This is a genomic window from Marinobacter salicampi (assembly GCF_011074795.1).
GTDB classification, from domain to species: domain Bacteria; phylum Pseudomonadota; class Gammaproteobacteria; order Pseudomonadales; family Oleiphilaceae; genus Marinobacter; species Marinobacter salicampi.
The window spans coordinates 284,539-341,966 of the sequence record NZ_JAAMPF010000012.1; the positions used below are offsets into that span (position 1 = coordinate 284,539).

Sequence of the window (57,428 nt, forward strand, 5' to 3'; positions counted from 1 at the left end):
CCCTGCCCCAGCAAGCCCAGGGTACCCAGCACAATCAGATACCCAGCCACAATGTAGTTAAGCAACCTGGGGAAAAACAGGATCGCGATGCCCGCTCCCAGTGTAATCAGCGGTGCAATCTCCAGATGCAGTGTCATTGTGAAGCTCCCTCCTTTGCCACGGATAAGTCAGGGGTCTCCCTGACGTTCGGTCTTCAGCCTAACAGACTGGCTCCCCTTTGGTTATCGAAGATCCTCTCCGGCGTTCACATTCTGAAACCTAAAACTTTTAAAAATTAACAATATACAGACCGAATCCGCTCATCCATTAGCCTTGGCCGACAGTATTCCCTGGTTCCAATCCACGCCAGAGCCATAAATCCAAAGCGCTACTCATCTTTCGGACTGGCCAATATGAAACTTTCGACAACAAAGGTCTGCCACCATGACTGCACAACTCACCGTCGCTCAAAGGCTTGCTCTGAGTTTTGGGTTAATCCTGACATTGATGATCGCCATCACCCTGATCGGGATCAACCGGGTCGGATTCATTGACGAGACGCTGACCACCGTCAGCGAGGGTGCCGCAGCCAAGCAGCGTCAGGCTATCAATTTTCGAGGCAGCGTACACGACCGGGCGATTGCCATCCGGGATGCCGTGCTGGTGCGGGAAGACCGGGCTCTGACGTCCCATCTTCGCGATGTAGCCGCACTGGCAGACTTCTACCGGGACTCGGCCAGAGCAATGGAAAACCTGTTCAGCAGCCAGCAATACACCGATACCGAACAGCGACTGCTGGAGCGCATCCAGCAAACCGAAATCACCACCCTGGCCCTGACTGACCGGCTGGTCGACCTGCGCCAGGACGGTAGCATAGAAGAAGCCCGCGACTTTCTGTTGGCCGACGTGTCGCCGGCCTACAGTTTATGGCTCAAGCAGATCAACGAGTTCATCGATTATCAGGAAGACTATATACAGAGCGATATCTCCGATGTCCGCGAGGCCGCAGGCGAGTTTGAATGGACCATGCTTGGTCTGACTGCCCTGGCTCTAGTGCTGAGTGTCGTGGTGTCAGTGCTTATTATCCGCAAGCTCAAACGTACGCTCGGTGCCGAACCCCACGAGGTAGCCGAGGTCATTCGCCGGATGGCCGAGGGCGAACTGCGCCATAACATCAATACGCCGTACGAAGACAGTGTGATGGGAGCCCTTAAAACCGCACTCGTACAGATCGTCGGTACCATCAGGGAAGTGCGCGAAGGGGCGGAATCCCTCAACGGCGCCGCAGCTGAGTTGCTATCCACCTCAGAGAACAATAGCCAGCAGATTCGTATCCAGACCCGGGAGGCCGAGCAGATGGCCGCGGCCATCAACGAGATGGCCGCTTCCGTATCCGAGGTGGCTGACTACGCAGCCAAGGCAGCTTCCGCCACCCAGACCGCTGATGGCGAAGTCAATTCCGGCACCCACGTGGTCCATGACACCGCCAATGCCATCAACAATCTGGCCAAAACCCTGGAGGACGCTGCCATCACGGTTCATGGGGTTTCGAAGGACAGCGCAGACATCGAAAACATCATCGAGGTGATCAACGCCATTGCCGAGCAGACCAACCTGCTAGCCCTGAACGCTGCCATCGAAGCGGCCCGTGCAGGCACTCACGGTCGCGGCTTTGCCGTGGTTGCCGACGAAGTCCGGTCCCTGGCAACCCGCACCCAGGATTCGACCCGGGAAATCCAGGAGATGATTGCCAAGCTCCAGGTCGGCGCAGGCAAGGCAGCCTCTGTCATGGAAACCAGCCGCGACCTGGCCCGCAAGACAGTGGAACAGACGGCGGCAGCGGAACAGGCCCTGGCCAGTATCGGACGTGAAGTCGGGTCGATCAATGACATGAACGCCCAGATAGCCAGCGCTTCCGAGGAACAAAGTGCGGTGGCCGAAGAAGTGAACAGGAACATTACCCGCATCCACGATGCGACCGTTGAAACCGCGGCAGGTTCGGAACAGGTGGCTGCGTCCAGCAAGGAGCTCTCCGAGCTTGCGGACAAGCTCACCGGCAAGGTGAGTTTTTTCAAGACATGAGCCAGGGCCAGGCCGGTAGCTCAAGGTGTAACCCTGCATAACGGGTAGCCTGTCTAATGGTTGCAAATCTGTAATTACCATTCAGTAGGAATTAACGGCAACTATTGGAATAGCCATGCCTATTCCACAAAATAGTAACCTAAGGTTAACCTGAGCCAAGGAGGGCCATCGGTTGCAGACTACAGGTTCACGTCGTTTAGCATTATCAGCTTTGCTGCTTTTTCAGATACTGGCAGGATCTACCGTGCTTGCGGAAAGCACGACAGTTGAAAATGAGGAGAACGAGGCACCCAGTGAGAGCCAGCCTTATCCTCCAGGCCAGTCCCTTCTTAATGTGACCGCCGGTCAGGTAGGTATTGACCGCCATCTTGAGTCTCCCTGGCGCTATGGCGTGGAATACCGGATGGCGCCCGTCACCCGGTACCGCCTGGTGCCCTCCTTCGGGCTTGCCTGGACATCCGATGACGCCAACTTTATCTACGCTGAGCTGCGACGGGATTTCCACCTGGGCGGACGCTGGCTGCTGACCCCGAGTTTCGGGGTCGGTCGCTTCAATAGCCGGCCCAATCTGGATCTGGGTCTGCCCCTGGAGTTCCGCAGTGGGCTGGAACTGAGCTATCGCTTCGAGGCCGGCTACCGACTGGGCGCTGCCATCTTCCATCTCTCCAATGGCGGCTTATCGGAAGAAAACCCGGGCACTGAAGCCGCTGTACTTTCCTTCAGCCTACCCTTTCCATGAGCCTTAATCTTTCAAGTTCTTACCTTCGGTAACCAAGGGCAACGTTTTACTCCTTGCGGGCTCCCCGTTACCGGCCTAGCTTTAGGGAAGCCTCTCCCTCCTGTAGCCAGGGGCGTCACCCAAAACAAGAACTGAAGTCGTGCGCCAGCCCCGTTTGGTGCCGACCGTAGAGCCCAAGGAGTAGACCTGATGGCGGCACCGGTTAACCATCTGGAAGAGCGTCTTCGGGACGCGGATGATCCCTTCACGGAAATCATGCCCGCGGCCATAACCCTGGCCATGATGCTGCGGCACCGAACCATGGCCGCATGGCTACGGACCGAGTTTGCAGGCTACGGTGAGGGTGTCCAGCTTCCACCCTATCGTCTGGATATCCCCGGTCACATCGTCGCCAAGTCGCCACAGTACGGCTGGATTCCAGCTCCCGTGGACGAGACCCAGCAGCGGGAATTCGCCCATCTCGATATCAACAGTGGCGTGAAGGAGCTGGAAAAGATCTGCCTGAGCTGCAAAAAAGGCAGTGGCAATCAGGTCGCCTTCTCACCGGAGCAGCTTGCCCTGGTCCAGTCCCAGATCAACCTCAAGGCGCAGCTGGCCATAACCGTCAGTCGGGAGCATTACTGCCGGCTGTTGAGAATGATCCGATCCGCTGTCTACCTCTGGACCATGGATCTGATCGAACTGGATGCCTGTGGTGAGCACAATTCCTTCACAGAAGCGGAAAGGGCCCAGGCCGCGCACCTGGATGACCCCGAGAGGTTTTGGCGCCGGGCCATGGACGAGGAAGACAAACTGCCCATTCCGGATGTGCGCGCCGCCGGTTTCTTTGAGCGAGTTTTCGGCCGGGCAGGTTAGTGTGCCGTCTGGAGCCAGACGGGGCACCAGTCTCACTGGTCCTGATCCCCGGGCTTACCGAAGCGTCTGCCCCAGGTTTTTGCGACAGGCGCTGCAGTAACGCCGTGAGCTACCAGCGAGGCGGCCACCAGCAGGCTGGCCACAACCCAGACCTGCTCATTGCCAGTCTCCCGATGCACCAGGGCAGCATAGAACAGGGCAGAAACCCCGATGGGACCGAACCACCCGGCCAGCAATGCCATCTTCAGATCCCGCCAGCGGCCTATCATCGGCCGCAGCAACAAGATAACCGGGATTCGCCGTAACGCCAGCACAGCGAGCACCAGGCCCAGACCGCGCCAGCCCAGCTCACTCCAGTCAGACCATGGGATCATCAAACCGAACAGCATGAATACCGGCAGGGTAAAGAACAGGTTGATTGCCTCCTGGATGTTGGCCTCCTCCGCCCGTTCCTTACCGCCAACTTCCTGGTCGAAGGCCACGCCGGCGACGAACACAGCGAGTATGCTGTCCAGACCCAGCAGCTTGCCCAGCCCGAGGGTAAACAGGGTCAGGGTCAGGGTCATCACCAGAAAGGAAGGCTGGTCAATGTAGTCCCTCCTTTCAGCAAAGCGCAGACCCCATCCGGCCAGCAAACCAACCACCGCCCCGAACACAACCGCGCCGATCACCTTCCACCCGATTACCTGGATCAGCCACTCCGTCCAGGCCGCGCTGGCGTCTTTCGACAGCAGCAGAATCGGTAGCATAACCAGCGGCAGGGCCAGGCCATCATTCAGGGCTGACTCTGAGGACAGGGTATGACGGAAACGACCGGGCAGGTTCTCATGGGCAACACCTCCGGTCACGATGGAACTCGCCACCACAGGATCAGTGGCACAGACAGAAGCGCCCAGCATCAAGGCCGGCAATAGCGCAATCTCGAGAAGGCCCCAGGACAGACCGGCACTGACCAACCACATCAGGGGCATGCCGATACACAGAAGTACCAAAAGAGAGCGCGCATGAACGAAAATGTAACGTCGCGGAAGGCGCAGGGCGATGCCCATCAGACTAATGCCCAGGGTGAGGCGGGCTGCCTCCTCCAGAAGCCTCATGTCGTCGCCCCACTGGGCAGGGTGAAGCAGACCCGCTACCGGGCCTGCGAGTACGCCCACCGCAAAGGCCAGCAGCGGCAGTGAGAAAATGCTGCGGTTCAGTGGCCGGGCGAGAAGTCCCTTGATCAGTATGGACCCGCCTATCAGGGCCAGTGCCAGATTGAGTTCTGTCAAAATTACGCCTCCCTGCGCTCCGACAGAACTACTCTAACCGTTCAATGCCCTGGTTCCAAATCAGCCAGTCAGAACCCCCGGCCAACATTCTGAGGCCGGGTAGCCAGATACTCCGGTCTGGGCTTGGGGCTGCTGAACGGCTTGCCCAGCTGGTTATCCACGCTGTTGTAGACAAAGAACAGGTTGGCCCTGGGCCAGGGTGACATGTTGCGGTTGGAAGCGTGCAGGGTATTGCACTCGAAGAGCAGTAATGAGCCAGCAGGACCCACCGGTGCCGCTATGCCGTCGTCACCCGCCAACTGCGCAATGGCAGACCGTGGTGGAACACCGATGGACTGGCTTTTGAGCGAGCTTTTCCAGTTCTGCTCGGGGGTTCTGCCCACGCAGGGGACGAATTGCTTGTGGGAGCCAGGGATCAGCATCAGTGGACCGTTATAGGGATTATTCTCGGTGAGCATGATGGAGGCACTGATGGCACGCATCTTGGGCATGCCATCTTCGCTGTGCCAGGTCTCGAAGTCAGAGTGCCACTCAAAGCCACCCCCTGAAAAGCCGGTTTTGCTGTTAATACGGAACTGGTGAATGTAGACGTCGCTGCCAAGAATCTGGTGGATCATGTCCACAATGCGGGGCTCGCGGGTCATCCGGTCAAACGCCTCCGAGAACTGATGCATGGCGAATACCGAGCGTATCTCCTCGCGTCCTGCGTCCATGACCACTTCTTCCCGGTCCCTCATATTTGGGTCTTTGGCCATGGTAACCAGCTCCCCGAGAAACGAATCTACTTCTTCCGGCTGGAAAAAACCGTTGAACCAAAGAAAACCGTCGCGATCAAACTGGTCAAGCTGGGACTTTCCCAACGGCCCCGCTGTCTGCTGGGCACCCCTGCTGTGAATGACCGGCTCCTGGCGGGGAAACATCGCCTGTTCCGATTCATTACGGGTTGGGTAAAAATCTGCATGTTGTAGCATAATCAATTGGCTCCTAGCGTATTTCAGACTCCTTGTGAGCTGAGAACCTAACAAGGGGATAAACATGCTTCTACAACATAGGTTATGGTAGAGGCCCGGGACGCCCAGCACGTGGCGTGAATACACATGAGGAGTTTGTAACCAGGAGGGCTACGTGCACACCAGTTGCATCATCAAGCATTTTGAAAATTACTCGCCGTTGACTGAACGCGACCGGACGTTGTTGGCTTCACTCGAAAAGAGCCCCAGGGCCTACGCCAGGAACTCGGTATTGTGGGAACAGGGAGAACCATCGCGGCATTTCTACACGGTCAGCAAAGGCTGGGCTTATACCTATCGGAACATGCACGACGGCACCCGTCAGGTTCTCGACATCTACGTGCCTGGCGACATCGTCGGGCTCCGGGAGTTTGCCTTCAGCCATCGCATCACCGGTCTTGCCCTGCTCAGTGATGCCGAACTGTGTGCCTTCCCTAAAACCCGGCTGACCGATGTGTTTTCCCAATCTCTGCTGCTGTGCAACATTTTTTTCATGATCGCGGCCCGGGACCAGGCCATCCTGCTTGAGAGGCTGGTCAATCTGGGGCGTCGCTCCGCCCGAGAAAAAGTGGCTCACTTCCTGGTTGAAATAGCTGAACGCCTGAAGAAGACGGACGTCGACACCAGCGGCAACCTCCGCCTGCCCCTGCCCCAGGTCCTGCTTGCAGATGCCCTCGGCCTAAGCGTGGTGCACATCAACAGGACCCTGAAAGAACTGAAGAATGACAATCTCCTGTTACCCACCAATGGCGGCGTAGAGCTACTGAATATAAAAGCCCTGGAGGAAGTGGCCGGTTTCGACCCCGGCTATCTCGAAGAAAACATTGACGACATGCTCGACCACGCCCGTGAGGCCCAGCTCCGGATAGACGCCGCCTTCACTAATGCCGATGACAACTCGGAAGAGTAGATTGTCTAAAGATGGGTTCTCAGCCATGACTTGATGAGGCGCCGGTGTTTCATTGAAGTCATGCGATGGGTGTCTATGCTGCTGGGACTGAGGGAAATGGTTTTCCTGTCGCGGTCACAACGGAAGTCGAACTCCCGGGAGGCGCCCAGCGGCTCGTCTTGCGGACCATATATGTAGACGACGCAGAGTTCCAGCTTCTGGAACTCGATTTCAGGATCGGTGGGGATATGCCCATCGGTTTCAATATCCGCTTCTGCAGCTGCTTTCGTCAACAACCTCTCGAATGACCGCAGCCGGAAACAGGAGCCCGGTGCAAGAGGCCCCTGTCGTGTCGCAGTGGAAACATCCTCCTCAGGGACAGCACCTTCTTCAGGATCGGTCGCAGGCACGCTGTAAGTGCCCTGATTGGTCTTGAGACGTACCATGATGAACTGTATGAAAATGGATTCCTGGCTCATGTTGCAGATCAGGCAGGGCGAATCCAGGTCGCGAGAGCCGACGCCTTTGTTGATGAGGATCCGGGGGCGCCGCTGCCGACGGAACCCGCTATAAAGCAACTGGGCGTAGAAAACCCAGACCAGCAAGGTGCCATAATTGGCAAAGGTGGATAACAGGTCTGAATTCTGTCGCATCCATTCGAGCATTTAATGTCCTCCCTGACATTGCCGGTACACCGCCTCAGCAGACTCCGTTCAATTTCGGCCCCTTCACCTCAGGCCGAGGCTCCTGGTCGTTATTGGCCTGCTCCGGGCACGTAGCTTCCCTTTACCCGGGCATCGGTGCCTCCACGCCAGCCTGAACCATGGCGCTCAAAACCGTGGAGACCACTCATAAGCTCATGCACTGCCACATCATGGCCCAGGTTCTCCAGTTGCTCAACCAGTGCCGGGGAAACGCGGTGCTCCTCCAGTTCCAGTTCGTGGCCCTGATTGGCCACATTGGGCAGGTCAATGGCCTGCTGGATGCTCAGGTTCCAGTCCAGCACCGCCACCAGCACCTTGGCAACATAGTGGACGATGCGGCCGCCGCCCCGGGAGCCCACCACCAAACGCACCTCGCCCTCAGGGTCCATGACGATCACCGGAGACATCGAACTGCGCGGGCGCTTGTGCGGCTCCGGCGCGTTAGCCACAAGCTGGCCGTCAACACGGGGGTCGAAATCAAAATCCGTAAGCTGGCTATTGACTACAAAACCGTTCACAACGACCCGACTGCCAAAAGGCGCCGCGTTGGAGTTGGTCATGCTGACCACCCCGCCGTTGCCATCGACAATGGAAAAGTGGGAGGTGCCATAGCTGGTCCTGGGCTCCAGAATCCGTGAGACTCCGTTTTCAAGCTCGCTGTCGGGCGTTCCCGAACTTACCTCATCCCGGACCTCGTCCGGCGAGACCAGCGCGGCCCGCTCAGCCAGGTAGTCATCGGACAATAAATGCTCAAGGGGTACATCGACAAAGGCAGGGTCGCCGACATAGTGATTCACATCCGCCAGGGCAAGACGACTGGCTTCAGAAAACACATGTATTGCCTCGGCGGAGCCGGGCTCCATGGCCCCCATGTTGAAGTGTTCGAGGATGCCCAGCAATTGCAGCACAGCGAGGCCACCACCACTGGGCGGTGGCGGGCCGCAGATGGTCCACTCCCGGTAGTCGCCACATACCGGCTCACGCCGTTTGGCTTCGTAGCTGTCGAAGTCTTCCGTAGTCAGGCCACTGCCCAACAGCGACTCATTCCTCACACCGGCGACAATCGCTTCTGGTATAGCACCTTCGTAAAACGCACTCGGACCTTCCTCAGCGATGCGCTCCAGGGTATCGGCGAGGGCCTTGTTGGTAAGCCGGTCGCCATTTTCTACTGGCGTTACAAAGACAGCCTCGAGCCCGTCAAAGAGCCCCAGGGAAGGATCCTTGGCCACCTGAAGCTGCAACCGCTCGGGCACGTCCACGCCCTTGCGCGCTGCCGCAATAGCCGGCTGGATCAGGTCAGCCCAGTGCAGCCGGCCCTGTTCGGAGTGGGCAAGATGGAGCATGGCAACCGTGCCTGGCACACCGGCGCCATAACCACTGATAACGGCAAACCACAAAGGCATGGGCACCCCCGGCAGAACCAGCAACAATGACGGATCAATGGCTCCCGGTGCCGTTTCACGGCCATCGTATACCGTGATGTTACCGTCCTGCCCATCTCGGTAAACCATGAAACCGCCGCCGCCGATGCCGGTGGAAGGCCCCGCTACAAATGCCAGCATCATCTGTACTGCAACCGCTGCATCCACCGCGTTGCCGCCACGCTCGATGACTCTGACCCCCACCTCTGAGGCAACCCGATTACCGGAGGCGACCATCATCCTGGCGGGGTCGGGTTCCCCGATGTTTTCAGTCTGGTCAGACGTAACCAGGCCTGGCCAAAGCAAGGCAACAAGTCCCACCAGACCCGTCAAAAAAACTGCCCTGGTTTTTATACCGCTGTTTGTCCGGTCCATGGTGTCCGACATCCTGTCTTGTGTATGTCTGTGCCCGTCCACCGGCAAGCTGCGTCAGGCCATATTACAGGCTGTTCATGGGGACGACCTCGCCATTGCCGTGATCTTGCATCTGCCTGATGACTTCGGCATAAGGGAACATAACCGCGCAGGTCGTGTTCCAGCAAGGCTAATGTCCCGTCACCAGGACCTGTGCCGACCTGCAGGCGATCAAGTCCAACGACAAGGAGTCCCAATGCCTCAGCCAACACTGCTTGAGATGGTGTCAGGCCTTTCAGTCCGGTTCCAGCGGATCCTTCCCTTGACTCTTGTGGTTTCCCTGGCGGGCCTGCAGGCATGCTCGGCCCCGGCCGAGAGCTCCGGTGTTCCGGCACCGGGACAGAGCCCGGCAGAGCAGACCGGTGAGCGCTTCATGGTAACCGCTGCCAATCCGCTAGCGGTTGAGGCCGGGGTGGAGGTGCTGCGCAACGGCGGTAATGCCATGGACGCTGCGGTCGCGGTGCAAATGGCCCTGACATTCACTGAAGCGCCAGAGACGGGTATCGGTGGCGGCGGATTCCTGCTGTACCGGGATGGCGAAACCGGCAAGATCACCATGTACGATGGCCGCGAAAAGGCCCCGGCCGCCGCAGAACCCGACCGTTTCATGCTCTGGCAATGGCGTATGCCCTTGACCCTGGCCGTGCCCAGCGGGCTTTCCATCGGTGTGCCGGGTCTGGTGGCGATGATTCACGAAGCCCATGGGGATCATGGCTCACAGCCCTGGTCAGATCTGTTCCAGCCCGCTATCAGGATGGCCAGCGACGGCATACCCATGCCAGCACGACTGCAGCGCCAGATTGACCGGGACTGGTCACTCCGCATTCTTGCGGACACCGACAACTACTTTGTGGAGCAGTGGCAGGACGACGAGCCCCGCCTGCGGAATCCGGCGCTGGCAGAGACCCTGGGTCTGATTGCGGAGCAGGGTCCTGATGTTTTCTATACCGGTTCCCTGGCAGAAGACATTGTAAATGGCGCCGGTGACCGGTGGTGGCTATGGGGCAGTGACCTTACCCTGGACGACATGGCAGCCTACCGGCCCGAGCAACGTGAGCCCGTTTGTGGCGACTATCGGGAATGGACCCTGTGCGGCCTGGCACCACCTTCTTCCGGCGGTATAGCCCTGCTTCAGATCCTGGGGATGCTGGAGAAATTTGAAATGGGCGACCTGGAGCCAGGCAGCGCTGAAGCCATCCATCTGATCGCCGAGGCCAGCAGGCTGGCGTTCGCAGACCGCTTTCATTATGTGGGTGACCCCGCCTTTGTCGACGTCCCCTCCGAGCCACTGACCTCGGAAGCTTACCTGGCCCGGCGGGGGGATCTCATCAACCCCGAACAGGCAATGGCCGAAGCCCGGCCTGGGGATCCCGAAGGCCCCGTGTACCTTGAAGAAGAACCCGTACCAGATGAAAAAGAGACCACCGGGACCTCGCATTTCAACATTGTGGATACCGAGGGCAATATCGTCTCCATGACCAGTTCCATTGAGGCTCCGTTCGGTAATCGCAATATGGTCCGGGGTTTTCTGCTCAACAACCAGCTCACGGACTTCACCTTCAAGCCTACCTACGATGGCGAAGCAGTGCCTAACGCGGTACGGCCGAACAAGCGTCCCCGCAGTTCCATGGCACCGGTGATTGTCATGGATCCACAGGGCGAGGTCCGCTTTATTGTCGGGTCCCGTGGCGGCAGCCGTATCATCGGCTACGTGGTCAAGGCGCTGGTCGGGGTTCTAGACTGGGAGATGAGCATGCAGGAAGCCATTGCCCAACCCAACTTTCTGCATCGGGGCGCCGGTGAAGCTCTGGAACTGGAAGCAGGCACCTCGGCTGCCAGACACGCCAACGCCCTTAAGGCCATGGGCCACCGGGTCGATATCGTTGAGTTGGAAAGCGGCCTGCACGGTATAGAACGCCTGGCGGCAGGCTGGCGTGGTGGCGCAGATCCGCGCATGGATGGTGTTGCGCTGGGGGACTAGTGTCCCGTCAGCGGGGCAGCTCCGCTGTCAAAGCCTCGCTGCTGGCACAGGAATAACCCGGGTTCGCCTCTTTGGTAAACAGCACGTGCCTGCCCGGTCCTGAATAACGGGCTTCCAGGCCCAGCAATTTTTTACAGGCCCGATCGTAGAAAGCGGTTACCTGGTCGGCAGGCTCAAGTTTCAAAAGCGTATAGCTGCCGTTCGGGTTCACTTTCATTACCCGGGTTATCGACATGGCCTCGCCGGTCGGGCTGCTTACCTCTACCGATTGCTCTATCGTCTGAGGCGCAGCCCCCGGCCGTCCCACGGCCCAGATCGCAACCGGCGCAATCCCGATGATCAGCACTAACAGTGTACGTCGTCTGGTCATTTAACCTTCCCTGTTCAAACCGTAGAAACGCCCCTCTAAAATCCGTCAAGAGGGGCCATCTGTTGCTGAATCCACCGGACCCGCTGCCACAGGTAGGGCGTCGGATCGGCGGCACTCATCTTTTTCGGGCTGGGAAGCACAGCCGCCAACCGCGCTGCCTGCTGTGGGCTTAACTGGCTGGCGCTGATGCCAAAGAAAGCCTGACTTGCCGCCTCAACGCCGTAAATGCCCCGCCCGAATTCCGCAATGTTCAGGTAGACCTCCATGATTCGCTGTTTCGACCAGGAGGCGTCAATGGCCACCGCCAGCAGCGCCTCCAGGGATTTACGAAACAGGCTCCTGCCGTCCCAGAGAAACAGGTTCTTGGCGGTCTGCTGGGTTATGGTGCTGGCGCCCCTCAGCCCCCCGCCACTACGATATTCATCCAACGCGGCCTGAATGGCGTTAACATCGACGCCCCAGTGCGCCAGAAAACGCTGGTCTTCACTTGCCACCACGGCCCTGGGCATCCAGCGGGAAATGTCCTCCAGCGCCACCCAGTTCTGACGGACGCGGGCGTCATCGGCCGAAAGCTGATGCGCTACCATGAACGCTGAGGTTGGCGGATTCACGAACCGCAAGGCCACCAGCACCACGGCCACAAAAGCCAGTAGTCCGGCTGTGGCAAGAATCAGATAACGCCCCAGGCCCCATACGAATGAACGTTTTGCCACTGTTCAACTCCCTGTCTGATGTCACCTCCACTTATCACAAGTGAAGGCGGCGAATCATATCCGGAGATTTTCCCCTGAACATGGCAATACCATTACCTCTTGGTAATAATAGTGACTTTGGCGCAGACTTCCACCCCTATAACTTTGTAAGCATCAGCGACGTGTCCCGATTACGATCGAATCAGGCAATTCTTGCGATAGGAGTCCAGTTGCTCTGTCGAGCCGTACTTCTCTCCTGCGCGCGATACAAGCGGGTATACTCCGTTTAAATGCGCCTGGCCTTACCGGGGCATCGTCTCGTTCATTCAACCATTCACAATGCAGGCACAACATGATCCGTGACATCTTTAAAAGAGTGAGCATAGCGAGCTTTACGGCATTGCTTTTCAGTTCCCCCATCGCTGCCGAGACCTTTATCTTTACTGCCATTCCAGATGAGGATGAAACCAAGCTCGTCGAACGTTTTCAGGGCATGGCAGACTATCTCTCGGAAGAGCTCGATGTTGAGGTACGTTACATACCGGTGAAATCTTATGCTGCGGCTATCTCAGCCTTCCGTAATAACCAGGTGCAATTGGCATGGTTTGGCGGCTTGTCCGGCGTTCAGGCACGAGACCTCGTTCCTGGCTCTGAAGCCATTGCCCAGGGCACCGAGGATGCCTCCAATTTCGTGTCCCATTTCATCGCTCACAAGAGCGCTGACCTGGAACCGATGGACGACCTCTCTGAAGAGCTCCGCGGCAAAACTTTTACGTTCGGCTCCAAGGGCTCTACCTCAGGTCGCCTGATGCCCGAATACCACATTCGTGAAGCATTTGATGAATCACCAGACGACGTGTTTTCCCGGGTAGGCTACAGCGGCAATCACACCAGAACACTCAGGCTGGTCGAAGCCGGCACTTATCAGACCGGAGTTGTGAACTTCAAAGTCTGGGAAAAAGAACTTCAGGATGGAAATATCGACACTGACCAGGTCGGCATTATCTGGACCACACCGCCCTACCCGAACTATCAGTGGACCATTCGCGCGGGCGTGGATGAAAAGTTTGGGGAGGGATTCAAAGAGCGGGTGACGGAAGCGCTTTTGAAGCTGGACGACAGGGAGCTCCTGGACAACTTCCCCCGCACAGCCTTTATTCCGGCGTCCAATGATCTCTATGAGCCCATCGAGAAAGTCGGCAAGGAAATTGGCATCCTCGATTAAGTACGGCCATAACGGCCATAAAGGGTGCGATAGACCCGTCCGGCATTGACCGACTTTCCCTGGCCAGCATTACCGGACGGGCGCCTCAAGCTCGCAGCAGGGTTTCCAGATCCACCGGTTCCACCCCCAGATCAGCAAAACCGGGGAACTCCGGATTGACGACGTTGTCCTCCTCCATGAGAAACACCTGGTCCCGGTTCAGGGGCGGATTGGGCAAGAGACCGAGCACGGCCGCAATCCCATGCCAGACCGGAAAAGGCAGGGGCAAAAAGGGGCGTGAGCGGTGTTCATGCCGCAGAACCAGCTCGACCGCCTCTCGGTAGGTATAGACAGTCGCGCCGCCGAGCTCGAAGCACTTGCCGGCAGTGTCAGCCAGACTGATGGCGCCACGCACGCCTGCGGCCACGTCTGCCACATAAACAGGTTGCAGCCGAGTCTGCCCTTTGCCGAACAGGGGGACCACCGGCAGCCTGCTTACAAGCCTGAGGGCGTCCACGAAACCGGCATCCCGGTCGCAAAGCACGCTGGGACGCAGAATAATGGCATCGGGAAAGCGCTCAGCGACCACTCGCTCTCCCCGCGCCCGGGCCCTTACATAACTGGATGGCGACGCCTCACTGGCGCCGATACCGGACAGCTGAACGAGCCGCCCGACCCCGCATTCCCGGGCGCATCTCGCGATTCGCCCGGCTCCGACAACGTGGATCTCTTCAAAGGTCAGTGATTCTTTTTCAACGTACAGAGAAACGGCATTGACCGCCGCGTCGGCACCGGTCAGCGCTCGTGTTACGTCGTCCTCATTGCGGATATCGCAGGTGACCAACTCAACACGGCTTGATAAGCCCACGGACACCCTTGCCGGGTTCCGACAGGCGATGCGGACCTCAAACCCCTGTTCTGCCAGCTCTCTGGATACCGCCTTGCCAAGAAAACCGCTACCGCCCAATACCGTGACCCTGCGTGCGGGCATGTTTACCTCCCTGTCATTTGGACCTTGTCTCTGAAATGTTTGCCAAGGGCAAGAACACTTTGGGAACCTTGCTTCCTGGTCGCCCCCATGTAAACGTTAATCCAGACTCATACTATGCCGTGCTTCAGGGGAGGAATTCGAGGCCATGGATGACAAAATTTCCGAGCGGGAAAAGGGGCTGAACCGGGCTCAGGGCATCGGGTTGATCCTGGGCCCGTTATTTTTGCTGGTTGCTTTGCTGGTGCCGGCGCCAGCAACCATGAGTACCGAAGCATGGCATGCCCTTGGCCTCATGCTGCTGATGGCGACCTGGTGGTCCACCGAAGCCATACCCATACCCGCCACTGCCCTGGCTCCTATCGTCCTCATTCCCGCCCTGGGCATAGGCAGCATCAAGGACGCTACCACGCCTTACGCCCATCCGATCATCTTCCTGTTTCTTGGCGGTTTTACCCTGGGGCTGGCCATGCAACGCTGGAACCTGCACCGGCGCATAGCCCTGAACATACTTTTGACCGTGGGTAACCAGCCGAGGCGGCAGATTGCCGGCTTCATTCTTGCCACCGCTTTCCTCAGCATGTGGGTGTCCAACACCGCCACAAGCATCATGATGCTGCCCATCGGTCTTTCGGTGATCAATATGCGCGAAGGCCAGGGCGCTGATGCGGACCGGCGCTTTGCCACCCGACTGCTTCTGGCCATAGCCTACGCCGCCAGTGTCGGCGGTATCGCCACACTGATCGGTACGCCGCCCAACGCCCTGCTGGCGGCTTATCTGGTGGATAATCACGACATCAATGTCGGTTTCGCCCAATGGATGCTGCTGGGTGTGCCGGTGGCCGCCACCATGCTTCTGGCGGTCTGGTGGTGGCTTACCAGAGGCGATCTTGGCGCCAGCCCGGGCGGCAGGGAAAACACTCTGATCAAGGAACAGCTCAGCGAGCTGGGTAAAATGCAGCAGGGTGAGAAACTTGTCCTTGCGGTGTTTGTTCTGACTGCCTCTGCCTGGATACTTCAGCCTCTGCTGTCCGACACACTGCTGCCCTGGCTGAACGATACGGTTATCGCCATCTCCGCGGCCATTGCCCTGTTCCTGATTCCTGTCGAACTCCGGAAAGGTATTTTCCTTATGGACTGGACCACGGCTCAGGGCCTGCCCTGGGGAGTGCTGCTGCTATTCGGTGGCGGGTTGTCACTGGCAGGTGCCATCAGCAGCTCGGGGCTTGCGGAATGGATTGCCGAAAGTCTGTCGGTGGTCGAAACACTGCCGATTCTGCTAACCATAGCGCTGGTGGCGGCGGTCATCATCTTTCTCACCGAAGTTACCAGCAACACCGCCACGGCAGCGGCGTTCCTGCCCCTGATGGGCGCCCTCGCGGTATCTCAGGGGGCAGCACCCGAGCTGCTTGCCGTGCCCGCTGCCATAGCCGCCAGCTGCGCCTTCATGATGCCGGTGGCGACGCCCCCCAACGCCATTGTGTTTGGCAGCGGCCACATGCGAATAGGCGACATGCTCCACGCCGGCTTCGTACTCAATCTGGCCGGTATCGTGGTTGTGACGCTGTTGACGTACCTGCTGATGGGCATGGTTTTCGGTCTCTGAAGCGCCACCCTGCTACGCTGGGCTCGCCGGCGCCGGTAGAAGCCCGGTGCCGCGTCTAGCGCCCCGCCAGCATCTCGCAGAGCTTGGCGGCGTCCTTGGGTGCGCAGGCTTTCTCGTCATTGTCGAAGTAGCAGTACACATCCCGCCCCTCTTCCTGCCAGCGCTGGATCTTGCGGGCGTAGCCTGCCAGCGTGCGGCCGTCGTAGGAGCCGGTGTAGGCGGTCTCCTCCGGGCCATGCAGCCGGATATAGACAAAATCCGCAGTGGGCCGCTCCGGGGACTGGTATTTCTGGTAGTCGTAGAAACACAGGGCTGCCTTGTATTCTTCCAGCAGTTCATACACCTCATCGCAGTGCCAGCTCGGGTCCCTGAATTCAAAGGTGTAGCGGTGCCTGCCCGGTAATTTTTCCAGGAAGGCTTCCAGGCGTTCGGTGTTCACGCGCCAGTTGGGTGGCAACTGGAACAGAATCGGGCCCAGCTTTTTACCCAAAGGCTCAAGAGCCTCCATCAACCGGTCAATACCTTCGGCCGGATCCTTGAGCTTTTTCATGTGGGTTATATAGCGGCTGGCCTTGCAGGCGAAACGGAAGTCGTTTGGTACGTCCTTCGCCCACGCCTCAGCGGTTTCCGGTTCGGGCAGGTTATAGAAGCTGTTATTCACTTCCACGCTACGAAAATGCCGGGCATATTCCGGTAACAGCTCCTTGCCCGGCATGCGGTCGGGGTAAAAATCGCCCTCCCAGCTTTTAAAGTTCCAACCTGAGGTTCCCACAAAAACCTGTCCCTGGTGCATACTGTCGTCCTTCTCTGCGGTTGCTTTTGAAACCCTAAATGTTCAGGTGATTAGCAGTGCAAATGATGTACAACGGTTCAACGCCAAAAAAGCAGATACCCTTAGGCTACCCCCGGCGTTCATCAAATAAAACCTTCCAGCCACGCAAAGGACACTCCGAGTGTGAGGTCAGGTCCATTACGCCATCTGACTCTCACCGGATTTCATTTGCAGCTACACTTGGGCCACAACCGGGCCCGGGAATTGAGGACACTGAAAAGCATGTCAGCGCGACTATCAAACAGATCCGGCCTCTCTTTTGCCAGCCTCATCGGGGTCATTCTGCTGCTCAGCATGCTGGCACTGCAGATCCAGGCCGAAGAGGCCGTAGAAACGCCTGCCGCAGAGACCGAACAGGCGCCCTCCGACGAGAGCGATCAGGGTGACTCCGAGCAGGAGGTACCGCTACCTGCGGTTCAGCCCGATATCGATGAAGAAACCCGGGAGCCCCTTGAACTTGACCTTTCTGAGGCCGCGACCTCAAGTATCGCAGAGCAGATCCAGGCATTGGAGCAGGCACTCGACCAGCGCCTGGACGCACTGGAAGCCAGTGTTGAACGGCTGGAGTACGCCGAGACCCTCCTCAACCGGCTGAATGATGAGTACGACAGCTTCGAGCTCCGTCTGGAAAAGGCCGGCCTGAACCTGACGGACGAGTACGCCTCCCTGCTCAGGCAGAGACTCGACAGACTGCAGAGCCATGGCATAGCCGACAGCCTGATTGTCGGTATCCGGGAGCGTTTGTCCAATGCGAGGGAGGAGCAGCTCAGGCTGGAAGAGTTCGAAGCCATAATAGACCCCTCCGGCGATGTCAGCGGACAACGCCGTCAACAACGGGCTGAACTCCTGCGCAAACTCCATGAAGCGGTGACCAGCCATATCGATGTGCTTAACGAATACTTCAATACCGTTGCCACCCTGCAGGAACGTATGGTCGCCTACAAGGAACTGCTGCGTCAGCGCCTTTTCTGGCTACCGAGCGAGGCCACCGTTGGCTCCAATACCTTCGCCAAACTGTTCGAAGCCATGGTGTGGTTTGGCTCACCCAACCACTGGCGGTCTCTTCCGGATGACGTTACTGCCTCGGCCCGGGAGAGAGCGCCAAGCATTGCACTGGTGTCTTTGGTGCTGGCGCTGCTGCTTTACAAGCGCAGGAAGATACGGGCCCATCTGGTCAACTCGGGCCGTTACGTTGGCAATGTCACTCATGATCATATTGGGACCACTTTTGCCGCCCTGGGCAACAGCTTTCTACTCGCCCTGCCCGATGTCCTGGTGCTTACCCTGCTGGCCCTTCTGCTGATGGAAGGGGGTCCATTCACAGCGGCGCTGTCCAATGGCTTCACGGCAGCCGCGGTCATCCTGTTCCTGTTCAATTTTGTCCGGAAGGTGGCCTTCAAGGGTGGCCTGGGTGAGTCCCACTTCCGGTGGCACGCCGCCACGTTGGCGGCCATCCGGCGTGAAACGCCAATGCTGATGCTGGTACTGATTCCGCTGGTTATCATCGCGCCTACTCTAGAGACGCCCGGCGGGGCTGACTACCGCAGCAGTCTCGGGCGTCTTATCTTTGCGGTGATCTCGGTCACCCTCGCCGTCTTTGCGCACCGAATCATGGGGACGGTCCGGACAGCCCGCTCGAACAGCAAATTTCTCAAGCTGCTCCACCTGCTTGCGGTTCTTGTGCCCCTGATTCTTACGGTGGCGTCCCTGCTTGGCTATCATTACACCGCCGTTCAGCTGGAGCGAAACGTCTTTATCAGCATCTGCTGGCTGGCCTTGGTAATGCTGCTCTTTTATTTAGGACTTCGTGCCCTGGCGGTACCTGAACGTCGGCTCACCCTTGAACGCCTACAGGAACAGAGAGCGGCCGAGCGCAAAATGGCAGAAACCCGGGAAGCGGCCGAGTCATCCGGTGAAGGGCTGCCACCGGCGCTGGAAATGCCGGAAATGGACCTCAGGGATATTAGCCAGCAGAGCACGACATTGCTGCGTATCGTGGCATTCGCGGTTGCAGCCACCGGGCTGTGGTTGCTCTGGGCGAATGTGATCCCAGCTCTGCAACTGTTCGACAACATTACGCTATGGACTATCAGTACCGGCCTTGAGGATGCCGATCCGCTGCCCATCACCCTGGGGGACCTCATGCTGGCGCTGATCGTTATTGTCGGTACCGTGGTCGCGGCCCGCAATCTGCCTGGGACCCTGGAAATCACCCTACTCAGCAGGCTCCATCTTGAGCCGGGCTCAGGCTATGCCATTACCACCATCATCACCTACATCATTGTATTGCTGGGGGTCATGGTGTCGCTGGCGGTGATCGGACTGCAATGGTCGAAACTGCAGTGGCTGGTGGCCGCCCTGGGGGTTGGGCTTGGCTTTGGCCTGCAGGAAATTGTCGCCAATTTCGTCTCCGGGATCATTCTTCTGTTCGAGCGACCCATAAGGGTGGGCGATACCGTGACCATAGGTGGTACCACGGGCACCGTCTCGAGGATCCGGATACGGGCCACCACACTGGTGGACTGGGACCGCAAGGAGCAGATCATCCCCAACAAGACCTTCGTGACCCAGGATCTGACTAACTGGACCCTGTCCGATCCCATTGTCCGAGTCATCGTCAAGGTCGGGGTAGCCTACGGTGCCGATGTGGATACCGTACAACAGGTCCTGATGGAGGTGGCCCAAGGCAATGTCCGGGTGGTGGATGACCCGGCGCCTGCGGTCTTCTGTGTCGGCCTGGGAGACAGCAGTATCGACTTCGAGGTCCGAGTCTTTATCAAGGATCTGCTGGACTATATGCCGTTGTCACACGAACTCCATGCCTCGATGACGACAGCCCTTCGTGACGCCGGGTTCCAGATCCCGTTTCCACAGCGGGACATCCATGTGCGTACCATGGTTGATACACAATCAGGGCGGCGCATAGAAACCCGGGACGACGATGAAAACCGGAGCCGGGCCCCGGGCGATGAGGTATAACACCGCCCGGGTCAGACCCCAAGGCGCCGGTAGACCGCTTCCAGAAGACTGTAGAGGCCAAAGGCAAACAGACCGGCTGCCACGATACCCAGAAGCCAGTCGCCATAGGGTGATGTTCGGAGCGTATCCAGGGCTTCCGCCACGCCCTTGATGTCATTGCCATAGGCCCGGCGGGCAGAATCGATAAAGAACCAGCCCACTATGACCCAGACCACACCCCGGGCAATTAACCCAAACTGGCACAGGGGGCACGCCCAGCCCCGATGATTGGGGGGAAAGGACATGTACTTTTCAAAGCGGGCGGTCCAGCCCTTGTACATATGGGCAAACCCCACCCCTATCAGCACCACGCCAATAACTCCCATGACCATTTGCCCGGCCCCGGTGGCCAGGAACGCCTCCTTCTCACCGCCACCTGACCCCGAGCCACCGCCGTCGCTGGCGCCCATCTGGCTCAGAAGTAACTGGAGGGCCCAGTAGGCAAGCACGGTATGGGTGATGGCGCTGGCGACCAGGCCGGCCCTTATGGCCAGGCCCTTGGCGGAGCGGCCATGCCGGTCCGGATCGGCGATTGCCTGGGTAAACCGCCACAATACATAGCCCACCAGACCCACGATCATGATTGCGATCAGGGTCCGGCCAAAAGGCTGCCGCAGGATTTCCAGAATAGCGCCCTTGGAACCGGTGGTCTCACCGCCTTCTCCGATCGCTGTCAGGATGGCCAGGGCGCCAACCACAAGATAAATCACGCCGCGGGCACTGTAACCCATGCGGGCGAGGCCCTTGAACGGCTCACGTACGTCTGACTTATTCATGTTTGGCCTCCGTTGCCAGGACGGTGCCTCAGCCTGCGCTCTGCTGTTCGTCCATCAGTTCGCGATAGCGGGAGGCCAATGTGGTTTTCTGGTTCTGGGACAGTACCTTGTCAGCGAGGGGGAAGACTTCATCTTCTTCTTCGTCAAGATGGTGATGAAGCTGGTCCTGCAGTTTTTTGGCAACCGCCAGCCAGTGGGGAGAACTCATGTCGGTTTCAGTGAGCTCCTCCATCATTTCATCCATCTCGTGATGCTCCGCAACACTGTGGCGGGCTTTCTCCTGGGTGAGATCATCTTTCATGAGGGGAATGTAGAAATGACGCTCTTCCGAAGCGGCATGATGACTGACCAAGGCCTTTACGCGCTCAAACAGTTCCTTACGCCCATCGCTGCTGCCTTCGGTCTTGCAGAGCTGGTCGATGAGTGTGCGCTGGACTTCATGGTCTTCCTTGAGCGCCGCGAAAATATCCATATGAGTTCCCTCTCAAAGTAGTCGGCCCTGGTGCGGGCTTTGGTATTCCTGGCAACAGATCCCAGGATATACCTTGTTTGCTCTGATTTTTCTGGTTCTTCTGTTTCCTGTATCGCCATTCTGCAATTGCTTCATGGCCATTTTCTGGCCTCTTCAAGACCCCGGAACCTGGACACTCCAACCGAGCCTGAATGCTTCACCAACATATTGAACCACGCTGACCCTTGTCAATAGTTAGCACCCGTATGCAAATCGCCGCCACTTACAATGCTGTTAATGCATAGTCGGGTTGCCTATTCTGATTCCCGGCGGCAAGCTAGCTTCAGGTGATTGACGCCTGGGTAACGAGCAGGATGAACACATGCTGAAGCTATTCAAGATTGAAAAGGGACTGATTCAGGAAATACCCAAGGCCACAGTGGAAGGCTATAGCCAATCCCAGTACCTGGAGCAGGCCCGCTGGATTGACGCCCATGAGCCCGACGATAAAGAGCGAGAGCTTCTTGAAAGCCTGCTGCTTACCGATGTACCCCAATCAAACGACGTCGAGGAAATCGAAGCTTCGGCCCGCTGCTTTGTGGACCAGGCAGGTATCCATGTGCACTCGCTTTTTCTGGCACATGCCGAGGGCCGGCATAAAACCATAACAGTGGCCTGTATCCTCCAGCCGGAGCGGCTGATTACCATACGGGAGGGGGACCCGGCGGATTTCAGGCTATTACGGATGAGAGCCCGGCGGGGCCAGGTGGAAGCCCGCACAGCATCAGAGCTCCTGGTGTCTCTGTTTGAGCAGAAAGTCGAAAACCATGCCGACGCCCTGGAGGACCTTCACCGGGAACTGGAAGCCGTCAGTTACATGGTGCTGGAGGATGAAGAGGCCGAACTGGACGAGGCCATCAGCAAGCTGGCCCGCCTGGAGGACAGCAACGGTAAGATACGTCTCTGCCTGATGGACTCCCAGCGGGACATTTCTTTTCTGTTGCGCCATCTGCGTGACCATCCCGAGCATCTCGATACCTTGCGAGAAGTCGTCCGGGACATTGAAACCCTGATGTCTCACACCACGTTTCTTTTCGACAAGATCAACTTTCTCATGGATTCCACCCAGGGCTTTATCAACATCGAACAGAACCAGATCATCAAGATCTTTTCCATTGCTGCGGTGGTCTTTCTGCCCCCTACCCTGGTAGCCAGCATCTACGGCATGAACTTTGACTACATGCCCGAGCTCAAATGGGTTCTGGGTTACCCCTGGTCTCTTGGCCTCATGGTGGCGGCCGGCATAGCACCCTACTGGTACTTCAAACGTAAAGGCTGGTTGTAATACCACGGTACTGCAGTGACTGGACACCTCCTGGTGGCCGGCATACGGTGATTCACGCCTGGGCCCCCAGGTATTACGATCAACGGGATTCAGAGCGGAAGGTTAACCTCACAGGACGCGTACACAGAAACAGTGCATAGGGAGAGTGCATATGGCAAATGGACCCGAACCTGCAGAGGACCCCACCCTTGGCAACCAGGGCCGGTTCAGCCAGTTCAGGGAACTGGGTGCCCGGCTGATCTATTCCAGGCATATGCTCTGGGGCATCGGTATAGCGTCGTTCCTGGAATCCATCATCGTTCCGATCCCCCTTGAAACCATCATGGTTCCCTTGATGCAGGCACGTAGAAACCTGCTCTTCGTTATCGCTTTGGCGGCCCTGGCGGGGTGCATGCTGGGTGCCTCAATCGGCTACGCGGTAGGCTACTTTCTGTTCGATGCGGTCGGTGAGCAATTGGTCTCGCTGGTCGCAACCGAAGCGCAATATGAAAGTGTCAGGCTGCAGATGGAAACCAAGGGATTCTGGTTTGTCTTCGCGGTAGGCGTCATCCCCATACCGTTCCAGATTGCCATGCTTGCCGCCGGCGCCACCAAATACTCGTTTTTAATGTTTATTCTGGCGTCGACCCTGTCCCGGTCGCTGCGGTATTTCGGGCTGGCGTTACTGGTGCTGGTGGCGGGCAATCAGGCACAGGCGCTGTTTGAACGCCATAAAGTCACCGCCTCTGTTGTGCTGACCGTGATTTTCCTTGCCGTGCTGGCAACAACCTATTTCTGAGCAGGCACAGCCTGACACGGGAGAACCTGAGGAGATCTGAACAGACCGTAATCGCAGCCCAGGGGAATTGGCCTTTTGTTGCGTTCAAACATCCCCAACACTTTGGGTTAAACCTGACTAAAACACCGCCATCGCAAATTCAGGAGGATAAATGCAGCGGACCGCCCTGACTCTGTCGTCACTCATCACCAGTATCATTCTGCTCATCATGGGCAACGCGTTCCTCACCACTTTGCTGGGTCTGCGCCTCAGTATTGAGGAATTCAACCCCTCGGTGATTGGCTGGATACTAGTTTTCTATTCGGTGGGCTTTGTGGCCGGCACCCTGTATGCAGGCCGGATCATCGAAAAAGTCGGGCACATTCGGGCCTTTGCGGTGTTTGCTGCAGTTCTTTCGGCCTCTGTCCTCATCTACCCGATGGCGGTGGAAGCCTGGCTTTGGGGCTTCCTCCGGGTGTTAGGCGGCTTTGTCATGGCCGGCCTGATGATCGTTATGGAAAGCTGGTTCAGCAGCAAGGCCGATAACAGGAACCGGGCCAGCCTGTTCGCCATTTACCAGATTATCTTTTTTCTCTCGACCGCAGGCGGCCAGGTGCTGATCCGTGTTGGTGATCCGTCCGGCTTCATCCCTTTTTCCCTGGCGGCCATCCTGGTTGTTCTCGCTCTCACGCCCCTGGCCCTGACCCGACGGGAATCGCCCACCATCACCCGGGGTGAGCGCATGTCCCTCAGGCACCTCTACCGTACATCGCCAGCCGGCACGGCCGGCGCCCTGATTGCGGGACTTCTGATCAGTGCCTTCTACGCCATGGGACCGGTTTATGCCAACCGCATCGGCCTTGATGTGACCCAGCTTTCCAATTTCATGGCTTCGGCCATCGTGGCGGCCATGCTTCTTGCCTGGCCTATCGGGCGACTGTGCGACAGGTTCGACCGTTACCGGGTCATGGTCATCTCGGCCATCATTGCTGCAGCCTGCAGCCTGGCCGCCGCCCTTCTGGGCGAATACAACATGTTGCTGCTGGTGTTCTTCGTCGGGCTTTACATGGGCATAGCGGCGGCCATCTACCCCATTGCGGTCGCCATTACCAACGATCTTATGGACAGCCACAAGGTAACCGCCGCCAGCACAGCGCTCCTGCTCAGCTACGGGGTCGGCAGTATTGTCGGGCCTCTGGTCAGCGCCTTGTTCATGGACCTGCTGGGGCCCCGGGGCCTGTTTGTGAGCAATGCGCTGATTCTCGGCGGGCTGATTGCCTTCATGCTGGTCGGTCCCGGGCGCGTCGCCCATCCTCCGGTTGCCAGACAGGAGCAGTACTATACGACCATACCCGAGGCGGCCCTGGGTATTGCCGACATCGACCCCCGTAACCAGGAGTTTGATGACCAGCATCCTTCAGAACCCGTGACTGAACAGGACACGGGTGGCTCTGAAGAGGCTGAGAGAGATGGGCACCTGGAGGCGTCCGGAAAGCCCGGCGAGTCCGGGCGAGCGACAGACATTGAAACTGCGCCGCCGGAGGACCGGCCGAAAAGCTGATTCAGGGAACGGCCTGGCGGCTCAGGTTCCAACTGGCAACCCTGCCCTGGTCAGGGCTTTGCCCACCGCCTGATAGGCTTTCTCGGCGTCGCTGAGGGCGTCATAGTCCTCGGCGCAGACAGCCACCACAACTGCCTGGTCGGGCACCTGAGGATTGAGTACGCCGATATCACAGGAGCGCGCAACCTGGGTGCCGGTTTTGTGCGCAAACCGGACATCATCCTCCAGGCCGCCAGCAATACGATTATCGCCTGTGGTTATGCCCGCCATGTAGCCTAGCAGCCTCTCGGTATGGCTATCGTCCAGCAGCTCGCCGTCAACCAGGCGTTCCAGCAACTGCCCGAAGGCTTCGAGGTTGCCCGAGTTGATGCCTCGTTTGTAGTAGCGTTCGAATGCTTCCTGCACACTTTTGGCATCAGCCTGGGCTTTGGAAATACCGAGCTTTTCGAGAAGCATCTCGTACCTGGCGTTACCGGTATTGACCGTTTTCAGGTCGATAAAATCGCGGTTGGTGAGCACGGACACATCGGGGTGGACCTCGCTGTAGGCGTCGTAACGCACCTGCAGGATGGTTGTGATCGGCCCGAAGCCCTCAGGCATGAGTTCAGTAACCTGGTCATTGAACGCTTCCTCACCCAGATAGCGGATAAGCATGTCCGTGGCCGTGCTGTCGCTGTCTTCGATGGACCGCTTGTTGAGTTCCTCAAGACTGTATTGGGCGCCAGGTTCAACCCAAAGCAGGTCACCGGTGCCATCCACGTAGTCGCCAGCTCTCAGGGTCAGCTTCTGCTCCAGGTCCAGGTCTTCGTTTTCTGCCCGTTGCATCAACACGATGCCAAGGGGAATCTTGATGGTCGAGGCCAGATACCAGTCACGGTCAGCGTTATGAGCCACCGTTCGGTTATCCCCGAGGTGTCTGATATAGACCCCCAGTTCACCGGGGAAGGACTCGTCAATTTTCTCAATGTCCTGTTTCAGTGTCGATTGCCAATCCTCGTCCTGGGCGATAGCCATTGGAATGAGCGCGTTAACAAACAACAGTGCTATCCCGGCGATCACCGAGGTGTTTCCGCGAGACATGGGTTCTCCTTTGATTGGTCAGTCAATAATACCCTTCCGTTATGCTGTGCCTCGCCTTTACCGGCTGTCAATAAAGCTGCCATTACCGCACATTACCGACGCTGGCTATCTTGCGCCGAACCCACTAGTGTCTGGAAGGGACCATCGCGCAAGGAGGCAGGCAATGGCGCAAAAAGGCGGCCGAATAGACAGCCTGGATGCCCTCAGGGGCTTCGCAATCTTCGGAATTCTTCTTATCAATATCCAGGTGTTCTCGGGCTGGGGCTTCGTGGCCACCGAAACCCGGGAAGGCCTGGCCTGGTCCGAATGGGATCAGCCCATAGCTCACTGGCTCGATATCCTGGTGAGGGCCAAGTTCTACAGCCTGTTCTCGCTGCTATTTGGCTACAGCTTCATGATGCTGGCCCAGAAAGTGGAGCAGAGACCTGTTCGTTACCACATGCGCCGCATGCTGGGGCTGCTGGTCATCGGCACCGCCCATTCCCTGCTGTTTTCTCCCTGGGACATCCTCATGCTTTACGCCGTGATGGGGATGGTACTCGGAGCCTTCATGAATTTCCGCCCCGTCTCGCTGGCTCTGCTGGCAGTCTGTCTGCTGTCACTCGTGGGCGTAGCGCTATGGTTCGGGCCGCAACTCGGCCTGCCAGAGGGGCGTGGCGCGCTGGCGACGCGACTGTTGCAGGAGCATGTGCCCGCCTTGAGTGGGGGCACCTACCCCGACGTGGTTGAAGCCAATGCCTATCTGAGCGTCAGCGTGTTGCTGGACCGGCTGGAAGGCCTGCGCCCGTTGCTGGCTCTGGCCATGTTCCTGCTGGGCGCGGCAGCGGCACAGCTCCATCTGGCGGAGCGTGATTCAGGTCATATCAAACTGTTGCTGACCGTTGCCCTGGTTGGCCTCGGGCTGGGCACCGCTCTTGCGATAGCTGAGGTCAACCTGCAACCGGACACCCTGGTCGAGCGCATCACTGTCCTGGCTGGTGAGGTCATCAGCGCCCCCTTGCTCGCCCTGGGTTACGGTGCGCTGCTGCTTTTCTGGTGGCGGGGCAATGGTCTGGTTACCCGGGGAGTTCGCAGTGCGCTTGCCCCTGTGGGCCGCATGGCCCTGACGAACTATATCCTGCAGTCTGTCGTATGCATTTTCATATTCTATGGCTTCTGGGGCGACCGTTTTGCCACCGTGTCCCTGGCCGGGCTGATGGCCTTTTCCCTAGCCCTGTTCCTCGGCCAGATGATCGTCAGCGCAATCTGGCTCAGGATCTTCACCCAGGGTCCTCTGGAATGGCTCTGGCGCTGGCAGGTGAAGGGTACAAGGCCGCGGTTGTTTAAACGCTCGGACTGATCTGTTGAGCTCAGAGAGAGGAAGGCTCCCTTATGAAAGCACTTATCACCATCGCATTGATCTTTGTTGCCCTGTTTGTGGCAGCCTACGCCCAGTACCGCATGGCTTTTCATACCGCCACAAACACGCAGCTGTGGCTCGGCCGGCTGATTCTGCTGAGTGTGGCTCTGGCATTTGGCTGGGCCATGAGCACCACCTACACGGATGTGGAAGATGGCGCTGTATGGGCAGTTTTCCTGACCGCCTTCGGTGTGGCCCACTTACCGGCGGCCATCATCCTCTGGCTGAAAAAACAGCGCAATAAACAACAGGACCGGAGCTAAGCCACCGGCTACAACCACTAGTTCCGGTCGTACAGACGGGGACGTTTAGAGCGGAAGAAGCCGCTTTCCTCTGCCGGCCGTATGGTGCTGGCTTCATGCTGGAAGTGTTCGACCCGCTGGGTCTTAAGGGCGGTAGCAAATGTGGACCGTCAAGACTGCGGCAGAGCCTGGTGCTGACTGGGGTTCACCAGTTGCAGTGCCAGCCGCCTGCATCCGGGAAGTTTTGATAGCCTGGCCGGTTGCCGGGTTTTCGTCAGCTCCTGCCAGTTTGAATATCATGATCAGAATCAGCGCCACTACAATCGCAGCTACAAGGCCTATTAGAGTGGGTCTCATGGGCACCTGTTGTCAGGCATGTTTTATGAAGCGGGAACGCTACCATGGAAATGGGGCCCGCCGGCCCCGCGTTCAACTCACAGCCGGGTGTCATGGTGGTGTCGGATTAAATAACCTTCAACACCAGCTTGCCGAAGTTCTCACCCCGGAAAAGCATCATCAGGTGATCAGGAAATTTCTCGATGCCCTCGACAATGTGTTCCCTGTGCTTGAGCTTGCCTTCTTTCATCCAGCCGGCCATTTCTCGGGCTGCATCGCGGTACCGGTCGGCATAGTCGAACACCACCATGCCTTCCATGCGCGCCCGGTTGACCAGAAGCGACATATAGTTGCTGGGGCCTTTTGGTGCTTCGGTGTTGTTGTACTGGGAGATGGCGCCACAGATAACGACCCGGGCATGCTTGCGCAGTTTGGTGAGGGCCGCATTGAGAATGTCACCACCGACGTTGTCGAAATAGATATCCACGCCCTTCGGACAGGCGCGTTTCAGGCCCTGGTAGATATCCTCGGACTTGTAATCAATGGCGTCATCGAATCCGAGTTCGTTGACCAGGTAGTCGCACTTCTCCTTCCCGCCCGCAATGCCAATGGCCTTGCCGCCTTTTATCTTGGCTAACTGGCCCACGGTTCCGCCTACGGCACCGGCCGCGCCAGACACCAGGACAATGTCGCCTTCCTTGAAATCGCCCACTTCAGTGAGGCCGAAATACGCGGTCATACCGGTCATGCCCAGCACGTTCAGGTAGGTAGGTAGAGGCGCCAGGTCTGGGTCGACCTTGTTAAAGCCCTTGCCATCTGAGCGGGCGTAGGTCTGGACCCCCAGGGTACCGGAGACGTAATCGCCCACCTTGAAATCCGGATGGTTTGACTCGACGACCTGTCCCACACCCAGGGCCCTCATGACCTCGCCCAGGCCAACCGGGTCAATGTACGATTTGCCTTCGTTCATCCAGCCCCGCATCGCCGGGTCAAGGGACAGGTAATGGGTCTGCACCACAATCTCGCCGTCACAGGCCTCCGGTCTGGGTTGATCGCGCACTTCGAAATCACTGGACTGGGGCTCACCCTTCGGACGCCGGGCAAGAAGTACCTGGGTATTGGTTTCCTGGCTCATGATCCTGATCTCCTTATAATCGGGTCTGATGTGAGCCCCAACCTACGCCGTAAAACCGCCCATTGTCACCACCGGACGGAACGAAATTTACGGCAGGCGTGATTCTGCGAACAGACATCTGATAACGTTTGATCAATCGATCGTAACAATCGTAACAATCGTAACAACACCAGAACACGCCAGATCTATCAAGGGAACCCTATGAAGACCACCAGTCCAGACGCCCAACAGCTCCAGAACGCGATTGCTAACCTGCCAAGTGGCCAACCGGTGGTCATGCTTAACCTTCTCAGATTCCGTGATAAGGCCATATACGATGGCGAACCGTCAGAATTGTCCGGGCGGGAAGCCTATGGTGAGTACAGCAAAGGCGCCCTGGCCTGTGTAGCTGCCGTGGGCGGCAACGTGGTCTGGGCGGGTGGTGCGAAAGCCGCGCTCATCGCGCCACCGGAGGAAGAGTGGCACCAGGTCCTGCTAGTGCGCTATCCATCCATCGAAGCCTTCATGGAAATGATCGGCAGTCCTGAGTACCGGGCCGTGGTTGGCCACAGGACAGCAGCGCTGGATGACTCCCGGCTGATTGCAACCATTGAGGAAGGGCGATAGCGAAATCTAGAATCGCCGGGCGCGGGAATACCGGGGGCGCCAGTAATGGCTGTCTAGTGAGCTTTCCATAACGCCACTGGAGGTCGAGGCGTGAATAAAGCGATGGTTTCCCATGTAGATCCCCGCATGCTGGTCCTTGCCGCTGATCCTGAAAAACACCAGGTCCCCAGGGCGAACCTCATGGAGCTCTATGGGCCTGCCCCGGGCAAGCATCTGGTCTGTGGTTCGGGGTAGCTGACGTCCCAGCGCCTCTCGGTACGCGGTCCCGATGAAGCCTGAACAGTCAAAGCCGTCCTGCGTAGTGCCCCCGTATTGATAGGGTGCACCCTCATATCGCTGGAAGACCTGCCAGAGGTGTTCTATCGCAGGGGACGCCTGTTCCGGCATGGCCGTATCATGGGGCAGGTTCTGATGACCGCCCCCTTGCAGTCCGCCCGAGCTCGCGCAGCCGCCTAATACAAGAACGGCTATAGCCAGTAGCAACAGACGCAAATGGTGGCCGCAGCCCCAGCCATGAGTACCTTCACGCCCGCAAACTGGAGCTACGTACCCGAACAGTGAATTAATCCGCACCATAGATTTGACCCGAACAAGAAGCATGCGAGCTCACTTTAAACCCGGCGCCCGTGTTTGTCAGGTTACCGAAAACAATCATTACCCTAACCCTACGATCCTGTAACCAATTGAGCCACAAAGGGCATGCTACCGTACCAACATTGGTAACTCAGGTTAGCTACAGCGAAACCATCTAAGCTATTCACAGCTATTCACAGCTATTCACCATTCCGGCACCAGTCAGCGAACCGGCAGGTCCACCGGAAGTCACCCGAAAAGGAGAACGGGCGATGTCAAAGACCCAGCAAACCATCAATCCCACCACTGAAGATGTAATCGACACCTACAATCTCATGACCTGGGAAGACGCCGAAAACGTTATCGAGCAGACCCATCAGGCGTTTCTGGGCTGGCGCGAGACCACTTTTCAACAAAGGGCAGAGGTGCTGAAAAAAGTGGCGTCTCTGATCCGCGAACGCCAGGACGACTATGCGGCCCTGATGACCCGCGAGATGGGCAAGACCCTGAAACAGGGCCAGCAGGAATGTCAGCTATGCGCTGCCATCTGCGACTTCACTGCCGAACAGGGCCCGAAAGAGCTGGCCGACGAAACCCGTGATATGCAGGGCGGCAAAGCGCTGGTCACCTATCAGCCCCAGGGGGTGATCTATGGTATCCAACCCTGGAACTTCCCGCTGTATCAGGTCATCCGCTACAGCGCAGCCTGTCTCATGGCTGGTAATGGGGTGCTGCTGAAGCATGCGGCCAATGTCTGGGGCATGGCCCTGGAAGTGGAAAAACTGTATCGCGACGCCGGGTTACCCGAGAACACCTTCCGCACCCTGCTTATTGATCACGATGTCTCCGACAAGGTGATTGCCCATAAGCACGTGCGCGGTGTCAGCCTGACCGGCAGCCCGGGCGCGGGACGAGCCGTGGCCCAGGAGGCAGGCAAAGCACTCAAGAAGACCGTACTTGAACTGGGCAGCAACGACGCTTACATCGTTCTGAAGGATGCGGACATCGATCAGGCCGTCAAGGCCTGTGTACAGGGCCGGGTCTATAACACCGGTCAGACCTGTGTTGCCGCCAAGCGCTTCATTATTGAAGAAAGCGTTTACGACCAGTTCCGCGATGCCTTTGTGGCGCAAATGGAAAAGGTCAGCTGCGGCGATCCCACCAAGGACGACACCGGCATGGGACCGATGGCACGCAAGGACCTGAGGGACGACCTGCACGAACAGGTAAAGCAGTCCGTCGAAGCGGGAGCCAAGTGCATTCTGGGAGGTGAGATTCCAGAAGGAAAAGGCTACTTCTATCCGGCCACCGTTCTTGAAAACGTCGCCCCTGGCCAGCAGGCTTATGACGATGAGCTGTTCGGCCCGGTAGCGGCACTTATCAAGGTGAAGGATGAAGCCGAAGCCATGAAAGTGGCCAATGACTCGATATACGGCCTGGGCGGCGGAATCTTCTCACGTGACGAAGACCGGGCCATACGCCTGGCCCGGGAGCATTTCGACACTGGTATGGTGAATATCAATGGCTACCAGCTGGCCCAGCCCAACCTGCCCTTCGGTGGCGTCAAGGAAAGCGGTTATGGCCGGGAGCACGGAGGCTTTGGTCTGCACGAGTTCGTTAACGTCAAAGCAGTGATGATCTCAGGCTCGAAATAACCGACCGGTAAACGCAAACCCGGGAGCAACTTCCTCGCTCCCGGGCCTTCGACTGGCTTTGGGTATTCCTGGCCCTCTGCTCGACGGGTCATCCACATCCGTTGTCAATCTACCAGGGCGCCATTGACTATTGCCCTCAGTTCCTGCCGTATCGGGTAGGACGATGACGGAATAAGCTGGGTCATGAAGATCATGACCAGTTCCTCAACCGGATCGATCATGAAGTTGGTGCTCGCCAGCCCACCCCATCCGTACTCCCCTTCCGAGCCATTGATGTAGGACTTGGCCACATCTGTCTTGACCGAAAAGCCCAGGCCAAAGCCGCTGCCTGCATAGGGTGTTTCGCTGAACGACCCGATCGACAGACCGGGCAGATCCTGCCCGCCGGGAAGGTGGTTTCGGCGCATGAACTCCAGGGTCTTGCGTCCGATTATGCGGCTGCCCCTGAACTCACCACCCTGGCACAGGGCCTGGGCAAAGTGGAAATAGTCGTCGATGGTGGATACCAGCCCGCCACCCCCTGAGAGAAAGGCTTTTTCACCCCGGAACCACGAAGATTCAGGGTCATCCTGAAGCTTCATGCTATCCCCTGCCTCATACAGATAGCAGGCCGCGAAACGCTCCAGTTGAAGGTTGCTCACACTAAATCCGGTATCCGGCATATCCAGGGGGTCGAAGATATGTTCCCGGAAATACTCATCAAGGGGCTGATCTGCCAGTAATTGAACCAGATACCCCAGCACATCCGTGCTGACGGAATAGTTCCAGGCCGTGCCCGGCGAGAACTCCAGGGGCAGCTCGCCCAATACCTCAATCAAAGCCTCAAGGGTGAGATTGCGGCTGCCGTCCAGCTTCAGCTCACGATAGGCCGCATCCACATTGGTACGGTTCATGAAACCGTAGGTCAGACCGGACATATGGGTAAACAGATCGCGCACGGTCATGGTCGTGGCAGCCGGTTCCGTGAGAAAGTGAGGGTAGATACCGCTCTTGTAGACCCTGAGGTTTTTCCAGCCGGGAATGTACCTGTGCACCGGGTCGTCAAGCAGAAACCGACCCTGCTCATACAGTTGCATCATCGCGATGGAGGTGATCGGCTTGGTCATGGAGTAGATGCGGAAAATAGTGTCCCGGGTGACCGGCTTGTTACGATCGATGTCCATCAGCCCCTGGGCGTGGACACAGGCGATCTCGCCACGCCTGGCCACCAGGGTCAGGGTGCCGGGCAATCTGCCGGGCTGGATGTATTGCTGATCCAGATGGCTGCGGATAGTCTCCAGCCGATCCAGTGCTAGTCCGGCCACCTGTTTTGACTCCGGCATGGGAAAGTACCTGTCTGAGGAAGAATGGTTGAAGGTCGGGTAATTAGAAACGTATAACAGAGCGGGGTCAACGCGAGCGCTCTAACTCCTGATCCTGGCCTCAAGCCTTCTAGATAATGGGCCAGTCTGACGATGGCCAGGCAGGAAAGCGATGCTCTGGTGGTAGACGCACCCTTATTTCAATAAGCACAGTCAGCGAGTCTCACCATGATCTGGATTACAGTTGTGATTGCGGTAATCGCCCTGTTGGTTGTCATTGCACTGCTGCTGCGGGGTGAAGATCTTTCCTACCTGGACCAGGATGGCGATAGCCAGGCCAATGAATGGACGCCCAGCGATGCCCATCAGCAGGTTCTTGAAACCATTGAGGGCATGAACCAGTCGGCAAGGGGCAAACGTGGCCTGGCCAGGCTCAAGGCGGTGCGCTCGCACATGGAACACATGAGTGACCACCTCGAGCCGGTCTCGACCATACGGCCAACCACGGGCCAGGCGCCCAAGGGCGAGTGGGTCATGGCCCCGGGGGTTAGCAGCAGGCGCCGTCTCCTGTACATTCATGGCGGTGCCTGGGTGGCCGGTTCATCCAGAAGCCACCGGGCCATTACCGACCGGCTCTCCCAGGTGGCGCAAGCAGCGGTACTTGCCCTGGATTACCGCCTGATGCCTGAGCATCGCTACATGGATGGGGTTCGTGACTGCCAGCAGGCTTATCGCTGGCTGCTGGACAACGGTCCGGACGGACCCGAACCGGCAGACTTTCTAGTGGTCGCCGGGGACTCCGCAGGCGGCAGCCACACCCTGGGGCTGATCGCCTGGATTCGGGACCAAGGCCTGCCAGCGCCGGATGCGGCCCTTGCGCTGTCGCCTTCCACTGACCTCACCCTGAACGCCCCGAGCAATCGCGCCAATGTGGCGACCGACCCCCTGCTGGGCCCCTCGTTCGGCAGAATACTGAAAGTTCCCCTGCCACTTATGTGGTGGGCTAGCTATCTTGGCTTTCGGGTATCGCCCTCCAACGCACTATTATCGCCGGTCCGGGGCGACCTCAGCAATCTGGCGCCGACACTGATTCACGCCAGCGAGTCCGAAATGTTGCTCGACAACGCCCGACGATACACCAACAAGGCCCGGGCGGCAGGCTCCCCGGTTGAGCTCAGAACCTGGCCCGGCATGGTCCATGTCTGGCACATCTTTGCGCCCTTGCTGCCGGAAGCCGATGAAGCCTTCGGGCACATCGCCGAGTTTCTTGCCCGGGTCGAAGCCGGCCAGATACCGGGCCGGAGGGACGAACCGGCCTGAATTCTGGCCAGGGCCAACCCCTGGCCGACCCTCTGGCGCAGGGACTTAGCCGGACTTGGTTCGCGAATGGGCGCCGCTGCGGGTAGGCCAGAATCGCTGGATGAGCGGTTTCACGCTAACCCCATGCAGCAGGATCGAAAGCGCGACCACCATCAGGGTCAGGTGTATCAATTCAATAGCCAGCTCTTCCGGCAAGCCATGCTCGATGGAATACATCAGGTAGTACATCGAGCCGATACCGCGCACCCCAAACCAGCCCACCAGTCCACGCAGACGCCAGGGCTTACCTGACCCTGCCAAACCCAGAAACACGCTTAATGGTCGTGCTACGGTGAACACGAACAGGGCCAGTACCACGCCGCGCCAGCTCCAGGAGTCCAGAAACAGCATACCGCCGATGAGCAGAATCAATACCAGCTCGGACAATCGCTCAAGGTGTTCCTTGAACACCAGGGAACCTTCGCTTACCCGGTGGACAGACGCCCCCTCCCTGGCACCCTGAAACACACTGATGGTCCCATCCTGATGCTCGAGGCGTCCTGCCGGGGCATCGCCGGCCAGTTTGAGCTCAGTCTGTCGGAGGGCGACCGCCGCAAAGAACACCCCGAGGAAGCCCCAGGCATCCAGCCACAGGCTCAGGCCGTAAACCACGGCAATCAGGCCAAGGCCGAGGAAATCGTCGAGCAACCCCGGGTCTTTTCCCCGGCCTCGCAGGTGGCCACACACATAGGCCAGGGCCCAGCCGCAGAATACCCCGATGGCTATGGCCGCCAGCGATGCCCAGAGCACGTCCATCAACAGCCAGCGCTGGCCGAAATTCCCAAGCCCGTGCAGTCCCAGTAAGCCCAGGCCGAGCATGACGAACGGAAAGGCGCTGCCATCGTTCATGCCTGCTTCGCAGGTCAGGGTAAATCGCAGCCGGTCGTTATCACCGGCATGCCGGGTCTGAACCTCAGTGGCCAGCACCGGATCGGTGGGCGCCAGCACGGCGCCAAGCAGCACGGCGCCACCGAGGGGAAGACCCAGGGCGAAATGGCCAAAGCCAGCCACCAGGGCGACCGAAGCCATCATCGAAACGGTGGCAAGGAACACCGGCGCTCGCCATTGGGCAAAAGTCACCGGAGATGGCATCTTGACTCCGGCCGAGAACAGGGAGATCAGGATCACCACCTCAGTCAGCACCTCGAACAGGGCAGACTGTTCCAGCGGATTGAAATGGAACAACCCGAAGCCGCTAGGCCCGACCAGCAACCCTACCGCAAGGTAGAGAATGGCAGAGGTGATAGGGAGCCGTTTTATCAGGGACGTGGTCAGACCCATGCACAGCAGCAGCACGCCCACAAGCAGAAACCAGCCAGCCAGGCTCATAAGCACAGTCTCCCTGGCCGTAAAACCGGCAGCGACAGGAGCCGGATACCAGTACACAAGTAAGAGCCGTTTAAAAAATTCCGGAAAGACAACATGAGCCCAATCCCTGCGACAATGAGTTTCTGCAGACCAGATCACCGCCCAAGAGAGGCTGCGGGCGTGAGGAAGGCTTTATGAGCTGATGACTATACGCTGACCGGATTCTCTAAGGTATTAACATCGGGTCAGACGCGATTTTGCTGACAGAAAAGCAAAAAACTGGCGGGTTTTGTTTTATTTCAGTTTACTGAGCCTACTATTTCACGCGACCATCACAGTCGCACCCAAAAGAATCAACAAGGCAAACCATGTTTCTTGATCGTTTTCACTCCATTCAGGACGGCCGTGTAGTCATCAGCGCCGACCAGGCCAGCCATTTTGCCCGGGAAGTGGCTGGAGATTACAACCCCATTCACAACCCCGACCACCGCCGTTTCTGCGTACCCGGAGACCTGCTTTTTGCCCTGGTTGTCTGGCGCTTTGGCCTGTCCCAGAACATGACGTTCCAGTTCCGGAATCTACTGGGGGGCGATGTAGCGCTGAACTTCAATGAGAATCCGGATGGCTCGATTGACGTATGCGATACCAATGGCAAGCGCTACCTGGAGGTGACCCGCAGCGGAGACCAGACCAGCGACGAGACGGTGATCGAGAAATTCACCCGGTGTTACGTTGCGGCCTCCGGAAAGAATTTTCCCTATACATTGAAACCGCTGATGGAAAGCAAGGGCGTCATGTTCAATCCGGACCGTCCCATGGTGATTTACGAGAGCATGAGCGTGTCCCTGGACCATATCGATGCGCCTAACCCCGGTCTCGAACTCAACGCATCGATCCTGGAAGTGGTGGGCAAGCGGGGTAACTGCACCCTCGAATATGGCCTTACGTCAGATCATCAACCCATAGGCACGGTTATCAAGAAACTGGTGGTGAGCGGACTGCGAGAGTATGACGCCGGCGTCATGGACCGCATCGTTACCGAATTCTACCGTCTGAAAGATGGTGCCTAGGGTCGCCGGGCGCCAAACTCGAACCGGCTGAGACCGTCTGTATCATTCTCAGGCCGAGCGCCACCTGATCCTCCAGATGGCTGGCCAGACGCTTTCCAGTCAGTTCAGAGCGCCTAACCGGCTCGTGGAAGACCACAACCACTTCCACAGCGGGTTTGCTCAGCAGGCGCACCAGGTGGGCCTGGAAACTGTCATTGCCCACGAACGGCACGATCTGATCCGGCTCATTATCACGCAGGTAACAAAGGGAGATTGCCTGTAAGGGACAGCCAGCATCCTGAGCAGCCCCCAGCAAGGGTCGCCGGAAAGGTAACACGGTCCGGCCATCCGTTGTGGTGCCTTCCGGGAATACCAGAACCTGGGCTCCGCCCCTGAGACTTGCGCAGATTTTTGTCTTCACCTCATTCCCCCGCCCCGCCGAACGCTCGATAAAGAGTGTGCCTATGGCTTTTGCGATCCACCCGATAACAGGCCAGCGGGCGACTTCAGCTTTGGACAGGAAGAGGATCGGTCGACAGGCTCCGAGAACCACAATGTCCACCCATGACACGTGATTGCTGACGAAAAGCCCGGCTTCCGATATCGGGACCCCATGTTGTCGCAGGGTAATACCCAGCAGGCGACAGAGCACCTTCAGGTAGAGACAGGCAACCGGCGCTCGGTCAACAGGTCGGCGGCGGAAAAGGTCCACTGCCCTGAGCACAAGGAGAGTCACCACTGAGGCCAGCAGGAAAAGAAGGAACAAGGGTAAACGCACCGACAGCCTGGCCACATTGGCTATCGGCAGCTGTGCCGGCTCCGCCACGTCAGCCAGTACTCAACGGCTGGCGCATGAACTTCCTGGCGTAACGCCCGGCAAGGCTTTTCACCTCAAGCAAAACCAGCAGGTCGGCGCACCGGAATGCCGGGTCCCAACAGGGCGGACCGCAGACCTGCGCGCCCAGGCGCATATAGGCTTTCAGCAAAGGGGGAATCTCACGGCTGTCAGCCATCGCCGACGTGGCTGTCAGATGAGGTAACTGACGCTTTGGTGTGACCCGGAAAGGCTCCGGTGCCAGATGGTCTGATTGCAGTTTTCGGGCAACCCGCCAGGCCTTGTGACCACCGTCCAGCATGCTGATGCTGGCGCAGCCGATCAGGTAGTCAATGCCTTCGCGCAGCAGGTATTGGGAAACCGCCGTCCAGAGCAGGCTGAGAGCCGAACTCGCACGGAAATCGGCATGCACACAGGTCCGGCCCAGTTCCGCGAAGGCGCCGGTGCCGGTCTTAAGGGTATCAAGATCAAATTCCGTCTCGGAATAGAAGCCACCGATTTCGTCGGCCACGGGACCAAGGAGAATGCGGGTCGTGGCGACGACCTCTCCGGTTAACTGATTGAGCACAACTATATGCTCACAGTGAGGATCAAAGCGGTCGGTATCCCGGTCGGTAGCAGCCCCGAGATCAGCACCGTATTCTTCTGAAAACACCTGATAACGTAGGCGCTGGGCGGCCAGAACCTGATCTGGTGCCGTTGCCACACCGGCAACCAGTAATCGGCGCTGAGCCGGGAAAGAACGCTGAACATGCATAAAATCGTCCCTACTGGGGTTTGCGATGATGCGTTCAGCTTAAAAACCGGCTGTTTCAGACTCGTGAAGGAACTGCGACAGGCCGATGACAATTCTCGGCTATCTTCGGACATGGGAACTGGCCGACAATCTGGTCTACCACCCAGTCCGGATCATCGAGGGTAAGGTCGTGCCCGGCAGTTTCGTGCAACGCCAGGGGCCATCCCCACGCCTGCCCGATCGCCTTGCTGCAGCGCCAGTCCACCAGCCGATCAGCTTTACTTGCCAGCACCAGGCCCGGCGCCCCCGGGTCCCAGCTGCGGGGCCGGTATCGGGAAGCTGCCCATAGCTGGCGCAGGACATTCCGGCGGCTGACCGGTCTCAGGGCTGCAATTTCCTGCCAGGCCCGGGTGACTTCGGCACATGGCCTTGTGTTGCTGGTCAGAGCCAGGATGCCCTCTTCCCTGGCAGCATGGTTGGAGACTGCGATCAGCCTGCCGATGGTCCACCAGTTGTTCGGCTTCAGGCGCTGCCAGGGCCGGCTCAGACCGGAACTGGAGGATATCAGCACCAGCGCAGCGCACTGGCCAGGGTGGCGCTGGGTCCAGTCCAGGGCCACCATGCCGCCCAGGGAGAGGCCGATCAATCCTAGAGGCCGGGGCATACCAGACATTGCCGAGTCGAGGAATTCTGACGCTTGCGATATATCCGCGGGCGAAGCGAGGTGACGATTGGCCCCGGTGCCCGGAAGGTCAAGGGTGTGGATTCGGTCACGGGGGCGGGCCCGCTGCAGCTGCGCCGGGAAATGGCCCCAGTGGCTACTTTCCCTCGCTAGGCCCCGTAACAGTAGCCAGTCCATCAGGATTGGTCCGGGTACCAGTGCAGCAGGGCCGCGGTACGCAAGGCCTGGGTCTGGTCATCGGCAGGCAGCCAGTTGTTGTAATGGGCCGTGGCATCGAGCAGAAAATTCAGAAAAAGCAGATGGCTTCTGAGCACCCGCTGCAGCCGGTGGGGAACCAGGGGGTTGAAAAGCCCTTCCAGCTTAAGAAGCTGACGGGGCCGCTTGCGGATCCAGCGCCAGGACCCCAGCTCCAACGTCAGCGGTATAAAGGTGCCCTCGCCCTGCCGGTTGTGGCGTTTGTAAAAATAGTCCCAAAGGTCGCCGTGGGTCAGGTAATGGTTGGACTGGGGCTCCATGACGTAGTTGTGGTCCGGATACACCTTCTCCCATAGCAGCTTCAGGGCAAACACGGACTCGAGCCGGCGCATGGGACGCCGACGGTAGGCGTAGGGAAACCAGATCTGGTCCTGCCAACCAAAACCGGAGTGGCAATCGAGGGACAGGCAGAATGGACGCCCGGTAATAACCTCATCAATCACCCCCTTGAGGGCGAGGTTTTCCGGTTCCATTTCCTGGTCAGCCTTGCCCATGTACCAGGGCAAACGGGGAGACAGGCGCTGTCCCCCCAGCAAAAAAGTACTCGGGTCCTGGGCTGAAATCGGCGCGTTGCGCATCAGGTCGACCCCCGATGGATTGCAACGCTGGTTGAGGAACATGCCGCCGGGGTTCAGTATGGGCATCACTACAATGCGGACCTGCTCCAGCAGTCTGGCAAGGTTCGAGTCCCATCGCAGGCGGTTGGCGAGGGTCTGCATCCAGGCCGTCACTACCTGCGTGCCAATCCGCTCCAGCCCATGAACCCCTCCGACAATCAGAAGAGCCGGACGGTCCGCATCTGCCTGGCCGATATCGACGCGGTACAGGGGCAGCTCAAGGTCACCGACCCTGGCCATACCTTCAACGGTTGCGGAGAAATACTCCGGGGCCTCAGCCAGAATACGCTCAAGCTGGACCAGTTCCGGCAGGTAGGCCCGTAAGGCCTTACGTTGGGTCGTGTTCCTGCGGGCCTGTTGCTCGGGAACACAAAGGATGTGGGTCAGATCACGCAGTTCGGTCATGGGTTCAGGGCTGGCCGGGGTTGAGTGGCTTGGCGTTTGCGACCACCACTCTAGGCTGGTTTTGCTACAACCGTATGACCACCATCAGGATCAGCAGGATTACGGTTTGTTCGGATTCAGTGATTTTGGTTCGTAACCTGCCTATTCATTGCTAACCTGAGGTCACCAGTGAGTGTCAGGCGCAGGGAGGCCAGCATCGCCTAAGCACAGCCTGTGCCGCACCAGCAACCTGGCCAAGCATCAAAAAGGAGAGAGCACACATGGATTTACTACGTATTCTGATCGCCATTCTACTACCCCCGCTTGGGGTGTTTCTGCAAGTCGGTATCGGCAAGCATTTCTGGATCAATATAATCCTCACCCTTCTCGGTTACCTTCCAGGGATCATTCACGCGGTCTACATCATTGCCAAGAAATAGAGCCTGTCCGGAAAATCAGGACACAAAAAAGCCCGGACCTGATCCGGGCTTTACCGATAACGCCTATTGAAGGTTACCGGGTGCCTTCCATTTCGCGCTCAGTTTCATCAGTGGCTTCTTCTGTTTCTTCGGCCGCTTCGTGGGTTGCCTCTTCGGTTTCTTCACCCAGGTCAGCCGCGCCCTGGCGGACATTCCTCCAACCTGCTGCTGTCGCTTCTTTGGTGTCTTCCCAGAGATTTGAGCTGGTGTCCTGAGTATTCTCCCAGGCCTGGGAGAGACCTTGCCTGGTCTGGTTCCACCAGCCTTCATCATACTCTGGCAGATCTTTGACCGAATCCTTGTCATCGGACATCCGCACCTCGAACTCAGTGTCCTTGAAGTTGGCCCGGCCTTTCTGCTGTTTGACGGTGAAAGAACCTCGTTCTGCCACCACTTCACGGCCGCCCAGACCGAGAACGCCTCCTGTTTCGATCACAATGGAGTGGAGGCTCATGTCGTCCCCCAGCAGAATGTCGTCTACTTCGCCGATTTCCTCGCCGTTGGAGTCATACACCTCGGCATCCATGAGATCATCGGCGGAATATAGACCTTCGGCAGCATTGGCAGAAAGGCTTAACGCCAGGCTGCCTGCCAGCAGTGAAACTCCTAATGTCCTGTTCATCAGCGTGCGCATAGTCATCTCCTTTTCCATGTCCTGAATCGACTGAATTACTGCACAGCTCAAAATTACCCTTGCATAGGGTGCGCGGGTCGTCAACCCTAGGACGGGGACCTCCTTTGCGGTTATTACACGGATGACACCATGACACAGTCCATATCAGCCAGTACCTTCTGGCTGACCACCCGGAGGCTGCTGCACTTCATGCACAGGGTGATCGGAAACTTCCTGCGCAACCACGGCATTCTTCTGGCCGGAGGCGTGGGCTACAACGTGCTGCTGTCAGCCGTACCTTTGCTGGCTGTCCTGGGCGTGCTGCTTACCCATATTGTTGATGAACAGCAGTTGATTGAGGTGATGGCCGTTCAGACAAGGCATTTCAGCCCTGCCCACACCAGCCTGTTATTGGACGCAGTAGAAGCGTTTTTCGAGTCCCGCGAAAGCATCGGGATTGCAGGCATACCACTGCTGCTGTTCTTCAGCTCATTCGCCTTCAGGATGCTGGAAGACTCAATCGCCATCATTTTCCACCGACCTGAGAACCCCAGGCGCAAATTCTGGGTGTCCGCTGTTCTCCCCTACCTGTTTATTCTGGTCCTTGCCATGGGACTGCTTGGCATGAGCCTGCTGTTTTCCGTGGTCAACGCTTTCTACGAGGAGCCGGGCGGGTTCCTCTATCTGTTGAGCTTTGTCAGTGTTTTCATATTGTTCAGCGCCATCTACAAGGTCCTGCCCATTGTGCGGATTTCCCCGAAACGGGCCATCATCGGTGGTCTGGTGGGCGCCATTCTGTGGGAGGGAACCCGGCTGTTGCTGATGTACTATTTCCTGAATATTTCGTTCGTCAGCGCCATCTACGGCTCTCTGGCGACCATCATCATCATACTCATCAGTCTTGAGATCGGATCGGTCATCCTGCTGCTTGGGGCACAGGTGATCGCGGAGCTCGAACGCAGCGCCAGGCTGGGACTGCCCTGGCATGTGGCGCCGGAAGACCAGGTGAGTCGCAGGGCCTGAGTGCCGCTGTGCTTCAGGTCTGGTCACGCAGGAACGTCCGCAGACGGACATCAACCGTCACCGTCAGTTTCTGAAGCGCCGCTGCTTTCTCCCTGCCTTCGGCGCTGGCACGGTACAGGTGAGGGGTCATGGCCAGCAGATCGGCAATCTGCCCGGCGCCGGCCAGGGCCAGCTCAAAGCGGATGTTTTTGATGGGGCCGGCCGTAAAGCCTTTTTGGGGAGAGCCAGTTGAGGCTCTTTCTCCCTTCAGCTGTGGGTAAATTATTTCACGTAGCTCCAGCAGATGGTCAGGCCCTGCGTCCACCTGAACCAGCTGTCCGCCGGGACGCAATACCCTGGCGAATTCTCCGTAGACGGGAAAGCCGAAAATACACAGCACTGAATCGACCGTCGCCGACTGCACCGGCAGGTTGGCATTGCTTGCCACCACCCAGGCAGGCCGCTGCTCGCGCTCAGGGCCAGACTGCCTCGCCGCTGCTAGTACCGCCCACTTGGAGATATCCACGCCAAGCATAGTGCAGCCCGCCGGGGAGCTGCTGGCCGCCAGCTCCCGCAGGTAGTAGCCCTCACCGCAGCCGGCATCCAGACAGCTTAAGGACTCAGCCTCGGCAGTACCAGTTAACACCTGCTGTGCTACAGCGTGGGCAACCGGCCGGTAGTGGCCGGCATTGAGAAAACGCTGCCGGGCCGCCACCATTGCCTTGCTGTCGCCGGGGTCCAGCGAACGTTTGTTCTGGACCGGTAGCAGGTGAACGTAGCCCTGCCTGGCCACATCGAAGCTGTGACCGGCCGGGCAACGCCAGCTTGGGCCGTCTCGGGTCAAGGGCTCTGCGTCCAGGGGGCAGGCCAGTAACTGGAAGGGAGTTACCTTGGTCACTGAGAATTCCTTTATGAATCAGATGACTTTGCGCTGACAGGGCTTGAAACCGCGATCTCTGACCCAAGCTCAGTGTGTGTTGTCCTGCAATTACTGATTCACCTGGAAAAGGGAGGTTCCAAGTGGCCAGCGAGCACGACCAGGCCGCGCATTTTCGCAGCAAAGTGCCAGCACCACCACAGGGAATAAAACGGCTTCGATGGTATGGTCCGGGACTGTTGTGGATGCTTTCAGCTGTGGGCACCGGCTCGATCCTGTTTACCCCAAGGGTTGCCTCCGCTTTCGAGTACCAGCTGCTGTGGATGCTGCTGATCGTCGTGCTCTTCATGTGGGTCATGATCCGGGAGATGGCCCGTTACTCCATCGTGAGCGGAAAAAGCATGCTAAAGGGCATGCATAGCCTGGGGGGGCCCAGGGGCTGGGCCGTCTGGGTCATTTTCCTGCCCCAGTTACTGGCCGCCGCCATTGGCATTGCGGGTCTTGCGGCTGTGGTCGGCAGCGCTGTTGGTGAGTTCCTGCCGGGTGGCAATACTCTTTACGCCATGGCCATGGTCATTCTCTCCACCAGTTTTACGGCTACAGGACGCTATTCTCTGATCGAGCGGCTTAGCCGGTTTATGGCCATGGCGCTCATGCTCATGGCCATTATCTCGGCCCTGGTCGTCTTTCCCAGCCTGTGCGAGGTAGCTGCGGGCCTGACCTTCAGCTGGCCGGAGAATCCGGATCTCTTCATTGTACTGCCCTGGGTAGGGACCATTCTTGCCGGCTCAATGGGTATAGTCTGGTTTGGCTACTGGACCGCAACCCGGGGTTTTGGCGGCGGTATCAAAAGCCGGGACCCGGAAAACGAGATGCCCCGGAGCTCACAGGCCGAATTAGAAAAAGGCGAACGGAGCGGCCAGGACCGCAGCGAACGGATCCGCTATGCCCGGGACTGGATCAGGATCATGTCGGGAACGGCAACCCTCGGGGTGATCGGCGGCCTGGTGGTGATCTTTGCGTTTCTGGTGCTGGGGGCAGAATTACTGGCACCGGAAGGTATCATGCCGGAAGGGCCGAAAGTCGCAGTGGATCTTACCAGTCTATTTTCCGAGCTATGGGGCAACGTAGGCCGCTTTATCATGCTCGCCTCCATAATCATCGCCATCGGCGGCAGTATCCTGGCCAACCAGGACGGCTGGGGCCGCAGCTTTGCCGACATGACCCTGATATTGACCCGCAGCCAGCGCGATACCCACGGCTCAGGCGGTTTTATTGGCGCTCTGGACCGCCTCAACCGGAAGCTGCCCTGGCCCCTGCTTGAACGTCGCTGGCTCAAGCGGCTGTTCATTGTCACTGTCACAGGATTGATACCCATAGCCATCCTGCTGGTATTCCAGGATCCGGTAAAAGTGATGTCGGTATCCGGCATCATTGCTGCGGCCCATACACCGTTCATTGCCCTGACCGCGCTGTTTGTAAACAGGACCCGCCTGCCTGAAGAGCTGCGACCGGGACTGCTTACCACCAGCCTGATGGGGTTGTCCGGGCTGTTCTATCTGGGCTTCGCGGTGGTTTACCTGTTAAGTTTGACGGGTGCTTTTGGCTCCTGAGCCGCACCAGGCCAAAGACAGAGTCATCGGTTAACGCTTGCTCTGCGTATACTTAGGTAAGGCTGATCACAACCCAACCTGATTCATAACTGTTTTTAAAACAGGGGGCGCCATGAAAACCATGAAAATCGATATCGTGTCAGACATCGCCTGCCCCTGGTGCGCCATAGGCTATGCCCGCCTCGAACTGGCAATGGATCGACTGGCAGACGAACTGGATTTCGAGATCGATTGGCACGCGTTCGAGTTGAATCCCGATGCCGACCCCGATGGCGAGCCCATACTGAAGGCGCTGAGTCGAAAGTACGGTCGCAGCCCTGAGGAAATGGACGCGGCCCAGTCTGATATGACGACAATCGCCTCGGAACTTGGCCTCAACTTCAGCCGCATGAAAGAACGGCGAACCCGCAATACTTTCGATGCCCATCGGCTGGTGAAGTGGGCTGGTGAGCATGGCCGTCAGACCGAGATGAAAAAAGCCTTCTTCGACGCCTACTTTGGGGATGCGGAAAATATTGCCGATCCGGAGGTACTTTTGGCCCGGGTCGAAACAATTGGCCTGGATGTAAACGAAGCACGCCGGATTCTAGAGTCTGATAAATTCGCCACAGACGTAAGAGCAGACGAGGCCCGCTACCAGCAGGCCGGCGTATCGGCCGTTCCCGCTTTTATCATTGACCAGACGTACATGATTTCCGGCGCTCAGGAGCCTGAAACCCTTGTTCAGTCGTTTCGACAGATCGCCTCAGGGGCTGAAAACCCGGCCTGAAGACACAGACTTGCTGTAAAACTTACCGATTTCAGGAAATTATTACATTAATATTAAGACCTTTCTTGATTTTTTTAAGGTAGCACTTTAATACATGTTTTTAAGCTATTGTATTAAAAGCACTTTAATTAGCAGGTTCTCTCATTAAAATAACTCATTTTCTGGCATGCATTCTGCAGTACTTCCTGTGTGCCTGAACAATGGTAGGTACGTAAATTTTTCATTGGGTATGACTAAGGATGGAATATCATGCACAAGATGCTTAAAACCTCTCTTATTCTGGCGGCCTTTGTTCCGTCTATGGCATTTGCTCAGGCAGAAAGTGGTGACCGCGAAATCACCATCAATGGCTCGGGCTCAAGCGATAAAGACTTCGATACCACCGGTTTTGATATGAATGCCAGTTACGGGCAGTATATCAATGATCGTGGTCAGGTCGGCGTTCGCCAAGCTCTCAGCATTTCTGATCGCGAAGGCTCCAGCACAGACCTCGACGGTGCTACCGTGCTGTTCTATGACCACCACTTTGATGTTGGCGAGCGAGCACGTCCGTTCTTAGGTCTGAATGTGGGCTATAACTACGGCGACCGTACGGAAGAAACATTTTCCGCAGGTCCTGAAGCTGGTCTGAAGTACTACGTCCGCAACAAGACCTTTATTCAGGGCATGGTGCAATACCAGTTTCTGTTCGACAGTGCCGATGAGGCAGAAGACAACTACGACGACGGGATCCTCTACTACAGCGTTGGTGTTGGTTACAACTTCTGATGCAGCGATTGGTTTGCGCATGGGCCCTGCTCATGCGCGAACACCTTTCCTAAACCCATTTCCACAAAGCCCTCCCCTGCTTAACCACTCTGCAAAACCCCGCTCAGAGAAAGTGCATTATCGCGAATACCGATACCAGGGACAGCGGCATACTTATCAGTATGACTGCGGCTATATCATCCTTCGGCCCACTGTAGTGGCTGGCCAGTATGTAACTGATCACGGCTACCGGCATGGCGGCCTGAATAAGCAGCGTCCGCACAACGATCGGCTCCAGTGGCAATACAGCTACCACCAGAAGTGCCGCTGAAAATCCCAGCACCACACGCGCCATGGCAAGCCCGGCAATTGTACCGACGCGCCCCAGGTCCTGCAGATTGATGGATGCAAGGGATTTTCCGAGCAACAGCAGCATCACTGGCAGAGTCATGCCGGCCAGCAGTTCAACCGTGTCGTTGATAGCAGCCGGCGTTTCTATACCCGTTGCCAGCCAGACCCCGCCCGCGAGCAGCGCGATAATGGACGCATTGGAGAGCACGGCCCTGAACGAAAAATGCCCCGACAGCAGCCAGACGCCCAGCGTGAAATGACTGACCTGCACCACGGTTGAGATGACTACGGCATGGATAAGCGCTTCCTTACCGAGCAAAGCAAAAACCAACGGGATACCCAGGTTGCCGGTATTGGGATTGACCAGCATCGACAGGTAACCCCGCACATCCAGCCCTGCCAGCTTCAGCCCGAGGGCGCCCACAAGGGCCGAGACCACGAGTACCGCCAGTATCGCCAGGGCTGTTTCCGAGACTGACCAGACCGCCACATCCATCCCGAACAGAGCGCTGAGAATAAGCGCAGGTAATCCTATCAGGGTCACCAGCCTGGACAGGGCAGGGGAATCAAGCAATCCGGTCTTGCGCGCCAGCGCAAAACCCAGGGCAGCACAGAAAACCACCGGAAACAGCGCGTTCAGATAAGCCGATAACACGTCACGTACCTCAGGTGGAGGGTGCCTCAGGTGGCGGGAGCCTCGGGTGGAGCGATGGCCGGTTCCGCTTCTGGCTTGCCGACAGAGAAGTCATTATGGGCAAACACGTCCGCAAGAATGGTCTGCTCTATATAACTGCGCTGGCCGGCTTTAGCCGGCACCCGGACCACCAGATGAATCTCGTCAGCGACAGGCACCTGGATCGACACCCGAGGATCTACCGACGGAACCTCAAGCCCCCGTTGATTGCCCACCTTGTTGACGTGTTTGCGGGCCCGCTCCAGGTAGGACTCGCAATGGCGGTTGGCAGACTCGAGAAAGGCCTGCTGGGCTGCGCGCCAGTCGTCCCGGCGCTTGAATGGCACCGTAAAGACATGAAAGTCATATTCCTCGGTGAAGCTCTCGTTGATCACCGGTTCGGAGACAAACAGCGCGTTGGGAATGACGATCATGCGACCGGTTCGCTGGTGGCTGCTTTTGCCGGGCCCCACTTCCAGAATGGTGGTGGCCAGCAGACTCTGGTCGATGACGTCGCCACGAAAGTCCTTTACCTGAATCCGGTCACCCAGGTAGAACGAGCCGGCACCGCTTTTCAGAATCGAGCCCGTTACACACAGAATCAACTCCTTGGTGGCCACCACAAAGGCCACGGCGATGGCGACAATGGACAGCGCCAGAGTGCGTAGCTGGTCGCCCCAGATAAACACCAGGCCCAGCAAAAGCAACAGTAGAAAACCGTTGCGGAAGTTCACCAGCAACCGGCCCCGAAGCTCCGAGACTTTCACGGTACGTCGGATGAAACGGGCAACCAGGGTACGGGAAATAACAATCACCGCGACCAGTATGGCGGTACTCACCAGAGGAGCGATAATCGTTTCAGGGAGAGCGAAATCGCCTGGGAGCCAGGCCGCACCTTCAAACACGGCCTGGCTCCCTTACGCTTTCAGGTTTTGCAGATTTGGATTTTGCAGGCAATGAAATGCTCCTGTAACAGCTTTGCCATGGACGTGGGCAAGTTTACGCTGTTATTTCAGAGCATCAATACAAAGCCGCCGGGTTATTGGGTACCGAACTTCTCATGCTCACCCAGGTCCGGGGTTTCATCCTGCACATTGGCCTTGGCCATTTTGAAAAACTGAACCATTTTGCTGCTGTCACTGTTCCAGTGTTCACCCTTGGTCACCTTGATTTCGAGCAGGCCGACGTTGGGTGAGTCCTTGCCGTCGGGGAACCATGAGCCCACGAACGGATTCCAGAACTTCTCAATCAGGCTCTTGTCCTGGGTAACGCGCCCTAACCCGGTCAGCGAGACGTAGCTGTGCTCCTTGGGATCGCTGAAGGACACACAAACATCGTTATCTTCCTCAAGCTCAAACACCTTTTCAGCGTTCAGGTCGGTAAAGAACCAGAGCGTACCCTCGTAGCTGTCCTGCACCAGATACATGGGGCGCGCCCTTAGCTCGCGGCCATGGAGGGTGGTCAGCATACCGGCCTTGATACCCTTGATGAGGTTCCAAACCTTTTCCTTGTGCTCCTGACTAGACATCCATTCTCTCCTTTCCCGTTTGATTGAATGACCTTCTATCACTCTGAGGCTCATCCTTGGCGCTTTCAAGGGTAGACAAACAGGGCAGATAAACCTAAAAAAGCCACATGAGTGGCCCAAAGGTACAACGCAAACCTGATTAAACCCGGGGCTAAAGCCCTGCTACTGAAACCAGAGGCTCACTCTTCAATAAGGCCGTGGTCAGGACCGATGACTGGGGCCGGCCAAAAAGGTAGCCCTGCATTTCTTCACAGTTACGGTCGAGCAGGAAGTCCACCTGACTCTCGGAGTTGACCCCTTCCGCGACGATGTTAAGGCCCATGTGCTGCGCCAGGGCAATGGTGGCGGAGACAATGGCGGCGTCGTTGGGGTCGTCGATGATGTTGCGGATAAAGGACTGGTCAATCTTCAGGGTATCCACCGGCAGGCGTTTGATCTGCGCCAGGGATGAATAGCCGGTGCCAAAGTCATCCATCGAGATCAGCACGCCCTGGGTCCGCAGACGCCCCAGCAGCTCGCAACTCATTTCGACGTTCTTCATCAGGCTGCTCTCCGTGACTTCCAGCTCCAGGCTGCCGGGACTCAGGTTCGCGTCGGCCAGAATTTCCTGGGTTTTTTCCGCAAAGAAAGGCGAGCTAAGCTGGTAGGCGGAAATATTCACGGCCATACGCACCGGTGGAAAGCCCAGTTTCTGCCAGGTTCGGGCCTGGGTGCAGGCGGTACGCAGCACCCATTCGCCGATCTGGTTGATGAGCCCGATTTCTTCTGCCAGCGGTATAAAATTAGCAGGCAGGATGACGCCCTTCTGGGGGTGGTTCCAGCGCACCAGAGCCTCAACCCCGATGACTTTCTTTGTACGAATATTAATGCGCGGCTGGTAATGCACTTCCAGCTCGTCGTTCTGAAGCGCAAGACGGAGGGCATTCTCCATCAGCAGGCGTTCCAGTACATGCTGATTCATTTGCTTGTCGTAGAAGAGAAACATGCCGGAGCCCTGCTCCTTGGCCTTGTACATGGCCATGTCGGCGTACTTGAGCAGAGTGCCGGCGTCTTCCGCATCCTTTGGGTAGACGCTGCCACCAATGCTGGTAGACACGCTGACTTCATGGCCATGAAGCTCGACTGGCTGCGCCACGGCCTCAATCAGGTTCTGGGCCACGGTCACCATGTCTTCGCTTGAAGCCAGATCCTCCAGCACGATGACGAACTCGTCTCCGCCCTGACGGGCGACAGTATCGGCATCTCTTACGGCGTGCTTGAGGCGGCTGGCAATGATCTTGAGCAGTTCATCTCCCTGCTCATGACCCATACTGTCGTTGATAGGCTTGAACCGGTTCAGATCCAGAAACAGCACGCCGACCTGCCCCTTGGAACGCTTGGCCTGTTCCAGAGCATGGTTGAGCCGGTTGTCCAGCATGGTGCGATTGGGGAGCCCGGTCAGCGCATCGTGGGTTGCAAGGTATCGGATGCGGCGTTTCTGGCTGTTCGCTTCGGTAATATCCCGGGCCACCCCGTGTACACCCACGATTTCCGTGTTAACAACGACCGGAAAATACACAATATCAACATCAACCAGGCTGCCGTCCTTGCGGATCTTGCGGGTACTGAACTTCTGGGGTACGCCCCGGGTCGCCTCGGCAAACGAGCGTTGCTCCTGCTTCTGCTTCTCCGGCGCCACATAAGTGGCAAAGGGCAGATAACGAAGCTCGTCCATGCTGTAGCCCAGCAGCTCTTCATGGGCGGCATTAGCGGAAATTATGCGGCCATCCAGATCACGGACAAACGCGCCATCCGGATGATTGTCGAACATGGACTTGAAGCGCTGTTCACTGTCGTGAAGCTTTTCCTGGGCTTCCTTCACCTGATACTGCCGGCCACGGGCAAGGAGGGCGGAGCGGGCGTTGGTAATCAGGGACGCCGTGCGAACCGGCCGGTCCAGCAGTACCACGTTCCGCAGAAGGTTCATTACGCGCTGGACCGGCAGAGAGTCCGCACCCTTGCCAGCCAACACCAGTATGGGCAGGTCCGACCAGTCCGGTGCGCGTTCGACATGGTCCCGGAGCACATCCAGCACCGAGTCCACCAGGGCATCCTCTACGGTCAGGATACCGCCAGCACCACGGTCCAGTTCCGATTGAAGCGCCCGGGCATCCTCACATATCTGACACTCAATACCTGCAGACGACAGCACCTTGCATGCTATCTCGCCATCTCTGCTGGTGGCTGAGCACACGAGGAAGCGCCTGGCTAAGGCATCGTTTTCAGTAGTGAGCGGGCCCGTCATTCTGGCTATCCCTGTCGCCGGTATAGACTGGCACACCAGTCAATACACCATGAAAGTTCTTTAAGGGGTCTCCCAACTGAAGACCTTCTGAGCCGATCGTCAGCTCGCGAATGATTTTCTGGTGAGCACCGCCACGTTTTTTGAACACAGACATGGCCTGCTTGATGTGGCCCTGGTGCTCAAAGTGACGAAGCAGTAAAACGTTGTCCGCAAGGTAGCTTATGTCAATGGCACTTCTCATGGTACCGACAAGACCAGACTGAACGCCAACCAACATGGACGCAACCCCACGTTGGGCCAGATAGGCTAACAGTTCATGGAGATGGGTGATAAGGAAACGCTCATCGGGAGAAGAGTTCAGGTAGCCATTCAGGCTGTCGAGCACCACCACTTTTACGCCCCGCTTCTCGACCGCTTCCTGAACCACATACGCCAGTTCTCCAGGGGAAAGCTCGGCCGGGTCAATTTCCTGGAGGGTAACCCGACCGTCGGCTATCGGCGTTTTCAGGTCAATATTCAACTGCTCTGACCTGTTAAGCAGGGTATTGGCAGACTCTTCGAACAGGAACACAGCCGCCTTGCAACCCTGCTTTACCGCGGAGGATACAAACTGGGCAGCAAGCGTAGATTTACCCGTGCCCGAGGGCCCGTTGAGAATGGTGCTGGTTCCCTGCTCAATGCCACCGCCCAGAAGCTCATCGAAGGCCTCTGTGCCGAAACTGATCTTGTCCTGGTGAACCCTGCCCCTGGACTCAGCAGCCACCAGACGCTGGTAGACCACAAGGCCACCGTGACGGATGGAATAGTCATGAAAGCCCGAACGAAAGCTGACGCCCCGGTATTTCTGTATCCGCAGCCTGCGACGGTCCGCGCCATAGTCCCGCTCGACCTGCTCAAGGGTAATAACGCCGTGGGCGATACTCTTCACTTCCTGGTCACTGCCGTGGGCAGTCTTGTCATCCACCATGATGGCCGTGCAGTTGCGCTTGGCGAAGTACTGTTTATAGGCCAGCACCTGACGACGGTATTTCAGCGGCGTGCCCGCAAGCAGCCTGAGCTCAGAAAGGGAATCAATGACAACGCGGGTGGGCTTCAATGCGTCGATACTGGAGAGAATGGCCTGGGTGGTCTCACCCAACTCGACTTCCGATGGCAGGAACATGGTGTATTGCTGATCCGGGTCCAGTGTCTGCTCGTCCGGAATTACTTCATGGATATCAACGCCTTCAAGGGTCCAGTCATGAGAGGCAGCTACCGCCCGCAACTCGGCTTCGGTCTCGGAAAGGGTGACGTAGAGAACCCGCTCACCGTGCTTTGCACCTTCAATCAGAAACTGCAATGCAAGTGTTGTCTTGCCAGCGCCCGGTGAACCTTCAACCAGATAAAGGCGATTGGACGTAAGGCCTCCGTTAAGAACGCCATCCAGGCCCTCGACACCTGTCGAGATCGCATCCGGCATTACAACGTCTTTTTTTTGCTGGGTCATTGCAATAGCTTGCTCCCGGAGAATGAGATAACGCTCAGCCCTAGCATCGCCCAGGTACTTTTCCCAGCGACACCAGCCGATATCCACAGCAGGCCCGAAACGGTGCCGCCAAAGCAAAAAATGCTAGCAAATTTCGCATCGAGGTTCATTAACTTAAGGCAAAAAAGCAAACAAATCATCCACAAACAGCAATCTTTCCTGCTCCATTCACCCAGTCATCTAACAGGCATTCGCCTGGCTGACCCTTAACACCAGAGGCAAAGCCGTGACCGCAAGCCTCCATGCCAGAGCTCTCAGCTTCGCGGTGGACGTACCGCTATTTAAGGCAAAAAAAAAGAGGCTCTACCTTTCCTGGTAGCGGCCTCTTTCTCACTAGTAAAAACTCACATACTAGCTAAATTTTAAAAACTCCCTGAGCGTTTCTCCATTTCCCTGCTCAGTCTCCGGATCCTTCCGAAGATGCCTTCGTGGCGCTTGTCCCTTCCCTGTCGTCCGTGACGGATATACATAAAGTAACATTTCTGGCGCGTTCGTCAAGCAAAAAACCCCGCTCCATGCCTGGATTACACAACCATAATGTGTTTTATGCAACTGAAGCTCATCAATATACCGCTCACCGCATACGTGACAAAAAAAAAGAGGCCACCCCACAATGGAGGTAACCTCTTTGTCAGAATAAGCTTAAAAGTTCCCTAAGCTATTCTCCCTCTCCCTGCTCAGTCTCCGAATCCTTCGGAGTCGCCTCCTTGGCTCATTCCCTTCCCTGTCATCCGTGACGGTAATTAAAAGATAGCACGACCGTTTTTTCTGTCAAACAGACCCCAGCCCCTTGTTTTCATTAAAAATATAATTTATACAAAATTCTCCTTTATATGCATAACGTGTACGACTTTAGTAAACAACTGAGGGCCCACAGTCTGGCGAGCAACACGCCAATAAAAGCCAGTTCGGACAACAGGTTCGAACCGAAAATCGATCGCATAAAAGAGTATTAGACAGCTTACTTTTGGATAAAACATGGCCGGAACGTTACAAAATATACATTTCGCCCCTTTTCTCCTGCCGGCTGTTTTTGCCCATAAAGCACAACAGCTGAGCTCGGGTTATCCACCATTTTTCAGCAACGCTTATTCTGATTCCGACAGGGCCTCACTCAGAAGGTTCTGCAGTCGCTGCGGCATACTCCCCGCGAGTGCCAACGCAGCCTCATGGCCTCGGGGAGACATCTTGCCCCAGGTGCGCCGGACGATCCTGAGCCATTTCTCACGATCATAGTCGCTGTTCTGATCGTAGAACTCCTCGAAGTAACGTTCCAGGAACACCATGCACGCAACATCCTCCAGCAGTTGCGTGTCCGGGTCCTTGCGCAGTTCCCGCTTGGTCAGAATGGTTTCCACCCGGTCGCATTCGGTCCGGGGGTAACCACACTGACCCATGATTTCTGCCGCTCGGCGCCCGTGAAACCGGCCACAGGCCTGGCGCCATTCATAATAAGCTTTACGACCTTCCGGGAAGCTCTCGCGAGGCATGGTCCAACGTTCAATATGCTGGGCCCGGCAAGCGATCTGCATGCGCTCCGACGGCGCCGATTCGAGCCGGAACAGCCAGCGGGTCATATGTTGGCTATAGGCGAATTCCTTGGGCAGGGTCTGGTCGCCGACCTGTTCCCGGTTGGGGTCGGCCAGGTTGGCCTGGTCGATTTTGTCGAGGGCGCAGGTGAGCTGGGCGGACTGCTGCATAGGGATCTCCGGATGCCTGTTTCAGGGATGACTCTGGTTGCGCTGCCAATCTTCCCCGGCAGGCAACATAAACACAACATTTCCCCTACGCATTGCAGCACATCAGGCCTGCGGATTAGCTAATAATTAGCATTGAAAATCTATCTGGTGGCGAGCTGTATTTGCGTCTCTTATCTGAGCTTTTCCCAAGCCACAAGCCGAGGCCGGTCCGCTACCATTGGCTCGTCCTGCTACTGGCGTGGCTAAGCCTGTGGTCGACTCCAGCCGCGGCCCAGGAAGCTATCGCCCTGCCCCAGCCCGACCACACCATTGAGCTCGGGTTCCACATTGCCTACCTGAAGGATCCGGGGCGCAACCTGAGTCTCGCTGAAGTACGCCAGCGCCAGGCCGACTTCAAGCCAGCCAACAGCGAAGTCCTCAATCTCGGCTACACCAGCGCCGGCTACTGGGTCCGGTTCCGTCTCAAGAATACCCGTTCAGAACCCCTGACCCGCTACCTTGAATTTCGCTCCCCGTTTGTAGATGTCCTGCGGCTATATGCCCCAGGTAGTGATGATAGCTTCAACACCCTAACCTCCGGCCGCCTGCTGCCACCCCCCGAGCGCCCCCACGAGGCCCACAGGTATGTCTTCCCAATCACCATCCCGGCGAACAGCGATGGCTACTACTACCTCTACGGACACACACCGGACACGCTCACCATTCCACTGTATCTTCACACCGACGAAGGCCTGGACCAGGCGCTGCTGACGAATCGCGCCTGGCTGACCTTTTACCAGGGCCTGATCGTCGCCATGACCGTGTTCAGCTTCTTCCTCCTGGTGACACTGCGGGACAGGGTGTACGGTTACTATATCTGCGCCATCGTCCTGCACCAGGGCGCCTTCTTCACGCTGTTCAACGGGCTCGGCTATACCTACTTTGGTCTCGAAAGCCCCTGGTGGACCCGGGAAGCCCTGTCCGTGCTGGTGTGTCTTGCCATGTGGATGATCATGCAGTTCGCCAGGGTGCTGCTGAAGACCAGGCAGGAGCAGCCCCGGACCGACCAGCTTATTGCCCTTACCCAGTACGCAGCCCTGCTGGTGGCGGCTTTGAGCATCTTCCTGGACTACTACGTTTCTATACGTCTGGCCAATCCGATTGCCTCGACAACTGCGCTGATACTGTGGTTCGCCGGCTGGAACAGTTATCGCAGCGGCAATCCGGCAGCACGCTATTTCCTGATGGCCTGGACCATGCTTATTGTTGGCGGACTGGCCTACAGCCTGAAACCATGGGGGCTGGTGCCAAGCAACCTGTTTACCGAACACGGCTGGCAGATCGGTTCTGCCGTCGAAGCCATTCTTCTGTCCATGGCCATTGCCGAGCGCATCAATACCGAAACCCGTCAGCGCATGGCACTTCAGCATGAAGCCCAGGCCGCCCAGGCCCGAACCCTGGATATCCAGCGCCAGGCCAACGAGACCCTTGAGCAGAAGGTGCAAGAGCGTACCGAAGAGCTGGAGGAAGCCAACCGCAAGTTGCAGCAACTGAGCGATACTGACCAGCTCACGGGGATCAGCAACCGACGTTCCCTCGAGCGCCACCTGACCCATGCCTTCAATCGGGCCCGGGTCGACCAGAAGCCCCGTGCCGTGCTGCTGATTGATGTGGATCACTTCAAACCAATCAACGATAGCCATGGCCATCAGGTGGGCGACGACTGCCTGGTCGAGATTGCCCGGCGGATCCAGGTCAACTCCCGCTGGCCCGCCGACCTTGCGGCACGCTATGGTGGCGAGGAGTTCTGTGTGGTGCTACCCCATGTCGACGGCCAGACGGCGCTCCAGACCGCCGAGCGTATTCGGGGAAGTGTTGCCAACGCGGCGATCAGTACCCGCATCGGTCCGCTCGACCTGACCATCAGCGTGGGCGTTCATGCTGCCGTGCCCCAAGCCGGCGATACCGTCGACGACTTCCTCAAGCGGGCAGACCAGGCGCTCTATCAGGCCAAGCAGGAGGGTCGAAACCAGGTCACAGCTTACGGAGCCCCGGCAAAACTCTGCTAGCCTCGGCTTACCCATGTTTTGACTCCCCCTCCACTTATCAAATGTTTTTGACTCGGCCAGGGCGCCTCAATAACCTTTTGGCAACCTATCAATGGATCTGATCATGCTGAACATCCGCCATTACCTGGGCACAGGTGCGCTTCTGATGTTTTCGTCTGCCCTTACTGCTACGGAGCTGGAGACCCTCGGCCCGCTTGAACCTCGGACTGAAGGACCAGCTGTTACCATCAATGCCTCAGCCCACCCCATTCGTCTTCCCCTTGGCTCGCTGGTAGGGGCTACCTTTATGGGCGGTAAAGGCGAGATCATTAATTACGATGAGGCCAAGGGACTCTACGTGACCGTGGTCACGCCACCGCAGTGGGGGACGCCGGATTTCCAGATGAACCAGGTGCCGGGCTATATCTTCAATCGCGACTATGACGAAGTGGACGACCCAGCCCTGGTGCAGGAGCTCGAAGCCATGAGTCAACTCACTCTGGAGCCGGCCTCGGGCAAAAAAGTGGGCGTGATGGACCTGGGGGAAGTAACCGCCTATATCGCTTTTGCCCCGACCAAGACCACTGTGCTGCTGTCCTCCGGGGACCTGCCCGACCTGTTTACCCACCTGGCACTGGATGGGTTCACCTGGGAAGAACTGACCGAGGAAATCCTGAGAGGTGTCGGGATGCCTGAACAGGAGACTCGGCAGGGCGAGTAGAGCGCTGCATAGAGAGATAACA

General features: G+C 57.7%; 52 protein-coding genes (1 of these 52 running past the window's edge). 24 read left to right on the forward strand and 28 right to left on the reverse strand.

The genetic code is table 11. The features are described from left to right. Window positions 1-137, reverse strand: the 5' portion of a protein-coding gene (locus tag G7W63_RS06045) for a DUF3096 domain-containing protein (RefSeq protein ID WP_166254665.1). 7 nt of this gene lie to the left of the window's left edge; the window shows 137 of its 144 coding nt (coding positions 1-137); it begins with the start codon at window positions 135-137; the stop codon falls past the left edge of the window. Window positions 138-423: 286 nt separating this feature from the next. On the opposite strand from G7W63_RS06045, the gene G7W63_RS06050 reads away from it, so the two are divergent. From G7W63_RS06050 to G7W63_RS06060, 3 genes are all read left to right on the forward strand, one after another. Next, complete coding sequence (locus G7W63_RS06050; protein ID WP_166254668.1) at window positions 424-2,061, forward strand: methyl-accepting chemotaxis protein; 1,638 nt, start codon at window positions 424-426, stop codon at window positions 2,059-2,061. A gap of 244 nt (window positions 2,062-2,305) precedes the next feature. Further along, window positions 2,306-2,800, forward strand: coding sequence for an acyloxyacyl hydrolase (locus tag G7W63_RS06055; protein WP_166254671.1), 495 nt, complete (start codon window positions 2,306-2,308; stop codon window positions 2,798-2,800). Between the two features lie 189 nt (window positions 2,801-2,989). Then, on the forward strand, window positions 2,990-3,655 hold the full coding sequence (locus G7W63_RS06060) for an AbiTii domain-containing protein (protein ID WP_166254674.1): 666 nt from the start codon (window positions 2,990-2,992) through the stop codon (window positions 3,653-3,655). Window positions 3,656-3,687: 32 nt separating this feature from the next. On the opposite strand, the gene G7W63_RS06065 is transcribed toward G7W63_RS06060, so the two are convergent. Continuing rightward, window positions 3,688-4,926 carry a cation:proton antiporter domain-containing protein gene (locus G7W63_RS06065; RefSeq protein WP_166254677.1) on the reverse strand — a complete coding sequence of 413 codons (1,239 nt, stop codon included), beginning with the start codon at window positions 4,924-4,926 and terminating at the stop codon, window positions 3,688-3,690. Between the two features lie 68 nt (window positions 4,927-4,994). Next, window positions 4,995-5,897 (reverse strand): ectoine hydroxylase, encoded by a 903-nt coding sequence (gene thpD, locus G7W63_RS06070; protein ID WP_166254680.1) that lies wholly within the window; start codon window positions 5,895-5,897, stop codon window positions 4,995-4,997. Window positions 5,898-6,051: 154 nt separating this feature from the next. On the opposite strand from thpD, the gene G7W63_RS06075 reads away from it, so the two are divergent. Beyond that, window positions 6,052-6,846: a Crp/Fnr family transcriptional regulator gene (locus tag G7W63_RS06075; protein ID WP_166254683.1), complete on the forward strand. Its 795-nt coding sequence runs from the start codon at window positions 6,052-6,054 to the stop codon at window positions 6,844-6,846. A gap of 5 nt (window positions 6,847-6,851) precedes the next feature. On the opposite strand, the gene G7W63_RS06080 is transcribed toward G7W63_RS06075, so the two are convergent. Further along, window positions 6,852-7,490 (reverse strand): hypothetical protein, encoded by a 639-nt coding sequence (locus tag G7W63_RS06080; RefSeq protein ID WP_166254686.1) that lies wholly within the window; start codon window positions 7,488-7,490, stop codon window positions 6,852-6,854. Window positions 7,491-7,579: 89 nt separating this feature from the next. After that, on the reverse strand, window positions 7,580-9,325 hold the full coding sequence (ggt, locus tag G7W63_RS06085; RefSeq protein WP_242634327.1) for a gamma-glutamyltransferase: 1,746 nt from the start codon (window positions 9,323-9,325) through the stop codon (window positions 7,580-7,582). A gap of 235 nt (window positions 9,326-9,560) precedes the next feature. On the opposite strand from ggt (G7W63_RS06085), the gene ggt (G7W63_RS06090) reads away from it, so the two are divergent. Next, the gene (ggt, locus tag G7W63_RS06090; RefSeq protein WP_166254692.1) at window positions 9,561-11,345 is read left to right on the forward strand and encodes a gamma-glutamyltransferase; all 1,785 of its coding nucleotides are present in this window, start codon (window positions 9,561-9,563) and stop codon (window positions 11,343-11,345) included. Between the two features lie 7 nt (window positions 11,346-11,352). Here the strand turns inward: ggt (G7W63_RS06090) and G7W63_RS06095 are convergent, their stop codons facing one another. Together G7W63_RS06095 and mtgA are read right to left on the reverse strand one after the other, a co-directional pair. Further along, window positions 11,353-11,715: a hypothetical protein gene (locus G7W63_RS06095; protein ID WP_166254695.1), complete on the reverse strand. Its 363-nt coding sequence runs from the start codon at window positions 11,713-11,715 to the stop codon at window positions 11,353-11,355. A gap of 35 nt (window positions 11,716-11,750) precedes the next feature. Continuing rightward, the gene (gene mtgA, locus G7W63_RS06100) at window positions 11,751-12,428 is read right to left on the reverse strand and encodes a monofunctional biosynthetic peptidoglycan transglycosylase (protein ID WP_166254698.1); all 678 of its coding nucleotides are present in this window, start codon (window positions 12,426-12,428) and stop codon (window positions 11,751-11,753) included. Window positions 12,429-12,759: 331 nt separating this feature from the next. Here mtgA and G7W63_RS06105 point away from each other — a divergent pair, with 331 nt between their 5' ends. Continuing rightward, window positions 12,760-13,632: a putative selenate ABC transporter substrate-binding protein gene (locus tag G7W63_RS06105; RefSeq protein ID WP_166254701.1), complete on the forward strand. Its 873-nt coding sequence runs from the start codon at window positions 12,760-12,762 to the stop codon at window positions 13,630-13,632. Between the two features lie 85 nt (window positions 13,633-13,717). Here G7W63_RS06105 and G7W63_RS06110 read toward each other — a convergent pair whose 3' ends face one another. After that, complete coding sequence (locus G7W63_RS06110; RefSeq protein WP_166254704.1) at window positions 13,718-14,602, reverse strand: complex I NDUFA9 subunit family protein; 885 nt, start codon at window positions 14,600-14,602, stop codon at window positions 13,718-13,720. Between the two features lie 145 nt (window positions 14,603-14,747). Here G7W63_RS06110 and G7W63_RS06115 point away from each other — a divergent pair, with 145 nt between their 5' ends. After that, window positions 14,748-16,205 (forward strand): SLC13 family permease, encoded by a 1,458-nt coding sequence (locus tag G7W63_RS06115; RefSeq protein ID WP_166254707.1) that lies wholly within the window; start codon window positions 14,748-14,750, stop codon window positions 16,203-16,205. Window positions 16,206-16,260: 55 nt separating this feature from the next. Here G7W63_RS06115 and G7W63_RS06120 read toward each other — a convergent pair whose 3' ends face one another. Beyond that, window positions 16,261-16,998 carry a DUF72 domain-containing protein gene (locus G7W63_RS06120; protein ID WP_166254710.1) on the reverse strand — a complete coding sequence of 246 codons (738 nt, stop codon included), beginning with the start codon at window positions 16,996-16,998 and terminating at the stop codon, window positions 16,261-16,263. A gap of 261 nt (window positions 16,999-17,259) precedes the next feature. Between G7W63_RS06120 and G7W63_RS06125 the strand changes: the two genes are divergently transcribed. Continuing rightward, window positions 17,260-20,016 carry a mechanosensitive ion channel domain-containing protein gene (locus tag G7W63_RS06125; RefSeq protein ID WP_242634328.1) on the forward strand — a complete coding sequence of 919 codons (2,757 nt, stop codon included), beginning with the start codon at window positions 17,260-17,262 and terminating at the stop codon, window positions 20,014-20,016. 11 nt (window positions 20,017-20,027) lie between these two features. Here G7W63_RS06125 and G7W63_RS06130 read toward each other — a convergent pair whose 3' ends face one another. Together G7W63_RS06130 and G7W63_RS06135 are read right to left on the reverse strand one after the other, a co-directional pair. Continuing rightward, a complete protein-coding gene (locus G7W63_RS06130) occupies window positions 20,028-20,831 on the reverse strand; it encodes a DUF1206 domain-containing protein (protein ID WP_207308896.1) in 804 nt (267 codons plus the stop codon). 28 nt (window positions 20,832-20,859) lie between these two features. Further along, window positions 20,860-21,303 (reverse strand): hemerythrin domain-containing protein, encoded by a 444-nt coding sequence (locus tag G7W63_RS06135; protein ID WP_166254713.1) that lies wholly within the window; start codon window positions 21,301-21,303, stop codon window positions 20,860-20,862. A 361-nt stretch (window positions 21,304-21,664) separates the two neighbouring features. Between G7W63_RS06135 and corA the strand changes: the two genes are divergently transcribed. The 3 genes from corA (at window position 21,665) to G7W63_RS06150 (ending at window position 24,945) form a co-directional block, all read left to right on the forward strand. After that, a complete protein-coding gene (gene corA, locus G7W63_RS06140) occupies window positions 21,665-22,627 on the forward strand; it encodes a magnesium/cobalt transporter CorA (protein WP_166254716.1) in 963 nt (320 codons plus the stop codon). A 151-nt stretch (window positions 22,628-22,778) separates the two neighbouring features. Continuing rightward, window positions 22,779-23,405, forward strand: a complete 627-nt coding sequence (locus G7W63_RS06145) for a YqaA family protein (RefSeq protein WP_166254718.1) — start codon at window positions 22,779-22,781, stop codon at window positions 23,403-23,405. Between the two features lie 151 nt (window positions 23,406-23,556). Beyond that, entirely contained in the window at window positions 23,557-24,945 is a 1,389-nt protein-coding gene (locus G7W63_RS06150; protein WP_166254720.1) for an MFS transporter, read from the forward strand. A 21-nt stretch (window positions 24,946-24,966) separates the two neighbouring features. On the opposite strand, the gene G7W63_RS06155 is transcribed toward G7W63_RS06150, so the two are convergent. After that, window positions 24,967-26,025 carry a serine hydrolase gene (locus G7W63_RS06155; protein WP_166254723.1) on the reverse strand — a complete coding sequence of 353 codons (1,059 nt, stop codon included), beginning with the start codon at window positions 26,023-26,025 and terminating at the stop codon, window positions 24,967-24,969. Between the two features lie 163 nt (window positions 26,026-26,188). Between G7W63_RS06155 and G7W63_RS06160 the strand changes: the two genes are divergently transcribed. After that, window positions 26,189-27,364 carry a DUF418 domain-containing protein gene (locus tag G7W63_RS06160; protein WP_166254725.1) on the forward strand — a complete coding sequence of 392 codons (1,176 nt, stop codon included), beginning with the start codon at window positions 26,189-26,191 and terminating at the stop codon, window positions 27,362-27,364. Window positions 27,365-27,396: 32 nt separating this feature from the next. Then, on the forward strand, window positions 27,397-27,687 hold the full coding sequence (locus tag G7W63_RS06165; RefSeq protein ID WP_166254728.1) for a hypothetical protein: 291 nt from the start codon (window positions 27,397-27,399) through the stop codon (window positions 27,685-27,687). 442 nt (window positions 27,688-28,129) lie between these two features. Here the strand turns inward: G7W63_RS06165 and G7W63_RS06170 are convergent, their stop codons facing one another. After that, window positions 28,130-29,137, reverse strand: coding sequence for an NADP-dependent oxidoreductase (locus G7W63_RS06170; RefSeq protein ID WP_166254731.1), 1,008 nt, complete (start codon window positions 29,135-29,137; stop codon window positions 28,130-28,132). A 201-nt stretch (window positions 29,138-29,338) separates the two neighbouring features. On the opposite strand from G7W63_RS06170, the gene G7W63_RS06175 reads away from it, so the two are divergent. Next, window positions 29,339-29,743 (forward strand): DUF1330 domain-containing protein, encoded by a 405-nt coding sequence (locus G7W63_RS06175; protein ID WP_166254734.1) that lies wholly within the window; start codon window positions 29,339-29,341, stop codon window positions 29,741-29,743. A gap of 6 nt (window positions 29,744-29,749) precedes the next feature. On the opposite strand, the gene G7W63_RS06180 is transcribed toward G7W63_RS06175, so the two are convergent. Then, window positions 29,750-30,319 carry a C40 family peptidase gene (locus tag G7W63_RS06180; protein ID WP_166254737.1) on the reverse strand — a complete coding sequence of 190 codons (570 nt, stop codon included), beginning with the start codon at window positions 30,317-30,319 and terminating at the stop codon, window positions 29,750-29,752. Between the two features lie 269 nt (window positions 30,320-30,588). On the opposite strand from G7W63_RS06180, the gene G7W63_RS06185 reads away from it, so the two are divergent. Beyond that, a complete protein-coding gene (locus tag G7W63_RS06185; RefSeq protein WP_166254740.1) occupies window positions 30,589-31,971 on the forward strand; it encodes an NAD-dependent succinate-semialdehyde dehydrogenase in 1,383 nt (460 codons plus the stop codon). Window positions 31,972-32,075: 104 nt separating this feature from the next. On the opposite strand, the gene G7W63_RS06190 is transcribed toward G7W63_RS06185, so the two are convergent. Then, window positions 32,076-33,293: a serine hydrolase domain-containing protein gene (locus G7W63_RS06190; RefSeq protein ID WP_166254743.1), complete on the reverse strand. Its 1,218-nt coding sequence runs from the start codon at window positions 33,291-33,293 to the stop codon at window positions 32,076-32,078. Window positions 33,294-33,500: 207 nt separating this feature from the next. Here G7W63_RS06190 and G7W63_RS06195 point away from each other — a divergent pair, with 207 nt between their 5' ends. Continuing rightward, window positions 33,501-34,592 (forward strand): alpha/beta hydrolase, encoded by a 1,092-nt coding sequence (locus tag G7W63_RS06195; protein ID WP_166254746.1) that lies wholly within the window; start codon window positions 33,501-33,503, stop codon window positions 34,590-34,592. A gap of 45 nt (window positions 34,593-34,637) precedes the next feature. On the opposite strand, the gene G7W63_RS06200 is transcribed toward G7W63_RS06195, so the two are convergent. Beyond that, the gene (locus G7W63_RS06200; protein WP_166254749.1) at window positions 34,638-35,960 is read right to left on the reverse strand and encodes a cation:proton antiporter; all 1,323 of its coding nucleotides are present in this window, start codon (window positions 35,958-35,960) and stop codon (window positions 34,638-34,640) included. A gap of 347 nt (window positions 35,961-36,307) precedes the next feature. Between G7W63_RS06200 and G7W63_RS06205 the strand changes: the two genes are divergently transcribed. Beyond that, window positions 36,308-37,009: a DUF3581 family protein gene (locus G7W63_RS06205; RefSeq protein ID WP_166254752.1), complete on the forward strand. Its 702-nt coding sequence runs from the start codon at window positions 36,308-36,310 to the stop codon at window positions 37,007-37,009. Here G7W63_RS06205 and G7W63_RS06210 read toward each other — a convergent pair. Genes G7W63_RS06210 through G7W63_RS06225 form a run of 4 tightly spaced genes read right to left on the reverse strand, consistent with a single transcriptional unit; the run spans window position 36,975 to window position 40,518 of the window. Beyond that, a complete protein-coding gene (locus G7W63_RS06210) occupies window positions 36,975-37,814 on the reverse strand; it encodes a lysophospholipid acyltransferase family protein (protein WP_166254755.1) in 840 nt (279 codons plus the stop codon). The genes G7W63_RS06205 and G7W63_RS06210 overlap by 35 nt on opposite strands. A gap of 1 nt (window position 37,815) precedes the next feature. Next, window positions 37,816-38,580: a GNAT family N-acetyltransferase gene (locus tag G7W63_RS06215; RefSeq protein WP_166254757.1), complete on the reverse strand. Its 765-nt coding sequence runs from the start codon at window positions 38,578-38,580 to the stop codon at window positions 37,816-37,818. Between the two features lie 55 nt (window positions 38,581-38,635). Beyond that, the gene (locus tag G7W63_RS06220) at window positions 38,636-39,418 is read right to left on the reverse strand and encodes an alpha/beta fold hydrolase (RefSeq protein ID WP_166254760.1); all 783 of its coding nucleotides are present in this window, start codon (window positions 39,416-39,418) and stop codon (window positions 38,636-38,638) included. Continuing rightward, window positions 39,418-40,518 (reverse strand): M14 family zinc carboxypeptidase, encoded by a 1,101-nt coding sequence (locus G7W63_RS06225; protein WP_166254764.1) that lies wholly within the window; start codon window positions 40,516-40,518, stop codon window positions 39,418-39,420. The genes G7W63_RS06220 and G7W63_RS06225 overlap by 1 nt, the downstream gene beginning before the upstream one ends. Window positions 40,519-40,778: 260 nt before the next feature. On the opposite strand from G7W63_RS06225, the gene G7W63_RS06230 reads away from it, so the two are divergent. Beyond that, window positions 40,779-40,937 (forward strand): YqaE/Pmp3 family membrane protein, encoded by a 159-nt coding sequence (locus G7W63_RS06230; protein WP_166254767.1) that lies wholly within the window; start codon window positions 40,779-40,781, stop codon window positions 40,935-40,937. 73 nt (window positions 40,938-41,010) lie between these two features. Here G7W63_RS06230 and G7W63_RS06235 read toward each other — a convergent pair whose 3' ends face one another. Further along, complete coding sequence (locus G7W63_RS06235) at window positions 41,011-41,610, reverse strand: PRC-barrel domain-containing protein (RefSeq protein ID WP_166254770.1); 600 nt, start codon at window positions 41,608-41,610, stop codon at window positions 41,011-41,013. Between the two features lie 129 nt (window positions 41,611-41,739). Here G7W63_RS06235 and G7W63_RS06240 point away from each other — a divergent pair, with 129 nt between their 5' ends. Then, the gene (locus tag G7W63_RS06240; protein WP_166254773.1) at window positions 41,740-42,612 is read left to right on the forward strand and encodes a YihY/virulence factor BrkB family protein; all 873 of its coding nucleotides are present in this window, start codon (window positions 41,740-41,742) and stop codon (window positions 42,610-42,612) included. A gap of 13 nt (window positions 42,613-42,625) precedes the next feature. On the opposite strand, the gene G7W63_RS06245 is transcribed toward G7W63_RS06240, so the two are convergent. Then, window positions 42,626-43,489: a putative RNA methyltransferase gene (locus G7W63_RS06245; RefSeq protein WP_166254776.1), complete on the reverse strand. Its 864-nt coding sequence runs from the start codon at window positions 43,487-43,489 to the stop codon at window positions 42,626-42,628. A 122-nt stretch (window positions 43,490-43,611) separates the two neighbouring features. Between G7W63_RS06245 and G7W63_RS06250 the strand changes: the two genes are divergently transcribed. The 3 genes from G7W63_RS06250 to G7W63_RS06260 all read left to right on the forward strand — a co-directional run bounded on the left by G7W63_RS06250 (window position 43,612) and on the right by G7W63_RS06260 (window position 46,618). Next, window positions 43,612-45,081: an Nramp family divalent metal transporter gene (locus tag G7W63_RS06250; RefSeq protein WP_242634329.1), complete on the forward strand. Its 1,470-nt coding sequence runs from the start codon at window positions 43,612-43,614 to the stop codon at window positions 45,079-45,081. 112 nt (window positions 45,082-45,193) lie between these two features. After that, a complete protein-coding gene (locus G7W63_RS06255) occupies window positions 45,194-45,850 on the forward strand; it encodes a DsbA family oxidoreductase (RefSeq protein ID WP_166254779.1) in 657 nt (218 codons plus the stop codon). A 249-nt stretch (window positions 45,851-46,099) separates the two neighbouring features. Beyond that, a complete protein-coding gene (locus G7W63_RS06260; protein WP_166254782.1) occupies window positions 46,100-46,618 on the forward strand; it encodes an outer membrane beta-barrel protein in 519 nt (172 codons plus the stop codon). A gap of 103 nt (window positions 46,619-46,721) precedes the next feature. Here the strand turns inward: G7W63_RS06260 and G7W63_RS06265 are convergent, their stop codons facing one another. From G7W63_RS06265 to G7W63_RS06290, 6 genes are all read right to left on the reverse strand, one after another. Beyond that, window positions 46,722-47,603 (reverse strand): AEC family transporter, encoded by an 882-nt coding sequence (locus G7W63_RS06265; protein WP_166254785.1) that lies wholly within the window; start codon window positions 47,601-47,603, stop codon window positions 46,722-46,724. Window positions 47,604-47,629: 26 nt separating this feature from the next. Beyond that, window positions 47,630-48,526 (reverse strand): mechanosensitive ion channel domain-containing protein, encoded by an 897-nt coding sequence (locus G7W63_RS06270; RefSeq protein ID WP_166254787.1) that lies wholly within the window; start codon window positions 48,524-48,526, stop codon window positions 47,630-47,632. Between the two features lie 134 nt (window positions 48,527-48,660). Then, window positions 48,661-49,149: a pyridoxamine 5'-phosphate oxidase family protein gene (locus G7W63_RS06275; RefSeq protein ID WP_166254790.1), complete on the reverse strand. Its 489-nt coding sequence runs from the start codon at window positions 49,147-49,149 to the stop codon at window positions 48,661-48,663. A 151-nt stretch (window positions 49,150-49,300) separates the two neighbouring features. Continuing rightward, complete coding sequence (locus tag G7W63_RS06280) at window positions 49,301-51,433, reverse strand: putative bifunctional diguanylate cyclase/phosphodiesterase (protein WP_166254793.1); 2,133 nt, start codon at window positions 51,431-51,433, stop codon at window positions 49,301-49,303. Then, window positions 51,411-52,919, reverse strand: coding sequence for an ATPase domain-containing protein (locus G7W63_RS06285; protein WP_166254796.1), 1,509 nt, complete (start codon window positions 52,917-52,919; stop codon window positions 51,411-51,413). The genes G7W63_RS06280 and G7W63_RS06285 overlap by 23 nt, the downstream gene beginning before the upstream one ends. Window positions 52,920-54,046: 1,127 nt before the next feature. Further along, entirely contained in the window at window positions 54,047-54,658 is a 612-nt protein-coding gene (locus G7W63_RS06290; RefSeq protein WP_166254799.1) for a DUF4202 domain-containing protein, read from the reverse strand. 161 nt (window positions 54,659-54,819) lie between these two features. Between G7W63_RS06290 and G7W63_RS06295 the strand changes: the two genes are divergently transcribed. Continuing rightward, complete coding sequence (locus G7W63_RS06295) at window positions 54,820-56,706, forward strand: sensor domain-containing diguanylate cyclase (protein ID WP_166254802.1); 1,887 nt, start codon at window positions 54,820-54,822, stop codon at window positions 56,704-56,706. Window positions 56,707-56,797: 91 nt separating this feature from the next. Beyond that, a complete protein-coding gene (locus G7W63_RS06300; RefSeq protein ID WP_166254805.1) occupies window positions 56,798-57,406 on the forward strand; it encodes a hypothetical protein in 609 nt (202 codons plus the stop codon). Window positions 57,407-57,428: the final 22 nt, after the last annotated feature.

Coding starts and splice junctions, on each gene's coding strand:
- G7W63_RS06145 (WP_166254718.1), top strand. CDS start 22,779: ATGGCAAATGGACCCGAACCTGCAGAGGACCCCACCCTTGGCAACCAG.
- G7W63_RS06260 (WP_166254782.1), top strand. CDS start 46,100: ATGCACAAGATGCTTAAAACCTCTCTTATTCTGGCGGCCTTTGTTCCG.
- G7W63_RS06095 (WP_166254695.1), bottom strand. CDS start 11,715: ATGACCAGACGACGTACACTGTTAGTGCTGATCATCGGGATTGCGCCG.
- G7W63_RS06130 (WP_207308896.1), bottom strand. CDS start 20,831: ATGAATAAGTCAGACGTACGTGAGCCGTTCAAGGGCCTCGCCCGCATG.
- G7W63_RS06155 (WP_166254723.1), bottom strand. CDS start 26,025: ATGTCTCGCGGAAACACCTCGGTGATCGCCGGGATAGCACTGTTGTTT.
- G7W63_RS06195 (WP_166254746.1), top strand. CDS start 33,501: ATGATCTGGATTACAGTTGTGATTGCGGTAATCGCCCTGTTGGTTGTC.
- G7W63_RS06230 (WP_166254767.1), top strand. CDS start 40,779: ATGGATTTACTACGTATTCTGATCGCCATTCTACTACCCCCGCTTGGG.
- G7W63_RS06050 (WP_166254668.1), top strand. CDS start 424: ATGACTGCACAACTCACCGTCGCTCAAAGGCTTGCTCTGAGTTTTGGG.
- ggt (WP_242634327.1), bottom strand. CDS start 9,325: ATGGACCGGACAAACAGCGGTATAAAAACCAGGGCAGTTTTTTTGACG.
- G7W63_RS06110 (WP_166254704.1), bottom strand. CDS start 14,602: ATGCCCGCACGCAGGGTCACGGTATTGGGCGGTAGCGGTTTTCTTGGC.
- G7W63_RS06215 (WP_166254757.1), bottom strand. CDS start 38,580: ATGCATGTTCAGCGTTCTTTCCCGGCTCAGCGCCGATTACTGGTTGCC.
- G7W63_RS06255 (WP_166254779.1), top strand. CDS start 45,194: ATGAAAACCATGAAAATCGATATCGTGTCAGACATCGCCTGCCCCTGG.
- G7W63_RS06200 (WP_166254749.1), bottom strand. CDS start 35,960: ATGAGCCTGGCTGGCTGGTTTCTGCTTGTGGGCGTGCTGCTGCTGTGC.
- G7W63_RS06225 (WP_166254764.1), bottom strand. CDS start 40,518: ATGACCGAACTGCGTGATCTGACCCACATCCTTTGTGTTCCCGAGCAA.
- G7W63_RS06205 (WP_166254752.1), top strand. CDS start 36,308: ATGTTTCTTGATCGTTTTCACTCCATTCAGGACGGCCGTGTAGTCATC.
- G7W63_RS06190 (WP_166254743.1), bottom strand. CDS start 33,293: ATGCCGGAGTCAAAACAGGTGGCCGGACTAGCACTGGATCGGCTGGAG.
- G7W63_RS06165 (WP_166254728.1), top strand. CDS start 27,397: ATGAAAGCACTTATCACCATCGCATTGATCTTTGTTGCCCTGTTTGTG.
- G7W63_RS06300 (WP_166254805.1), top strand. CDS start 56,798: ATGGATCTGATCATGCTGAACATCCGCCATTACCTGGGCACAGGTGCG.
- G7W63_RS06125 (WP_242634328.1), top strand. CDS start 17,260: ATGTCAGCGCGACTATCAAACAGATCCGGCCTCTCTTTTGCCAGCCTC.
- G7W63_RS06160 (WP_166254725.1), top strand. CDS start 26,189: ATGGCGCAAAAAGGCGGCCGAATAGACAGCCTGGATGCCCTCAGGGGC.
- G7W63_RS06115 (WP_166254707.1), top strand. CDS start 14,748: ATGGATGACAAAATTTCCGAGCGGGAAAAGGGGCTGAACCGGGCTCAG.
- thpD (WP_166254680.1), bottom strand. CDS start 5,897: ATGCTACAACATGCAGATTTTTACCCAACCCGTAATGAATCGGAACAG.
- G7W63_RS06105 (WP_166254701.1), top strand. CDS start 12,760: ATGATCCGTGACATCTTTAAAAGAGTGAGCATAGCGAGCTTTACGGCA.
- G7W63_RS06220 (WP_166254760.1), bottom strand. CDS start 39,418: ATGGACTGGCTACTGTTACGGGGCCTAGCGAGGGAAAGTAGCCACTGG.
- ggt (WP_166254692.1), top strand. CDS start 9,561: ATGCCTCAGCCAACACTGCTTGAGATGGTGTCAGGCCTTTCAGTCCGG.
- G7W63_RS06180 (WP_166254737.1), bottom strand. CDS start 30,319: ATGGTGCGGATTAATTCACTGTTCGGGTACGTAGCTCCAGTTTGCGGG.
- G7W63_RS06080 (WP_166254686.1), bottom strand. CDS start 7,490: ATGCTCGAATGGATGCGACAGAATTCAGACCTGTTATCCACCTTTGCC.
- G7W63_RS06175 (WP_166254734.1), top strand. CDS start 29,339: ATGAAGACCACCAGTCCAGACGCCCAACAGCTCCAGAACGCGATTGCT.
- G7W63_RS06290 (WP_166254799.1), bottom strand. CDS start 54,658: ATGCAGCAGTCCGCCCAGCTCACCTGCGCCCTCGACAAAATCGACCAG.
- G7W63_RS06280 (WP_166254793.1), bottom strand. CDS start 51,433: ATGACGGGCCCGCTCACTACTGAAAACGATGCCTTAGCCAGGCGCTTC.
- G7W63_RS06185 (WP_166254740.1), top strand. CDS start 30,589: ATGTCAAAGACCCAGCAAACCATCAATCCCACCACTGAAGATGTAATC.
- G7W63_RS06060 (WP_166254674.1), top strand. CDS start 2,990: ATGGCGGCACCGGTTAACCATCTGGAAGAGCGTCTTCGGGACGCGGAT.
- corA (WP_166254716.1), top strand. CDS start 21,665: ATGCTGAAGCTATTCAAGATTGAAAAGGGACTGATTCAGGAAATACCC.
- G7W63_RS06135 (WP_166254713.1), bottom strand. CDS start 21,303: ATGGATATTTTCGCGGCGCTCAAGGAAGACCATGAAGTCCAGCGCACA.
- G7W63_RS06285 (WP_166254796.1), bottom strand. CDS start 52,919: ATGACCCAGCAAAAAAAAGACGTTGTAATGCCGGATGCGATCTCGACA.
- G7W63_RS06170 (WP_166254731.1), bottom strand. CDS start 29,137: ATGAGCCAGGAAACCAATACCCAGGTACTTCTTGCCCGGCGTCCGAAG.
- G7W63_RS06120 (WP_166254710.1), bottom strand. CDS start 16,998: ATGCACCAGGGACAGGTTTTTGTGGGAACCTCAGGTTGGAACTTTAAA.
- G7W63_RS06150 (WP_166254720.1), top strand. CDS start 23,557: ATGCAGCGGACCGCCCTGACTCTGTCGTCACTCATCACCAGTATCATT.
- G7W63_RS06240 (WP_166254773.1), top strand. CDS start 41,740: ATGACACAGTCCATATCAGCCAGTACCTTCTGGCTGACCACCCGGAGG.
- G7W63_RS06235 (WP_166254770.1), bottom strand. CDS start 41,610: ATGCGCACGCTGATGAACAGGACATTAGGAGTTTCACTGCTGGCAGGC.
- G7W63_RS06275 (WP_166254790.1), bottom strand. CDS start 49,149: ATGTCTAGTCAGGAGCACAAGGAAAAGGTTTGGAACCTCATCAAGGGT.